This window comes from Ezakiella massiliensis, assembly GCF_059862345.1.
In genome coordinates this window covers 1-57,671 of the sequence record NZ_JCBCEO010000005.1, presented here as the reverse complement: position 1 = coordinate 57,671, position 57,671 = coordinate 1, and the positions used below count along the sequence as shown (strand labels likewise).

At 39.0% G+C, this 57,671-nt stretch carries 55 protein-coding genes, 1 tRNA gene and 1 riboswitch (1 of these 57 running past the window's edge); of the genes, 46 read left to right on the top strand and 10 right to left on the bottom strand.

Annotated elements, in window-relative coordinates:
• Together AC6FXG_RS07360 and AC6FXG_RS07355 are read left to right on the top strand one after the other, a co-directional pair.
• Positions 1-158: the end of a DUF3160 domain-containing protein gene (locus tag AC6FXG_RS07360; RefSeq protein ID WP_500572172.1), read on the top strand. It extends 2,074 nt beyond the left edge of the window; 158 of the gene's 2,232 nt are visible here — the last part of the coding sequence; the start codon falls outside the window, past its left edge; the stop codon is at positions 156-158.
• The gene (locus AC6FXG_RS07355) at positions 142-312 is read left to right on the top strand and encodes a hypothetical protein (protein WP_500572171.1); all 171 of its coding nucleotides are present in this window, start codon (positions 142-144) and stop codon (positions 310-312) included. Before AC6FXG_RS07360 ends, AC6FXG_RS07355 begins: the two co-directional genes overlap by 17 nt.
• Before the next feature lie 611 nt (positions 313-923).
• Here the strand turns inward: AC6FXG_RS07355 and AC6FXG_RS07350 are convergent.
• The gene (locus tag AC6FXG_RS07350; RefSeq protein WP_500572170.1) at positions 924-1,988 is read right to left on the bottom strand and encodes a patatin-like phospholipase family protein; all 1,065 of its coding nucleotides are present in this window, start codon (positions 1,986-1,988) and stop codon (positions 924-926) included.
• A 96-nt stretch (positions 1,989-2,084) separates the two neighbouring features.
• On the opposite strand from AC6FXG_RS07350, the gene AC6FXG_RS07345 reads away from it, so the two are divergent.
• Together AC6FXG_RS07345 and AC6FXG_RS07340 are read left to right on the top strand one after the other, a co-directional pair.
• On the top strand, positions 2,085-2,720 hold the full coding sequence (locus AC6FXG_RS07345) for a hypothetical protein (RefSeq protein WP_500572169.1): 636 nt from the start codon (positions 2,085-2,087) through the stop codon (positions 2,718-2,720).
• Complete coding sequence (locus AC6FXG_RS07340; RefSeq protein ID WP_500572168.1) at positions 2,717-3,067, top strand: Spx/MgsR family RNA polymerase-binding regulatory protein; 351 nt, start codon at positions 2,717-2,719, stop codon at positions 3,065-3,067. Before AC6FXG_RS07345 ends, AC6FXG_RS07340 begins: the two co-directional genes overlap by 4 nt.
• A gap of 103 nt (positions 3,068-3,170) precedes the next feature.
• Here the strand turns inward: AC6FXG_RS07340 and AC6FXG_RS07335 are convergent, their stop codons facing one another.
• The 3 genes from AC6FXG_RS07335 to AC6FXG_RS07325 form a co-directional block, all read right to left on the bottom strand.
• Positions 3,171-3,782 (bottom strand): ParB N-terminal domain-containing protein, encoded by a 612-nt coding sequence (locus tag AC6FXG_RS07335; RefSeq protein ID WP_500572167.1) that lies wholly within the window; start codon positions 3,780-3,782, stop codon positions 3,171-3,173.
• A 76-nt stretch (positions 3,783-3,858) separates the two neighbouring features.
• Positions 3,859-4,506: an alpha/beta hydrolase gene (locus AC6FXG_RS07330; RefSeq protein ID WP_500572166.1), complete on the bottom strand. Its 648-nt coding sequence runs from the start codon at positions 4,504-4,506 to the stop codon at positions 3,859-3,861.
• Between the two features lie 108 nt (positions 4,507-4,614).
• Positions 4,615-5,109, bottom strand: coding sequence for an NUDIX hydrolase (locus AC6FXG_RS07325; protein WP_500572165.1), 495 nt, complete (start codon positions 5,107-5,109; stop codon positions 4,615-4,617).
• 343 nt (positions 5,110-5,452) lie between these two features.
• Between AC6FXG_RS07325 and AC6FXG_RS07320 the strand changes: the two genes are divergently transcribed.
• Positions 5,453-6,022 carry a PepSY domain-containing protein gene (locus tag AC6FXG_RS07320; RefSeq protein WP_500572164.1) on the top strand — a complete coding sequence of 190 codons (570 nt, stop codon included), beginning with the start codon at positions 5,453-5,455 and terminating at the stop codon, positions 6,020-6,022.
• 869 nt (positions 6,023-6,891) lie between these two features.
• Here the strand turns inward: AC6FXG_RS07320 and AC6FXG_RS07315 are convergent.
• From AC6FXG_RS07315 to AC6FXG_RS07305, 3 genes are read right to left on the bottom strand one after another with little or no spacing between them, the layout of a single operon-like run.
• Complete coding sequence (locus AC6FXG_RS07315) at positions 6,892-7,416, bottom strand: chromate transporter (protein ID WP_500572163.1); 525 nt, start codon at positions 7,414-7,416, stop codon at positions 6,892-6,894.
• Positions 7,413-7,922, bottom strand: coding sequence for a chromate transporter (locus tag AC6FXG_RS07310; protein WP_500572162.1), 510 nt, complete (start codon positions 7,920-7,922; stop codon positions 7,413-7,415). The genes AC6FXG_RS07315 and AC6FXG_RS07310 overlap by 4 nt, the downstream gene beginning before the upstream one ends.
• Positions 7,922-8,392, bottom strand: a complete 471-nt coding sequence (locus AC6FXG_RS07305; protein ID WP_099951383.1) for a Fur family transcriptional regulator — start codon at positions 8,390-8,392, stop codon at positions 7,922-7,924. Before AC6FXG_RS07305 ends, AC6FXG_RS07310 begins: the two co-directional genes overlap by 1 nt.
• A gap of 504 nt (positions 8,393-8,896) precedes the next feature.
• Between AC6FXG_RS07305 and dnaA the strand changes: the two genes are divergently transcribed.
• The 16 genes from dnaA (at position 8,897) to AC6FXG_RS07225 (ending at position 25,418) form a co-directional block, all read left to right on the top strand.
• On the top strand, positions 8,897-10,270 hold the full coding sequence (dnaA, locus tag AC6FXG_RS07300; RefSeq protein ID WP_500572161.1) for a chromosomal replication initiator protein DnaA: 1,374 nt from the start codon (positions 8,897-8,899) through the stop codon (positions 10,268-10,270).
• Between the two features lie 149 nt (positions 10,271-10,419).
• Positions 10,420-11,517 (top strand): DNA polymerase III subunit beta, encoded by a 1,098-nt coding sequence (gene dnaN, locus AC6FXG_RS07295; RefSeq protein WP_500572160.1) that lies wholly within the window; start codon positions 10,420-10,422, stop codon positions 11,515-11,517.
• Positions 11,514-11,720, top strand: a complete 207-nt coding sequence (locus AC6FXG_RS07290) for an RNA-binding S4 domain-containing protein (RefSeq protein WP_331712818.1) — start codon at positions 11,514-11,516, stop codon at positions 11,718-11,720. The genes dnaN and AC6FXG_RS07290 overlap by 4 nt, the downstream gene beginning before the upstream one ends.
• Complete coding sequence (gene recF, locus AC6FXG_RS07285) at positions 11,720-12,760, top strand: DNA replication/repair protein RecF (RefSeq protein WP_500572159.1); 1,041 nt, start codon at positions 11,720-11,722, stop codon at positions 12,758-12,760. The genes AC6FXG_RS07290 and recF overlap by 1 nt, the downstream gene beginning before the upstream one ends.
• 13 nt (positions 12,761-12,773) lie before the next feature.
• Positions 12,774-14,684 (top strand): DNA topoisomerase (ATP-hydrolyzing) subunit B, encoded by a 1,911-nt coding sequence (gene gyrB, locus AC6FXG_RS07280; RefSeq protein WP_075574361.1) that lies wholly within the window; start codon positions 12,774-12,776, stop codon positions 14,682-14,684.
• A gap of 7 nt (positions 14,685-14,691) precedes the next feature.
• Positions 14,692-17,103 (top strand): DNA gyrase subunit A, encoded by a 2,412-nt coding sequence (gyrA, locus tag AC6FXG_RS07275; protein ID WP_500572158.1) that lies wholly within the window; start codon positions 14,692-14,694, stop codon positions 17,101-17,103.
• Positions 17,103-17,393, top strand: coding sequence for an STAS domain-containing protein (locus AC6FXG_RS07270; RefSeq protein WP_075574363.1), 291 nt, complete (start codon positions 17,103-17,105; stop codon positions 17,391-17,393). Before gyrA ends, AC6FXG_RS07270 begins: the two co-directional genes overlap by 1 nt.
• Entirely contained in the window at positions 17,390-17,728 is a 339-nt protein-coding gene (locus AC6FXG_RS07265; protein WP_500572157.1) for an ATP-binding protein, read from the top strand. Before AC6FXG_RS07270 ends, AC6FXG_RS07265 begins: the two co-directional genes overlap by 4 nt.
• The gene (locus AC6FXG_RS07260; protein WP_075574365.1) at positions 17,729-18,532 is read left to right on the top strand and encodes a SigB/SigF/SigG family RNA polymerase sigma factor; all 804 of its coding nucleotides are present in this window, start codon (positions 17,729-17,731) and stop codon (positions 18,530-18,532) included. It begins immediately after the preceding gene.
• Entirely contained in the window at positions 18,532-19,704 is a 1,173-nt protein-coding gene (locus AC6FXG_RS07255) for a triphosphoribosyl-dephospho-CoA synthase (protein ID WP_500572156.1), read from the top strand. Before AC6FXG_RS07260 ends, AC6FXG_RS07255 begins: the two co-directional genes overlap by 1 nt.
• Positions 19,694-20,482: a sulfide/dihydroorotate dehydrogenase-like FAD/NAD-binding protein gene (locus AC6FXG_RS07250; protein ID WP_500572155.1), complete on the top strand. Its 789-nt coding sequence runs from the start codon at positions 19,694-19,696 to the stop codon at positions 20,480-20,482. The genes AC6FXG_RS07255 and AC6FXG_RS07250 overlap by 11 nt, the downstream gene beginning before the upstream one ends.
• Positions 20,476-21,801 (top strand): NAD(P)-dependent oxidoreductase, encoded by a 1,326-nt coding sequence (locus AC6FXG_RS07245; protein ID WP_500572154.1) that lies wholly within the window; start codon positions 20,476-20,478, stop codon positions 21,799-21,801. The genes AC6FXG_RS07250 and AC6FXG_RS07245 overlap by 7 nt, the downstream gene beginning before the upstream one ends.
• A gap of 1 nt (position 21,802) precedes the next feature.
• Positions 21,803-22,363, top strand: coding sequence for a DUF5317 domain-containing protein (locus AC6FXG_RS07240; protein WP_500572153.1), 561 nt, complete (start codon positions 21,803-21,805; stop codon positions 22,361-22,363).
• Complete coding sequence (locus AC6FXG_RS07235; protein WP_500572152.1) at positions 22,347-23,657, top strand: CapA family protein; 1,311 nt, start codon at positions 22,347-22,349, stop codon at positions 23,655-23,657. The genes AC6FXG_RS07240 and AC6FXG_RS07235 overlap by 17 nt, the downstream gene beginning before the upstream one ends.
• Positions 23,644-24,525 (top strand): RluA family pseudouridine synthase, encoded by an 882-nt coding sequence (locus AC6FXG_RS07230; protein ID WP_500572151.1) that lies wholly within the window; start codon positions 23,644-23,646, stop codon positions 24,523-24,525. The genes AC6FXG_RS07235 and AC6FXG_RS07230 overlap by 14 nt, the downstream gene beginning before the upstream one ends.
• On the top strand, positions 24,525-25,418 hold the full coding sequence (locus AC6FXG_RS07225; protein WP_500572150.1) for a diacylglycerol/lipid kinase family protein: 894 nt from the start codon (positions 24,525-24,527) through the stop codon (positions 25,416-25,418). Before AC6FXG_RS07230 ends, AC6FXG_RS07225 begins: the two co-directional genes overlap by 1 nt.
• An 88-nt stretch (positions 25,419-25,506) precedes the next feature.
• Here the strand turns inward: AC6FXG_RS07225 and AC6FXG_RS07220 are convergent, their stop codons facing one another.
• Positions 25,507-26,739 carry a hypothetical protein gene (locus AC6FXG_RS07220; RefSeq protein WP_500572149.1) on the bottom strand — a complete coding sequence of 411 codons (1,233 nt, stop codon included), beginning with the start codon at positions 26,737-26,739 and terminating at the stop codon, positions 25,507-25,509.
• Positions 26,740-26,892: 153 nt separating this feature from the next.
• Between AC6FXG_RS07220 and AC6FXG_RS07215 the strand changes: the two genes are divergently transcribed.
• From AC6FXG_RS07215 to AC6FXG_RS07100, 24 genes are all read left to right on the top strand, one after another.
• Positions 26,893-27,702 carry a DnaJ domain-containing protein gene (locus AC6FXG_RS07215; protein WP_500572148.1) on the top strand — a complete coding sequence of 270 codons (810 nt, stop codon included), beginning with the start codon at positions 26,893-26,895 and terminating at the stop codon, positions 27,700-27,702.
• Entirely contained in the window at positions 27,692-28,099 is a 408-nt protein-coding gene (locus AC6FXG_RS07210) for an HIRAN domain-containing protein (RefSeq protein WP_500572147.1), read from the top strand. The genes AC6FXG_RS07215 and AC6FXG_RS07210 overlap by 11 nt, the downstream gene beginning before the upstream one ends.
• A gap of 173 nt (positions 28,100-28,272) precedes the next feature.
• Positions 28,273-29,010: a hypothetical protein gene (locus AC6FXG_RS07205; RefSeq protein ID WP_500572146.1), complete on the top strand. Its 738-nt coding sequence runs from the start codon at positions 28,273-28,275 to the stop codon at positions 29,008-29,010.
• A gap of 53 nt (positions 29,011-29,063) precedes the next feature.
• A complete protein-coding gene (locus AC6FXG_RS07200; RefSeq protein WP_500572209.1) occupies positions 29,064-29,408 on the top strand; it encodes a hypothetical protein in 345 nt (114 codons plus the stop codon).
• On the top strand, positions 29,398-31,347 hold the full coding sequence (locus tag AC6FXG_RS07195) for an ATP-binding protein (RefSeq protein ID WP_500572145.1): 1,950 nt from the start codon (positions 29,398-29,400) through the stop codon (positions 31,345-31,347). The genes AC6FXG_RS07200 and AC6FXG_RS07195 overlap by 11 nt, the downstream gene beginning before the upstream one ends.
• Positions 31,348-31,459: 112 nt before the next feature.
• Positions 31,460-33,634 (top strand): Dam family site-specific DNA-(adenine-N6)-methyltransferase, encoded by a 2,175-nt coding sequence (locus tag AC6FXG_RS07190; RefSeq protein WP_500572144.1) that lies wholly within the window; start codon positions 31,460-31,462, stop codon positions 33,632-33,634.
• Positions 33,634-35,619, top strand: coding sequence for an AlwI family type II restriction endonuclease (locus AC6FXG_RS07185; RefSeq protein WP_500572143.1), 1,986 nt, complete (start codon positions 33,634-33,636; stop codon positions 35,617-35,619). Before AC6FXG_RS07190 ends, AC6FXG_RS07185 begins: the two co-directional genes overlap by 1 nt.
• Positions 35,620-35,850: 231 nt before the next feature.
• Positions 35,851-36,579, top strand: coding sequence for a stalk domain-containing protein (locus tag AC6FXG_RS07180; protein WP_500572142.1), 729 nt, complete (start codon positions 35,851-35,853; stop codon positions 36,577-36,579).
• Positions 36,580-36,752: 173 nt separating this feature from the next.
• Complete coding sequence (locus AC6FXG_RS07175) at positions 36,753-37,157, top strand: pyridoxamine 5'-phosphate oxidase family protein (RefSeq protein ID WP_500572141.1); 405 nt, start codon at positions 36,753-36,755, stop codon at positions 37,155-37,157.
• Positions 37,158-37,778 carry an HAD family hydrolase gene (locus tag AC6FXG_RS07170; RefSeq protein WP_500572140.1) on the top strand — a complete coding sequence of 207 codons (621 nt, stop codon included), beginning with the start codon at positions 37,158-37,160 and terminating at the stop codon, positions 37,776-37,778.
• A gap of 500 nt (positions 37,779-38,278) precedes the next feature.
• Positions 38,279-38,432: riboswitch (cobalamin riboswitch) on the top strand.
• Positions 38,433-38,487: 55 nt separating this feature from the next.
• Positions 38,488-39,552, top strand: a complete 1,065-nt coding sequence (locus tag AC6FXG_RS07165) for an ABC transporter substrate-binding protein (protein ID WP_500572139.1) — start codon at positions 38,488-38,490, stop codon at positions 39,550-39,552.
• Entirely contained in the window at positions 39,542-40,576 is a 1,035-nt protein-coding gene (locus AC6FXG_RS07160) for a FecCD family ABC transporter permease (RefSeq protein ID WP_075574384.1), read from the top strand. Before AC6FXG_RS07165 ends, AC6FXG_RS07160 begins: the two co-directional genes overlap by 11 nt.
• Complete coding sequence (locus AC6FXG_RS07155; RefSeq protein ID WP_500572138.1) at positions 40,576-41,331, top strand: ABC transporter ATP-binding protein; 756 nt, start codon at positions 40,576-40,578, stop codon at positions 41,329-41,331. The genes AC6FXG_RS07160 and AC6FXG_RS07155 overlap by 1 nt, the downstream gene beginning before the upstream one ends.
• Positions 41,332-41,511: 180 nt before the next feature.
• Entirely contained in the window at positions 41,512-42,081 is a 570-nt protein-coding gene (locus AC6FXG_RS07150) for a Maf family protein (RefSeq protein WP_500572137.1), read from the top strand.
• A gap of 516 nt (positions 42,082-42,597) precedes the next feature.
• A complete protein-coding gene (locus AC6FXG_RS07145) occupies positions 42,598-44,379 on the top strand; it encodes an ABC transporter ATP-binding protein (RefSeq protein ID WP_500572136.1) in 1,782 nt (593 codons plus the stop codon).
• Positions 44,367-46,154 (top strand): ATP-binding cassette domain-containing protein, encoded by a 1,788-nt coding sequence (locus AC6FXG_RS07140; protein WP_500572135.1) that lies wholly within the window; start codon positions 44,367-44,369, stop codon positions 46,152-46,154. Before AC6FXG_RS07145 ends, AC6FXG_RS07140 begins: the two co-directional genes overlap by 13 nt.
• 859 nt (positions 46,155-47,013) lie before the next feature.
• Complete coding sequence (locus tag AC6FXG_RS07135) at positions 47,014-47,697, top strand: ZinT/AdcA family metal-binding protein (protein WP_500572134.1); 684 nt, start codon at positions 47,014-47,016, stop codon at positions 47,695-47,697.
• A 116-nt stretch (positions 47,698-47,813) separates the two neighbouring features.
• Positions 47,814-49,022, top strand: coding sequence for a metal ABC transporter solute-binding protein, Zn/Mn family (locus tag AC6FXG_RS07130; protein WP_500572133.1), 1,209 nt, complete (start codon positions 47,814-47,816; stop codon positions 49,020-49,022).
• Positions 49,015-49,707: a metal ABC transporter ATP-binding protein gene (locus AC6FXG_RS07125; RefSeq protein WP_500572132.1), complete on the top strand. Its 693-nt coding sequence runs from the start codon at positions 49,015-49,017 to the stop codon at positions 49,705-49,707. The genes AC6FXG_RS07130 and AC6FXG_RS07125 overlap by 8 nt, the downstream gene beginning before the upstream one ends.
• Complete coding sequence (locus AC6FXG_RS07120; RefSeq protein WP_500572131.1) at positions 49,701-50,495, top strand: metal ABC transporter permease; 795 nt, start codon at positions 49,701-49,703, stop codon at positions 50,493-50,495. The genes AC6FXG_RS07125 and AC6FXG_RS07120 overlap by 7 nt, the downstream gene beginning before the upstream one ends.
• Before the next feature lie 285 nt (positions 50,496-50,780).
• Positions 50,781-51,338 carry a LemA family protein gene (locus AC6FXG_RS07115; protein ID WP_500572130.1) on the top strand — a complete coding sequence of 186 codons (558 nt, stop codon included), beginning with the start codon at positions 50,781-50,783 and terminating at the stop codon, positions 51,336-51,338.
• A 389-nt stretch (positions 51,339-51,727) separates the two neighbouring features.
• Positions 51,728-52,516: a TPM domain-containing protein gene (locus AC6FXG_RS07110; protein WP_500572129.1), complete on the top strand. Its 789-nt coding sequence runs from the start codon at positions 51,728-51,730 to the stop codon at positions 52,514-52,516.
• 343 nt (positions 52,517-52,859) lie between these two features.
• Positions 52,860-53,309 (top strand): hypothetical protein, encoded by a 450-nt coding sequence (locus tag AC6FXG_RS07105; RefSeq protein WP_500572128.1) that lies wholly within the window; start codon positions 52,860-52,862, stop codon positions 53,307-53,309.
• 400 nt (positions 53,310-53,709) lie between these two features.
• Positions 53,710-54,603: a carotenoid biosynthesis protein gene (locus tag AC6FXG_RS07100; protein ID WP_500572127.1), complete on the top strand. Its 894-nt coding sequence runs from the start codon at positions 53,710-53,712 to the stop codon at positions 54,601-54,603.
• A 91-nt stretch (positions 54,604-54,694) separates the two neighbouring features.
• Here the strand turns inward: AC6FXG_RS07100 and AC6FXG_RS07095 are convergent, their stop codons facing one another.
• Entirely contained in the window at positions 54,695-55,921 is a 1,227-nt protein-coding gene (locus tag AC6FXG_RS07095; RefSeq protein ID WP_500572126.1) for a serpin family protein, read from the bottom strand.
• Between the two features lie 200 nt (positions 55,922-56,121).
• The gene (locus tag AC6FXG_RS07090) at positions 56,122-57,363 is read right to left on the bottom strand and encodes a serpin family protein (protein ID WP_500572125.1); all 1,242 of its coding nucleotides are present in this window, start codon (positions 57,361-57,363) and stop codon (positions 56,122-56,124) included.
• A 164-nt stretch (positions 57,364-57,527) separates the two neighbouring features.
• Here AC6FXG_RS07090 and AC6FXG_RS07085 point away from each other — a divergent pair.
• Positions 57,528-57,603: transfer RNA gene (locus AC6FXG_RS07085), tRNA-Thr, on the top strand.
• The last annotated feature ends 68 nt before the right edge of the window (positions 57,604-57,671 follow it).

Sequence of the window (57,671 nt, the reverse complement as noted above, 5' to 3'; positions counted from 1 at the left end):
CTGAAGAAAGGATGACCAACGAGGACTTTGCCATGAGACTTGGCGGCTTCTGGACGGGAGTCAGACAAATGGATATGGAAAATAAAGAAGAAGTAGAAATCGTCCACCCATTTTTTGAAAAAGAACTCTATGAAAAAATAATTGACAGATTTTATTAAGAAAATTGCAGGCCAAAAACCTGCAATTTTTTTGTGGAAAAATCTAATTTATAAATTTATAAGTAAACAAGCTCTAATGCAAAAAATAACAGAAGAGGAAAAAGTCTCCTGTCGACAAGAGAGAGTAAAATCTTCTGGTGTTAAAAAATATTAGCTCCCACTCGTTCATCTTTTTCACCCATTCCCAATCCTTATCCCAATTCTCACTACTTTTGAACAAGCAACCTATATATAAATAAAAGCCGTCCACCCTCTATCTAGATTCGAACTAAAGCGCAACGCTTTATTGTGTGGCGGACTAGTAACTGTTGTTTTTTACTTAAATTGAATTGAGCTTTTATGCTTCTATTAGTAATGTTTAAATGATGAGATGAGTGATGATGGTTAACGGGCAAGTGTTAATGGATTGGACTACATAATTAGCTTTAACCATAATTTCTTTATAATTTTCATACAAGTATCACTTTTATTTAAAAAAACTCCCGACTTCTAATTACATTTACACTAAAGCGCAACGTTTTATTGTGGAGCGGATTAGAAAGATTCTATTCTTTATTAAATTATTTATTAATAAAGAGTTTTTGATCTATTACTTTGAATGATTCATTACTTAGTAGATGTTAAGTAATAAATCAATATATGAGAAAGTGAGTGGAAAATTTCTTTGAACAGACATACACTAATGTTTAAATGATGGCAAGTGTTTAAGCAATTTTCTTCCACATACAACTTCCAATAAAAAACCACCCTTACGGGTGGTTACTTCTACCATCTGCTTGGGTAGAAGTCTGCTTCCTGCATTTGTTCTGCTATGTCTTTTATCTTGTAAGTTTTAAATTTGTCCAGGTTTTTCTTGGCCATATAGGTTTCGGCCAGGGCGACCATGGCGTCTACCAGGCTATAGTCGTAGTCCAATTGGAGATTTTCCTCTACCATAGGCAGGTATTTATCAAAGAGCAGGCGATATGGCGATGAGACTTGGCCCTCTTCTTTGGTCATTACAAGGCCAGGCATGACCTTTGCCTCAAAAATTTTTAGGGCTTCTTCTTCGGAAATTTTTTCAAAATAATATTCGTCGCCTGATAAGTTTTTGAGTTTTTTAATGGCATCCATATAGCCCATTTGAATGAGCTTGTCGGCCTTTTGGGTGTTGAAATTTAAAACGTTGTTGATCTTGGTCGAGGGCTCAATGACTATGGCGTCCTTAGGGAAGTTCCTGTCTCTTAAATCCTTGGGGTTGGCCCTGATAATAAGAGGAGTCAGTCCCATATCCACCACCATATTAAAGGGAATACGATTGTACATACCCCCGTCCAAAAAATATTTGCCGTGGAGCTTTTCCATCTTAAAAAACGGCAGGTAGGCAGACCCAACTATATAGTCGAGGAGGAGGCCCTCCTCAATTTGGTCTGCAAAGACGTCCTCGGCCTTTCTGTCGGTCACATTTAAAGTGGCCAGGCCAAAACGCATCTTGGAAGCTCTAATCTTGTCCTCTTCTAAATTATTGTAAACCAGGCGTTTCAAAGGCTCTGGTGAAATTGTTCCGTTTTTAAAAATCTTAATGGCGTTGGCAATTATAGTAAGTATATCGTCGTTGTCGTCAAAAGCTTTAATTTCGGGTTCCTCAAATTCGGACATGTTAAGTGTCCGCCACATTTCCTTGCACTTGTCGACCTCGCCGCAGACGATAAAGGCCCCGTTGATGGCCCCAATCGAGGTCCCGACAACCGCTTCAAATTCATAACCCAATTCCTGGAGGGCTTGGTAGGCTCCAATTTGGTAAGAACCCTTGGCCCCGCCACCCTCAAGCACTAATCCATATTTAGTCAATTTCTCCCACTCTCCTTGGCACAAATATACAACAATTTTTAAAAAAAAGCAATAGGCGTCCTCAAAATTGGGTAAGAGTCTACAAACGGAGGACTTATGAACAGCTTTGATAAAAATAATTTAAATAACAATGAGGACCAGGCCCAAAACCTGACCCCCTTGGATATAAATACAATAAAAGCAGAACTAACAGAAGAAATTCAGGACCTATATTTGACCGAGAAAGAAGGTTTTTTCAAAAAACACTTTAAGCGCATATCCAACCTTCTTCACAAGGCCAAGGAAGAGGCCCTGGAAGATGTCATGGTGGACATATTTAAAGACAAGAATGAGGGCACTATTGACGAAGTCATAACGATTGCATCTAATATCAATGTACTCTTGGACTTCAAATATCGCTTTGTAAATCTGGGATCATTTTTCGCCCCCATCTGGAAAGTCCTCTTCCCGTTTTTCCTATCCTTTGGTGCTGTCTTATTAACCGTGAGGTCTATCAAGGACCTGGACGTCCGGTCCCTCTTTGGCATATCCATAGCGACCTTCGTCCTCATTGTATTGGTTATAATCGCAGTGGCACTCTCAATGGCCTTTTTTATAATCAAAACTCGGCACAAGCGGATGTTTGCCATCTATATAAACGAAAGACTAGAATACATCATCCACTCAGAATTCCTCAGGGGAAATCTGGTTGACATTAATAATAATAAAAATATGAAAGGAGAAAACAAATGAAATTAATTGCCTACAAAAAATGCACCACCTGCAAGGGTGTGGAAAAAATGCTAGAGGAAAAGGGCATAAAATACGACTACAGGGACATCAAAGAGGACAATCCAAGTGCCGCTGAAATCAAAAAATGGCACAAAAAATCCGGCCTGGACATCAAAAGATTTTTTAATACATCCGGACAAATCTACAGAAACGAAGGGCTCAAGGACAAACTCCCCGACATGACTGAAGAAGAAAAATACAAATTGCTGGCCACAGACGGCATGCTCGTAAAACGCCCAATCCTAATCACCGATGACGGAGACATCTACGTGGGCCCAGATGTAAAAAAATATATAGAAAATATGTAAAAAATAACGCCCCGCCGGGCGTTTTTAATTAGATAAAATATTTTAAAAAAACCGTGTGAAGAATATTAAAAACATCTCACTCTATCAATTGTTCTCTGCTTATTCACTCTCTCCTCATGTAATAATCATCACAAAACTTATCCCACTTCTCTTTATATTCCTCATGTTCAAGCAATGTCAAGTCTTTTGCTGTGTATATATTTCTTTTTCTTGCTTCATCAAAGAAGTAGTCGAAGTTATCGAAGTCTTGGCTCCAATAAGCGTAGACATGCTTAAAACCAAGGATGTGCGCAAGGTAAAGGCGTGTGTGGCCATCTAGTGACGCGTAAGTGCCTTCATGCATAACAACTGGTATAATCACATCTTCCTCTCTATTAACAAAAGTCCTCACTGCTTCTAATTTATCTCTATCGACAAAGAACTGTATTGGCTGAATTTTTCCTAGATCAAGCTTAAAAAACTCTAGATCTTTAAATGTCTTGACTATTTTTCCACTTTTTTGATCATAAAATCTTGTAATCTGCTCTGCATTAAAGCGAAACTCGTCAATAACCTCGCCAAAGTAGGCTTCATCGCCTTTTATGAGAGCTTCCCTCTGTGAAATAATTTTAATTTCTATAGGCACATCGCCATTTACAAGGTAGCAGCCATGCTGATTAAGTGCTTCCTGACTGAACCGATTATCGTCGTAATTATTTATTCTACTTATGCGCATTTTTTCTCCTAATATTACTCTTATAACATTGACATACTTTTCGCTCATCCCACAAATCTAGAAACTCAAAGGATATTTAATTTTTATCCCTATTGAGCCATTCAGCAATTTGTTCTGATAAGCAGCTTGATTTTTCTGTATAAATCTCATGAGTCGAATTTTTAATAATTTTAATAATAATATCATCGCGATTAGTTTCGTAGTATTTTTCAATTTTTATTTTTTTATATTCAAAAGCATAATCTGGACTATCCGCGACAAAAAACAATACCCTGGAACATAAATCAACTTCAAAAATATCTTTATAATCATCAGCTATGATTTTCATTAAATTTGAGATAGTATCAGGATCCATATTCAACTTGTTTTTGATGATAATATCTCTTGCTTCTTGTATTTCTTCTTCTAAATCTCTATTTTCAAAATCATAACCAATGATACCCCCATCTAGAATAATTAGTTTGCTAGGATTTATTTCTTTATTAAATTTAAGTGCCAAATCTGCACCCATTGAAAAAGCCATGACAATAGAATCTTTAGGAATACTGCTTTTCAACCACTCTACAAAATCTTTCTCATCAAGTATTTTTACGTTCACATTAGAATACTGGCCTGGTATATCCAAAAATTTTATTTCGTACCCATACTTAATTAATTCAGTGTTGAACAATTGTATAGAGTCTTCAGTAGATCCTAAACCAGAAATAAAATATATTTTCTCCATAAAAATCTCCTATATTTATTGGTCCAATAATACAAATCCACTCTTTAAAAAATTTAAAAACTTATCTTAATATTATTTTATATACTTATGATAAATATTACAAGCTTCCTATTTCCCTTTGTTTCTCTCGTCCGTAACTATGTGCTCTACGCCCCTATAGTCTGACTGGAGATAGTCTTTCATAAAGGTTGGGTAGGCCTTGTATTTATCAAGGTCTTCTATAGGTATCCAGTGCATGGTCTCTTTAAGTCCTGACATTGTAGTGCTTTGGCTATTAAGATCCTTGTTGCCCTTAGGCTTAATCATATAATAGAAGGTGATTTCATGGCAGTCTACCCCTTTTAAGCCTGAACTTCCAGTAAAGAAATTCTCGTGGATGACGGCCAGATAATCCACCTCATAGTGGATCCCTGTTTCTTCAAATACTTCTCTTTTTACGGCTTCTTCAGACGTCTCTCCCAAGTGGACTCCTCCGCCTATGGAATAGTAATAGTCATCGACTTCATTTCCTGCAAAGAGGACGCAAGAATCCTCAACTATAATAGCTGCCGCCCTATATCTAAACCACTTATTTTCTTTTCTAAAACCACAATCGACTTCCATTTTTATCTCCCTTAAATTCATTTTTTATTTATATATTATTTTATATTTTTATGATAAATATTACAAGTGGATTTTCTTTGATTTTTTTGTGGGCGGTCAAACGATTATACAAGAGCTTGCGTGAGTTGTTATACCAATCGGTCAATTTTTTGGCGACCATTTGCGTACGAGGCGGAAGTTGTAGAGGTTACCTTTATGGTAACCTCCGCCTCGTGTGCAAGGATCGCCGCTACAGGAAATTGACCTCTTGGAACATGTTTTTAAAATAAAAAATATAAATGTGTTAAAAATCCCCTTCCTGGGTAAGTATGTGAAGTATCGTAAAAAAAGAAAGAATGATTTAATGAAGAAATTAATTTTAATAATGGCCCTGGCCCTAGGTTTTGCAGGCTGCCAAAAGCCAGCTAATACACCTACGCCAGCAAAGGCCGACACTCAAACAGAATCTAAGGCGGATGTTAAGACAGATACAAAGGCAGACGCTGATATTATCAGCCTAGCTGATGCCGTAAAGGTATTTACAGACAAGTATCCAAATGCAAGCATCGAAGAGATCAGCTTTGAAAAAGAAATGTCAGGCGACGAATACGAAATCGAAGGCTTTGATGAGACCCACGAATACGAACTAAAAATTTCCGCTGCTGACGGTTCAATTATCAAAGAAGAAGCAGAAAAAGACCGGACATCAGATAATAAGGCCATAGACCTATCTTTACTTTCAAAGGTAGACGGCTTAATTGAAAGCGCCCTAAAGGACGCAGGCCCAGATTATTACTTGGATTCATATTCTATTGATTTTGAGGAGACCGGATCCTTCAATCAATTGGAAATCGAAGTTAAAACCAAGGCCGGCAAGGACATTGAATACGAATACAATTTAGAAACCGGCGAATTGATTAAAAAAGATAAGTAAAATTTTCCCCCAGAGATGGGGGATTTTTTTTAAGTTATTTATTTCGTACTTATATATCCAATTTTCTATCCCAATATTTTAACATATTCAATTCAAATTTCTATTCCAATTTCTTTGGAGTATTCAATGCGAATTTTTTATTCCAATAATCTATGTTGTTAAAACAACATGGATCTTGAAAATTATTGTTCTCATCAAAATACCCCCTTATTGCCATGTCTGGATTTAAGAGGGCGGTGAATAATGACTGGCATTTATTTTTTACAAAATTCTTTATTGCAAATTTTTTATATTAAATTCAATTTCTTATTCTAATTATACACGTTGTTAAAACAACATAGATCTTAAAAATTACTATTTCACAATTTCTTTCAAACTATTTGTTTCATACTTGTATTTAAAAATCAGCCTATTTCATCCAGTAAAATAAAATTCGACTAAACATTTACATAAATATCTTAAGATTAATAGCTCCAACCCACATAAAATATAAAAGTCAAAATATCTCAATAATCCACATAAAATATAAAATTAAAAGTATTCCATTAATCTATGTTGTTAAAACAACATGGATTTTGAAGTTTTTTTGCAATTTCTTATTACAAAATTTTTTATTGTGTACTTATATATCTAATTATATCCAATTATATCCAATTTTCTATCTCAATTTTCTAATATATTAAACTCGAATACTCTATTGTCTTTTCTATCCCAATAATCCACGTTGTTAAAACAACATGGATTTTCAAAATTATTTTCTATTGCTAATTTTCTAATATATTTAATTCAATTTTCTATTCCAAATTCTTATCCATTATTGTTTTTTCCACAAAAAATGACAACCGACCATCCGATTGCCATTTATTTTTTTATTCCAAATTTTTTATAAAATATCCGATTGCCACGATTATTATTAGTATCAGGGCTGGGTGGACTTTGAGGACCACTGTTAAGACCACGGTTAGAGCCATTAATATTATTGCAGGCCAGGTTTTTTTGTAGTTGGAAAAGAGATTTACAAAGCTCATTGTAATTAGGGCCAGGACCGCTGGTTTGGTTCCAATCATAAACTTTTCTACATAGGGGTTGTGCTCGATCAAATTAAAAATCAAGGTCAGACATAAAATTACAATAAAGCTGGGTATTACAATTCCCACCACCGCAATTAGGGCGCCAAAATTCCCTGCTATGTGTTTGGCAGATGCCACTCCAATATTTACTGCCAGGGGCCCGGGCACGCTTTGTGCCACGACCAGGACGTCCATAAAGTCTTCTTCGCTAATGTATTTCTTTTTGATAAGTTCTTCTTTCATTACTAGAATCATCCCGTAGCCTCCGCCAAAGCTGATAAAGCCGAGCTTCAAAAAGGTCAGAAAAAATTTAAAATAATTCATAAGATCATCCTCACAAAGCCCATTATAAAGATTACAAGTATGGGGTGGACTTTTTTTGAATAGATGAGGCCAAGACTCATCAAATATAAGACAAGTGATGTCCAATCGACCATGGCTGGTTTAAAAAGCATGGCAATGGCCGACAAAATAAAGCCAAAGACGGCTGGGCGGAGGGCCTTAAAAATCTTTTCCTTAACTGGGGACTTGTCGTATTTTTTAATGACATTCATAAGAAGGATAAGGAGCAAAACGCTGGGCAGGCAGACTGCAAAGGTGGACACAAAAGCGCCTAGGATTCCCATTTTTTCCTTGCCAATAAAGGTCGCCGCATTTACCGCAAAACTCCCCGGGGTCATCTCAGACAGGGTGATTATCTCGTAAAAAATTTCCTCCGTGATAATGCCCGCCTGGATAAATTCCCGCTTAAAAAGAGGGAGCATGGCATAGCCGCCCCCGAATGAAAATAAGCCAATCTTAAAAAACTTTTCAAATAAAATCCAAAGCATTAATGGTCACATGCCCCTTTATTTTTGCTAGACTCTTTGCACTTGCAAGTCTTTTGGCAGTCCTTACAGAGGCCGTAAAAATTTAATTCATAGTCTTCCACCAAAAAGCCCTCGTCCTCTGCCAATTGTAAAAGGCCTGGCACAGGCTTTCTCATGGTCTCAATGACCTTGCCGCAGCAGGAGCAAATCATGTGGTTGTGGTCTCTTTTTATATTTTTGATCTCGTACCTGACCACATTGTCTTTGAGAACTACCTTGTCTAGAATTCCCAGTTTGTTAAAGAGAACAATATTCCTATATATGGTTGCCGTGCCGACATCGTGGTCTTTTTCCAGTTCGGCAATGGCCTCTTGAATGGTAAAATGCGACTTGGTCGTATTAAAAAAATTGTATATATGCCTGCGTGGCGTAGTAAATTTGTAGCCGTTGTCGTTTAAAATGCTCTTGACTTGATTTCTATCTAATCCCATCTTTGCCTCCTCTTAGTCTTTTAATATATTCTAATTATATAATAAGATTTCTCAAATATCAAGCGTATTGAGAATTTATTTAAATTTGAAAAGCCTTTTGATTTTCACTTTTAAAAAAATATTTGTATATGCATTTTAAAATCACATTTATGCAGGTCATTTGAATTATAACTTCATATCTGCTATAATAAATATACAAATTCCTTTGCATAGAAAGGGCTTTTGTGGTATAATAGCTGTGGAAAATGTGAGGAATTTTGAAGATATTTTTTTAATTTTTTTAGTTTTTAACAGGCCAGCCTGGGTAAAATGTGAAAAAAATCACTCGATTGTTAATATCCTTTAACAAAAGGCATTTTTCAATCTTTATAAGAGTTTTTTAAGATTTTTTCGCCAGGTAAAACTGTGTAAACATCAAGTTATTAAATACATTTAACATCTGTCCTGTGAAAAACACTTTCAACATACTTGGAAAGTTTTTAACAGGCTGTGAAAAGAGGAAATATGACCAGTGTAGAAATTTGGACGGAAGTGCTGAAAAAAATGCAGGCTGAGTATTTTATGTCGCCTACAGAATTTTCTGCCTACATCCGCGTTTTAACTCCTATTTGTATCAAGGATAACAATTTAATATTGCTTGCTCCCAATCGCTTTACTTTAAATATTGTAGAGAGGCGGTTTATAGACCATTTGGAAAAGGCCATGGCTGGGATTTCTACCATGAAACTAAGACTTATCACTCCCGAAGAGGAGGATAAGTATGTCAAGGAGGCTGACGAAGTCCTGCCTGAAGTGGATTTTTCCATGCCGGGCATAAGGCCCGTTTTGGATCCCAAGTACACTTTTGAAAATTTTGTTACCTGCGATGCAAACTCTATGGCTCACGCAACTGCCTGGGCGATTTCCAACAATCCGGGTACGGTTTTTAACCCGTTTTTTATCTACGGAAAAAGTGGAATCGGCAAGACCCACCTTATGCAGGCCATCGGCCACAAGGTTTTGGCTGAAAATCCTGAAAAGAGGGTCCACTATGTGTCGACCGAATCCTTTACCAATGAACTGATTTTTTCCATTAGAAATACCAAGGACCCTTCTATGAAGGCCAATTTTAAAAACAAGTACAGGAATTTGGACGTCTTACTTATAGACGATATTCAGTTTTTGGAGAGCAAGGACGTGGTCCAAGAGGAATTTTTCCACACCTTTAATGCTCTGATGAGCAAGGGGGCTCAGATTGTAATGGCGTCTGACCGCTTGCCCAAGGAGATTAAACCTATAGAAGAGCGTTTGGTCAGCCGCTTTGAATCGGGAATTGTAGCCGATATCAAGATGCCTGACAAGGTCACCCGCTATGCGATTTTGGAAAAGACTTCTGAATTTAACAAATACCAGGTCCCATCCGAAGTTATGTGGATTATTGCAGAAAATATTACCAACAATATCCGCGAGCTGGAGTCGGCCATTAGGAGGACCGATGTCAGGGCCAAGTTTATGAATGTTGAGCCCGGCGATGTCAGGGGCTACGAGAGAATTTGCAATGGGGTTTTATCCGAGATGAAGATGGCGGCTAGGAGAGAGGTAAATATTACTCCCGACCAGGTTTTGGAATACGTTTCCCAGCGTTTTGGCGTTGAGGTTTCAGATATAGTTGGTTCTAGTAGAAGCGCCCAAGTCTCCAAGGCCAGACACATTTCCATGTATCTGATCAGGGAGCTTACCGAACTTTCTTTTCCAAATATTGGAGCTTATTATGGCAAGGACCATACTTCGGTTATTTATGCTTGGAATAAAATTAGAAATTCCACAGCCAAGGACCCGGGCCTAAAGCGCTCAGTTGACAAGATGGTAAGGGAAATTAAAAAATCATCCTTCAGATGATGTTTATAAATATCCCCAAGATATAAACAAGGAAAATCTTATAGGCAATGGCTTGTGACCATTTTTTAACATATTTCACAGGCCCTACTACTATTACTATATTTATAGTATATTATTAAGGCAAAAATTTTTGCACTTAGGAGGGAATTATGCATTTTATAATTCGTGTTGGTGATTTATTATCAGCTATCAGAATCGCTTTGCGCGGTGTTAGCAAGGGTTCTCAGTCTTCTCTTTTAGAGGGCATCCTCTTTGAAACCAGGGGTAAGGACCTGATTCTCTATTCAACTGATCTGAGGATTTCCGTTAAAACCAGTGTGGAATGCGATGTAAGAGAAGAAGGAAAGTATGTTTTTAATTCAAATATAATTTATGATATTGTTTCAAAACTCAAATCCAACGATATGATTGAGGTTAAAGTTGACGGGGAAATGGGGGTTAAGGCCACTTCGGGCAGGAGCCGCTTGAATTTCCAAGCCCTAAATTCTGGAGATTTCCCAGAGTTTCCAACCCTTAACGACGACACCAGATTTACCATCAAGGGGGACGCTCTTAAAGACCTCATCAACAAGAACAGGATTTCAGTTTCTATAGATGAAAATAGGATGATCTACACCGGTATTAAATTCCAGGTAAACGAAGAAAAGCTAACGGGCGTAAGCCTTGACGGCTACAGGGTTACCATTGTGGATAAGCCAATTCATTCAAATGCAAACGATGAATTTATCGTTCCTTCTGTTTCCCTTTATGAAGTGGAAAAACTAGTCAAGGACGATGACGAAGTTACCATTATGCGGGCCAAAAATCACGCCATGGTTTTATTTGGGTCAACTGCAGTCTACACCAGGCTCTTTGACGGGGACTTTTTCGATTACTCTGGTCTTTTGGCTGAATCCGGTCCAACTGAAGTTGTTTTGGACAAGGATGTTTTCAAGGAATGTTTGGATAGGTCCATGATTGTGGCCAAGGGCAATTTAAATATGGTTAGATTAGACATAAAAGAAGGCAACATGCACCTGGGTTCCACCGGTAATTTGGGGGAAACTTCAGACGATATGGAAATTCAAAAAGCTGGCGAGGACTTGGTTATAGGTTTTAATCCTAGGTATTTAAAAGAAGGGGTATCCCTCTTTGCTGACAAGACTGTCCGACTGGTTTTCAGGGATTCAGCTAGCCCATTAAATGTTTACGGGACCAGCGAAGACGGCCTTAAATATATTTTACTACCAGTGAGGTTACAAAATTGATTTTAGAAGTTAGACTTGATACAGAATTAAAAAACGCCCTCAAGCTGGCGAGCCTAGTGGATTCTGGCGGAGTTTCCAAGCACCTTATAAAGGACGGCCAGGTCAAGGTAAACGGCCAGGTGGAAACGAGACCATCCCATAAGCTATCAGACGGGGATGTAATTGAATTTAATGGCGAAGAAGTGACTATTTCTATTATATAATGGAATTAAAGAGCATTTTATTTTACAATTTTAGAAATTTTTCATATGAGTCTTTGGACATAAGGCCCGGCATGAACCTGATTTACGGGGAAAACGGGGCCGGCAAGACGACTTTTTTGGAAGGCCTTTACCTGGCCTTAACGGGAACTGTATTTAAGGACACCTATTATGATTTGGTAAAAAGAGACCAGACCCAAGCAGGGGTCAGGGCCAAGTTCAAAGAAGGCGTTCGCGATATGGAAAAAATCGTCTATATAAAAAAGGATAATGGGGTTCTTCGCGAGATTAACGACAAGCGGGTGGGGAGGATTAGAAATTTCAAGACCCACAATGCGGTTGTCTTTGAACCCTATGATACTTTTATTATAGATGGGAGCCCGGGACTTAGGCGGCGGTTCTTGGACGATATGATCCAGGACGTCAGTCTGTCTTACGAGAAAAATCTTAGGGACTTCAACAATCTTTATAGGCTCAGGAATGAATACTTGCAGACGGCAAATCCCAAATTTCATTTGGATTTAATGGATGGCGATTATATCAAGCTTTGCCAGGCCATAAACCATGACCGAATCAAGTATATGGAGCTTTTGGAAAAGAGGACGGCCAGGCATCTTTACGATATAGATCCAAATTGGAAGGTCAAATTTTCTATAGACTATTCCTGGGACAGGGAAAATCCAGGTGCCTTTAGAGACCAAGCTTTGGCTGAAGACCTGAGGCGGCGCTATTCCACTTGGGGGGTCCACAAGGACGATATAGTCATTGAATTTAACGGTCAGTTGGCAAAAACATCTGCTTCTCGTGGGCAAAAGAGGGCCATTGTGGTCTCTATGAAGCTGGCTAACTTGGATATATTAAAGCGATTATCCAATCGGGAGTCCATAATTTTGCTGGACGATTTATTATATGAATTTGATTCCATTAGAAATGCAAACTTGGAAAATAAAATTAAGGGTATGACGGCATTTGTGACCTCGACTTCACTGATGGATGCGGATGCGATTATAGAAATAAAAGATAACAAGATGAAATATTTATAAGAAAGAGGTATTTATGGAAAATAAAAAGAGAGAGTATGGAGCTTCTAATATCCAGGTTTTGGAGGGCTTAGAACCAGTTCGTCTAAGGCCTGGTATGTATATTGGTTCCACATCTGAAAGAGGTCTCCACCACTTGATTTACGAAGTTGTGGACAACTCAATCGACGAGGCCCTAGCTGGCGTTTGCGATACCATTAGCGTGACAATTAACGAAGACGGATCTGCCACTATTGAGGACAATGGTAGCGGTATTCCAGTAGACACCCACCCAAAGACAGGCAAGTCAACAGTTGAAACAGTACTTACAATCTTGCACGCAGGTGGTAAATTTAATAACGATGCCTACAAGGTTTCGGGCGGTCTCCACGGGGTTGGGGTTTCAGTTGTAAACGCCCTTAGTGAATGGTTGGTGGCCACTGTCAAGAGAAATGGCAATATCTACCAGCAAAATTTTGCCCGCGGCAAGGCCATTAGCGAGCTGGAAATTGTGGGCAAGGCTGAAGGCACAGGTACAACTATTTCCTTTATGCCAGATGCAGAAATTTTTGATACAGTTATTTTTGATTTCGATACCCTAGAAGACAGGCTAAGGGAAATGGCCTTCCTAAACAAATCAGTTAGGATTGAGCTGGCTGACAAACGCCCAGGCCAAGAAAAGGACAAGGTCTTTAAGTACGACGGCGGTATCCAAGAGATGGTCGAGTATTTAAATAGGTCCAAGACTCCTATTTTTAAGGAAATAATTTACTTTGATGAAGAAAGAGATGGCCAAGAAGTTGAATTTGCCATCCAATATACAGATGCCTACAGTGAAAATGTGGTGACCTTTGCTAACAACATCCACACACCAGAAGGTGGTAGCCACTTATCAGGCTTTAGGACGGCTTTAACCAGGACTATTAACGACTACGGTCGTAAATTTAATATTTTAAAAGAAAAAGACTCCAACCTTTCAGGTGATGACGTTCGTGAAGGGATAACTGCAGTTATTTCAGTTAAGCTGGCCCAGCCACAATTCGAGGGGCAAACCAAGGCAAAACTTGGTAACTCAGAGACTTCTTCCATTGTAAACTCTGTTATGGGCGACTGCCTAACAGCTTACTTTGAAGAAAATCCAAAGATTGCCAAGGCCATTATCGACAAGGCAATTAAATCACAACGCGCCAGAGAGGCCGCCAGAAAGGCTAGAGAAATCTCCAGGTCCAGGTCTATCCTGGATTCAGCAACATTACCTGGTAAACTTTCAGACTGCCAATCCAACGACAATGGAATTACAGAAGTCTTCATCGTCGAAGGGGACTCAGCTGGTGGTTCAGCTAGACAAGGCCGTGACAAGCACTTCCAAGCAATCCTGCCTCTAAGGGGTAAGATTATGAACGTCGAGAAGGCAAGGCTAGATAGGATTTTGGGCTACGAAGAAATCAAGGCCATGATCACAGCCTTTGGCACGGGTATTGGCGAAGATTTTGATTTGGAAAAGCTCAGATACGGCAAGATCATTATCATGACGGATGCTGACGTCGACGGCGCCCACATCAGAACTTTGCTCCTTACATTCTTCTTTAGGTACATGACGCCTCTTATCGAAGAGGGCCATGTCTACATTGCCCAACCGCCTCTATACAAGGTAACCAAGGGCAAGACCTTAAAATATTGCTACTCTGACGATGAGCTCAGTGAATTTTTGGATGAAATTGGCCGCGACGGTATCAATATCCAAAGGTACAAGGGTCTTGGGGAAATGAACTACGACCAACTTTGGGAAACTACCATGGATCCTGAAAAGAGAGTTCTCCTCCGCGTTAATATCGAAGATATGAACAAGAGCGACGAGATCTTTACCATGCTTATGGGTGACAAGGTAGCACCGAGAAGAGAATTTATAGAAGAAAACGCTAAGTACGTTTCAAACTTGGATATATAGGTGAATTATGAGACCAGATAATATAGTAGATGTAAAAATAGAAAAGGAAATGAAAAAGTCTTACCTGGATTACTCCATGTCAGTTATCGTTTCAAGGGCACTGCCAGATGTTAGGGACGGGTTGAAGCCAGTTCACAGGAGGATTTTGTACTCCATGTACGACCTGGGCAATACTTCATCCAAACCTTACAGAAAGTGTGCTCGTACGGTTGGGGACGTATTAGGTAAGTACCACCCTCACTCAGACACGGCTGTTTATGACGCCATGGTAAGGCTGGCCCAAGACTTCAACACCAGGTACACATTGGTAGACGGCCACGGTAACTTTGGTTCTGTGGACGGGGACGGGGCTGCGGCCATGCGTTATACAGAGGCCAGGATGTCTAAGCTGGCTGAGGAAATGCTAAGGGACATCGACAAGGAAACTGTTGATTTTTCTCCAAACTTTGACGAGAGCTTGCAAGAGCCAAATGTTCTCCCTTCACGCTTTCCAAATCTCTTGGTAAACGGATCTTCGGGTATAGCTGTTGGTATGTCAACCAACATGGCTCCCCACAATTTGGTAGAGGTTATTAACGGCCTCTTCCATCTCATGGATAATCCCGATTGCGATTACAAGGACCTGATGAAATATATCAAGGGACCTGACTTCCCAACAGGGGCCAACATTGTTGGAACTGCTGGCATCAAAAAAGCCTACAAGACTGGACGCGGCCTTATTACTTTACGCGCCAAGGCTGAAATTGAAACCACTTCCAAGGGCAGAAACAGGATTGTCGTTAGGGAAATTCCTTACCAAGTAAATAAATCCAATTTGATTATTAAGATTGCCGACCTTGTTAAGACCAAGGAGATCGACGGCATTACAGATATTAGAGACGAGTCGGACAGAGAGGGCATGAGGATTGTTATCGAGCTAAGACGCGACGCCAATCCAAAGGTCATCTTAAACCAACTCTACAAGAGGACCCAGCTGCAAACCACCTTTGGTGTAATCAACCTGGCCCTTGTAAATGGGGAACCAAAAACCCTGTCGCTCAAGGAACTTTTATATTATTACCTTGAACACCAAAAGGAAATTGTAACCAGGAGGACCCGTTTTGATTTGGCCAAAGCTGAAGCCAGGGCCCACATAGTCGAAGGTTTACTCATTGCCCTTGATAGGATCGATGAAATTATCAAGACCATTCGTTCATCCAAGGACGACGCAGAGGCCAGAGACAGGTTGATGGCAGGCTTTGGACTTACAGAAATCCAAGCCAACGCAATCCTTGCTATGCAATTACGCAGGTTAACAGGACTTGAAAAAGACAAGCTCCAAGCCGAATACGAAGATTTGATTAAGAGAATTGCCAGATTTAAAGAAATTCTTTCAAATGAAAGATTGCTTTTAGAAATTATTAAAGAAGAGCTGACCGAAATCCGCGACAAATACGGAGACGAAAGACGTTCAGAAATCGTCTTAGACGAAGGCGACATCGATATCGAAAGCCTGATAGCTGACGAGTCAGTGGTAATTACCATTTCAGACCGCGGCTACATCAAGAGGGTAAACGAATCCGCCTACAAGACTCAAAGACGCGGTGGCAAGGGCGTTCGCGGCATGTCCACAGCCCGTGAAGACGAGCCAAACGACATCTATACGCTGACAACCCACGACAAGGTATTTTTCTTCACAGATAAGGGCAGGGTATTTTCACTCCGGGCCTTTGAAATTCCAGAAGCAGGCAGGACAGCCAAGGGAACTGCGATTGTTAACCTCTTGCAAATCTCTGGCGACGAAAAAATCTCCGCAATCTTACCGGTCAAGAAAAACGAAACCAAGGAATACATTACCTTTGTTACCAAGGGCGGTATAATAAAGAGAACAGAGCGTGACCTCTTTGCAAATATCAGGTCGACCGGCATTGTTGCAATCGGTTTAAACGAAGGCGACGAACTCATTAGCGTCTACCTAACCGATGACCACGAAGAAATTATTACAACGACCAAGAAGGGCAAGGCCATCAGGATTAAGGCAAACGACATCCGCCCATCAGGCAGAACTGCCCGTGGGGTAAAATTAATTAGCCTGGACAAGGACGACGTAGTTGTTTCATCTGATCCAGTTATGCAAAACGCCAAACTCCTCTCAATCAGTGAAAAGGGTTACGGCAAGGCCACTTCAATCGAAGAGTACAAGTGCCAAAGCCGCGGCGGCAAGGGACTTATAACCTACAAGGTCACCAAGAAGACAGGCGACGTGGCAACCAGCCTTGTAATATATGAAAGTAAAGACCTGCTCCTCATCTCATCAAACGGCACAATCATCAGGATTGATGCGGATGGCATCAGGGAAACAGGCAGGGCCACATCAGGGGTCAAACTCATGGACCTAGTCGATGAAACAATTGTTTCAGCAATTCAAACGGAGGAATAATGAATATATTTAAAAAAGACGGGACAATTTATATTGATGGCGAATTAGATATCTTTAACGCCCAAGATGTCCGCGTTAGAGTTTTAGATGAATACGAAAAATCCAAGTCCGATATAGTGCTGGACTTTTCACACGTAAGCTTTATGGACTCCACTGGTTTGGGTGTCCTTATCTCCATCCAAAAAGTCTTAAACGATGACGGCTACAAGCTAAGGATTGTCAATGTGGACCCAAAGATCAAAAAAATCTTTGTTATAACAGAACTTGAAGAGGTGTTTGATATAAAATGAGCTGCGAAGATATTAAATTAGAATTACCTGCCAAGGCAGAATACACGACTAGCCTGAGGCTTTTGGCCTCAGGTATAGCCAGCCGGGCTGGTTTTGATGTGGACACCATGGAAGACATCAAGCTAGTTGTAAGTGAGATGCTTGTCATGGCCATCAAAGACGACTTTGAAAAATTTGTCACCCATATTAGACTTTGCGATCAATACCTGTCCATCTTCTCCTTAGTTGAAGAAGACCAAAAGGACGATTTATCTATAAAAATTATGGAAGCCCTCTGCGACGAACTGGAAATCCAAGAGGACTCCGTTTGCGTTAAATTTAAAAGGGGGGCATAGATGACAAAGTCTACGGTCGACAAGAAACCCAGCAAAGAAGAATTAAATAAACTGTTTGAAGAATTTCATAAGACCGGAGATCCTGCCATTCGCGACCAACTGATTGAAAAAAACATGTACCTGTGCGATATCCTGGCCCGAAAGTATGTAAACCGGGGCATTGACTTTGACGATATCTACCAGGTAGCCTGCATTGGATTGATCCTTGCGGTGGACCGCTTTGAGCCATCCAAGGGCTACGCCTTTACCTCTTATGCAACCCCGACAATTATGGGCGAAATCAAGAGGCACTTTAGGGACAAGGGCTGGACTATAAAAGTTCCCCGCCGGATCCAAGAGCAGTCCAAAAAAATTTCCAATGCCAAAATCCACCTCAGCCAAGTTATGGGCGAGGCGCCAACGGCCAAGGATATAGCGGACTTTTTGGATTTGTCTGAAGAAGAGGTAATCGAGGTCATGGAGGCATCTAAGGTCTACACACCTGGTAGTTTGGATATTTCCATCGAATCAAATGACGATGGCAGCGAACTCTTTTTGTCCGATGTCATTGGGGACGACGACCCAACCTATGACAGGATAGAAAACTTAGATTTTATCAAGCGGGAGCTGGAAAATTTAAACGAAATCGAAAGAACCATTATTATCGAAAGATTTATCAACCGCAAAACGCAAATTGCCATTGCCGAAGAGCTTGGCATTTCGCAGATGACGGTTTCCCGGATAGAAAAACGCGTTATCAAAGAGCTACAAAAATCAGCCATTAAAAATGGGACTGTAGAAAAAAAGGCCAAGGCCAAGAAATAATGTACCAGAAAAAAATTTCTTCCCTGGCCCTCAGGGCCATGGTCCAAGAGCTTGATATGATTGATAAACCGGGCCTGGTCACACCTGTATCAAACGGATCCCATAGAGATATGGATTATTTTTTGATGCGACGGGGGATTCGGAGCCTGGAAACTTATTTTGAACAAGCCTTTTCTCTGGGCTTCTTTAAAGAGCCTTTTTTTAAGGTTAGAAACTTAGGTCAAAGGGCGGAACGCCAAATGTTTAGAGCAACCGGGGGAGTGAACACCCACATGGGGGCCATCTTTCAGCTAGGGATCCTCGTCTACTTGACCGGGCGGATAAAATCTCGGGGCTTATTTATTGATAAAAATAATTATCAGGTGGAAATCTCCAAAGAGCTGGAGGATTTAAAATTAAATTTTCTTTTGAAAGAAAAGAAAGTCGGGGCCCGGGCCGAGGTGACCTCCGCCTATCAGATAACTTTTGATAGCCTGGCCTATAAAAAATCCGACCGCCTGTATTTTATTATTTCAAAACTCATGGATACCAATATTTTGCGGAGGGGCGGAGAAGACTTGCTAGCCCAAGTCCAAGACCTGGCCAAAAAATCTTTGAAATCCCAAGAGGCCAGACGCGAACTCCGAGATATAATAGAAAAAAATAGCCTGTCTCCAGGCGGAGCGGCTGATATACTTATAAATTCTTTTTTTATCCAGACTTTTTTGACCTATGAAAAATCTTATTCGGAAAACCTTAAAAAGCAAATCCTAGCCACCAAAGAAGAGGTCGGTTCTATAGGTTACGAGAACAAAATTATTTTGTCCCTGGTTTTTCCCGGCTGGATAAAGACAAATGAAAAATTTTTAGGCTTTTACGAAAAATACCAAAAAATTTACGATAAAAATTTTAAACTTATTAAAGAAATCAAGGACCAGACTGGATACAGGGCCATCTATGACTTAGGGGATGCAGATCCAGTCGCAGTAAAAAAAGCGGCTGTAGACTTGGAAGCTGGTTCCCTTATAGACATAGACGTTTACGGAAAAACCATGGTGGATAGGCAGGCTCTGGATCTGCCACAGCGACATTGCTTGGTCTGCGACCGACCAGCCAAGGCCTGCATGGTTATGAGGGCTCACGATATATCAGAAATTATTGCAAAATCATTGGAGATAATAAATGAAAATTAATTCAAGAGAAAAATTAGCAGAAAATATTTACCAAATTAAATTCACCGACCCGGCCCTGGTTAAAAACGCCAAGCCCGGGCAATTTTTAATAGTCCAAACCGACGAAAAGTCCGAGCGGATCCCCTTGACCATTGCCGACGCCGATCTGGAGACTGGCGAGCTTACGATTGTGGTCATGGAGGTGGGCGATTCCACTCGCGATTTGGTGACTGCAGATGAACTTTATCACGTCTGCGGACCTCTGGGCAATCCATCTGACCTTGCCCTTATGGACGAGGAAGACTTAAAAAAAGAACGCGTTGTATTTTTGGCAGCTGGCGTTGGCGCGGCCCCAGTTTATCCGCAAGCAAAATTTTTGCACGACCACGGGGTCAAGGCCGACGTAATCCTGGCCGCCAGAAACGAATCCTTACTTATATACGAAGACAAATTGGCAGCAGTCGCCAATTTACACATAGCAACTGATGACGGGTCCAAGGGCTTTAACGGCCTTATCACAGATGCCTTGGTGGACTTGGTTGACAAGGGGGCGGACTTCACCCGCATTGTCGCCATTGGCCCTATGATTATGATGAAGTTTGCGACCCTGACTGCAAAAAAATTATCCATACCTATAATTGTCTCCTTAAATCCAATTATGGTTGACGGGACAGGCATGTGTGGATCTTGCAGGTGCCTTGTCGAGGGCAAGGCCAAATTTGCCTGCGTTGACGGCCCAGAATTTAGGGGCGAGGAAGTGGACTGGGACGACGCCCTAAGGAGGCTAAAGAGATGGTAGATCTAGAAATGCAAAAAAATTTAAAAGCGTCCAAGCGCGACCGGATAAATCCAGCCGACCGACCAGCTGATGAGAGGATCCAGGACTTCAATGAGGTCAACTTGGGATTTACCGATGAAGAGGCGGTCGTTGAAGCAGAACGCTGTGCAAATTGCAAGGACCCAAAGTGCGTCAAGGGCTGCCCAGTTGGCATCTACATTCCAAAATTTATAATGGAAGTTAAATCTGGCGACATCGAGTCGGCTTATAAAACCATTCAAAGCTCACACGCTTTCCCCTGTGTAACTGGGCGTGTTTGCCCACAGGAAACCCAGTGCGAAAGCCTGTGCATCTACAATAAATTAGCCAAGCCCGTAAACATCGGCAAGCTGGAACGCTATGTCGGCGACAAAATGCGGGGCAAAACTCAAGCATCTAAGCATAATTTTATAGGTTCTGTCGGCATTGTGGGCTCAGGTCCAGCCGCCATGGCCTTGGCTGCAGATTTAATTCGCGCAGACATCAAGCCCGTAGTCTATGAGGCCTTTGATAAGTTGGGCGGCGTTTTGGTCTACGGGATTCCTGAATTCCGCCTGCCAGCAGAAATTGTAAATGAAGAAATCGAAAATTTAGTCGCATCTGGCATGGAAGTTCACAAGGGAGTAATTGTAGGCAAGACCATGAGCTTTGACGAGCTCTTGGCCATCCACGATTATGTATTTATAGCGAGCGGTGCAGGACTTCCAAATCTCATGGGCATACCTGGCGAAGAGGCCAACAATGTCTTAACCGCCAACGAATTTTTAACCCGGGTCAATTTATTAAGGGCCAACGACGAAAATTATCGGACGCCTATGCCACTGGGGAAATCCGTGGCTGTAATTGGCGGCGGCAATGTGGCCATGGACGCCAGCAGGGTGGCCAGACGTTATTACGATTCGGTCGACCTGTATTATAGGCGGGCTTACGAGGACATGTCAGCTCGCGTCGAGGAAATCGACCACGCCATTGAAGAGGGCGTTAACATGCACTTTGGCTACAGTCCAAAGGCCATTGGCGAAAATGAAATCATCTTTACCAAGGACGGCGAGGAAGTCAGACGACCTGCAGATTTGGTAATTATAGCCATTGGAACTAAGCCCAATAAACTAATCGACTATGAAAAGGAAAATATAAAAACCAAGGACGGGCTCATAGTCGTTGACGAAAACCTGCAGACCTCAAACCCACGGATCTACGCGGGCGGAGATGCGGTCACTGGCGCGGCTACCGTTATCTTGGCCTACCAATCTGGGAGGATTGCCGGGAAAAATATAATTAAAAAATTAAAGGAAAAATAAAATGATTGCAGAGACCCTTATAATTCTGTTTGTAATCGCAATATACAAACGCTATTCATTTGAAAATTTGTCCAGCCTGCCCGAGCGGGCCTGGGGATTTTTGGCGGCCTTTATTGGGATAAAGGTGATAGTGTTTTTGTGTATTAAAATCGGCATGGATTTTGGCGGCCTGAGGTTTTTCTCCCTCATGAGCCAGACACTACTCTTCGCCTTTTTGTATTTCAACAGAGATTATAGGGGTATTTTATTGGTCTTTATTGGGAGCCTTCTAAACTTTATTGTCATGTTATTAAACGGCATGCGGATGCCCATAAGCGGAGAATATTATAAGCTCATTGCAAGCCCCGAGGCCTACCAGCTGACAGAAAGTGGAGCCAGCTTCCACCATTTTATAATGGACCAGACCACTAATTTTAAATTTTTGGCAGATATCATTCCATTTATGCGGCCCTATCCTTTCCCCAAGGTCGTGTCCATTGGAGATATACTTTTGGCGGCGGGAATTTTGGTCCTGGGCCTCAGCGTTTTAAAAGGAGATTATGTAGATGAAGAGACAGTTTAGACTTATACTTTTATTAATAATGGCCCTGGTCTTTGTTTCCTGCAAGCCAGGGGACAAGGCTAAGGACAAGGCCCAGCTTGCCGAAGAAGTGGAGGCAAGTTCAAAGGAAAATAAAAATACGGATATAAACTTAGATTTAGAGTCAAGCTCAAAGAAAGAAGAAAATGCAAATTTAAATTCAAGTTCTAAGTCAAGCGAAGATGAAAAAGAAAAAGAAATTTTAAATTCAAATTCAGAGGCAATAGAAAAGAAAATAAAAAATGAAATTGCAAATGAGGATTACCAGGCCACCCTCATGGTGGCAGGGGACATTATGTTCCACTCCCCCCAATTGGACGCGGCCAGACAAGGCGACGGGACTTATTCTTTTATGAATACCTTCCGCTATCTGCGACCACTTCTTTCCAAGGGCTACGCTCTTGCCAACTTTGAAAGCACAATAGCCGATGCCAATTTCTCCGGCTATCCGGCCTTTAGGACCCCCCACAATGCCATGAATGCTATAAAATTCGTGGGCTTTGACATGGTGGCCCTGGCCAACAACCACTCCCTTGACGGGGGCCTGGCAGGAGTTGTTCGTACGATTGAAACCGCAGATTTTTACCAGTTGGCCCACGTGGGCACTTACAAGGACCCAGAGTCCAACTTGCCAACAATCGTAAATATCGAGGGCAGGGACATAGCATTTTTAAATTACACTTATGGCCTCAACGGTCTTGACCGCTACATTGAGGGCAAGGAATATATGATAAACACCTTGAACGAAGACAAGGTTTTGAAAGACATTGCCTACGCCAAGGAAAATGCCCAAGGGACAATTGTCATCGTCCACTGGGGAACAGAGTACAGGCGGACGGCCGACGACTATCAAAAGTACTGGGCCAAATTTTTTGCAGAAAACGGGGTCGACATAATTCTGGGCTCTCACCCACACGTCATCGAGCCGGCGGAATTTATAGACCACGAGGGCTTCCAGACCTATTGCATTTATTCCATGGGCAACTTCTTGTCAAATCAAAGGCGAGAGTACATGGGCGGTTCACCCTACGGCGAAGACGGGGTCATTGTCGAGCTCCAAATAAAAGCAGCCGGCGATCGTATCTACGCGGACACAGTAACCTATCACCCGACCTGGGTCCACAGGATAAATAAGCCCCTGTCCTTTACAATTTATCCTTGCGAGGCAGGATTAAATGGCGAGATCAAGGGCGTTGACGACTTTATAAAAGGCCGCCTCCAAGAATCATACGACAGAACTATGGAAATTTTTAAGGACACAAATGCAGATTCTTAACTTTAAAGTTTCAAAAGACGCTTACAATCTCAACCATGCCCTTATGGACCTGTCCATTTCCCACAGGAATTATCGCAAGTACTTTTACCAGGACAAAATTTTTGTGGACGGGGAAATCATCCACGGCAAATCGCCCGTCTATGCAGGATCGACCATTACTTTTCACATAGATGACGAATTTGACGCGTCCGACCAACCTTACACGCCGGGCGCGCCCGAGGGGGAAATTTTATTTGAGGACGATCTCATTGTCGCCATGAATAAGCCGGCTGGGATTTTAACCCACGAGACCAAAAATTTCGACGGGATAACCTTTCGTGACTATGCAAAGAACACTTTTTATAAGCTTGGCATCCGCCAGCAAGTCCGCTTTATAAATCGCTTGGACTTGGACACTTCGGGGATAATTTTAATCGCCAAGTCGGACCTGGCCCAGGGCCTTTATTCGAAAATCCACAAGGACACGACGGTCAAAGAATATATAGCCATTTGCAAGGGCAACCTCTACGAAAAAACTCTGGTCGACCTGCCTATTGGCCGCCACGAGGAAATCGGGACCAGGCGGATAATCGCGGCCGAAGGCGAGGGCCAAGAGGCCCACAGCATTTTTACGCCCCTTTACAATAAAGGGCCTTATTCTATTATCAAGGCCCAGATAAAAACCGGCCGGACCCACCAAATTCGCGTCCACTTGATGAGTTTAGGTATACAAATTTTGGGCGACATGATGTACGGGGTGGGGATTGACGGCATGTACCGCCAAGCCTTGCATTCATTTAGATTAAGGACCAATGCGGGCGGGCGTGAGGTCGACGTCTTTGCAGAAATGCCAGAGGATATGAAAGAATTAATTAGGAGAATATTTTGATGAAATATTTATTTATAATGTCAACCAAGGCGGCAGGTGGAAAAAATTTGCCGGATGAAAATAAAATTCAAGCGGCCATGGCAGGCGAGGACTATGAGATTATTTACACGACCTACGCTGGCCAGCCTTTTGATATCGCCAAGGACCAGGCGGCAAAATATGGACCTGATATAGCCATCTACGCCTGCGGAGGAGACGGCACCATCAACGAAGTCGCCTCGGCCCTGGTGGGGACGGATTCATACATGGGCGTCCTCCCATGCGGTACTGGTAACGACTTTTGCCGGACCGTCCACGAAGGCAAGACTGTCGACCAAGTTCTAGCTGAAATTAAAAATGCCCAGAAGACCAAGATCGACATAATCAAGATGAACGACCGCTATTCCATAAACATTGGATCAATCGGCTTTGACGCCGCCGCAGTCTACAGGGTTGTAAACAATGTCAATAACGTCCGCAAGTACAAGGGCATGTCCTACCTTGTGGGTGCCCTTCAGTCACTAAAAAACGACCGGGTCTTCCCACTTTCCTATGAGTTGGACCTTGTCGACGGGAGAAAAATTTCTGGCCAAGGAGAATATTTGCTCTTGACACTTGCCAACGGATCCTATTATGGCGGAGGCTTCAAGCCAGCGCCATTGGCCGACATCAGGGACGGGATCATCGACCTCACCCTGGTCGAAACTTTATCCTATTTAAAAGTCGCCCTCCTTATGATGAGGTACAAAAAAGGCAGGCATCTCAACATGAAATGCGTATCTACTTATGAGGTAAAGTCCGGCAAAATCAAAAGCCTGGGCCAAGACACCTATCTCAACTACGACGGCGATGTATGTAAGACTAGGGAGATCGATTTTGAAATCCTCCCCCAAGCCATTAATTTTTTGATGTAAAAGGCCATGTAAATGGCCAATTTTTTTATTTATTTTACAAATAAAAATGGTCGAAATTAATCGACCATTTAACCAATTTTAATAAATTTTAATCTACATAATAGACAAGGATTTTACCATTGACACCAGAAATTACATAATCGATTACCAGCAATCGGGTATCTCTATCAAAATCCAGCAAAAGATCATTGCTAAACTTCTTCGTCTCTCCATTTTCCTTGATGCTATAAGGGAAAATGTGTCCAAGAGGGATTGTTTTTCCATCAATGATAATGCCTCCCTCATTATCTTTTGTAACACCATCTGCGCGTAGTTTATCTGCTGCAGCACCAATACGATTATAGAAGCCAAAGGCTAGAGGAAGCTTGATTCCATTTTCAGAAACCCCATACATGCCACCAGGCAAGATACCTATATCAATTGATAAATTCTCTTCAAAATCATTTTTATCTATAAAATATATATAATTGTAAACTGGTAACTCTACTTTTAAATTTTCCCTACCAGCCTTATCCAAATTTTCATTTAATTCTTCTAAAAATTTGATAGTATTTCTAGAATTTTCATAGAAGCTAAGTTCTTTTTTCCTTTCTGGTTCACCATATAATATAGAACTTCTCTCCTTGTAATAGTATCTATTAAGGTAAAACCTTTCCCTCTTTCCATCGTGATTTACATAGAATTTAATTCCATCATCCTTGCTTTCGACCTCAAGTTTATAGTCGCCGACTACTGAATTATTTAATTTTTTTACCGCTTCAACACTTACAGGACCTAGTTTTTTTACATCATCATATTCATTGTATTCCTCTGTTTCGACATGGTCCTTAAAAATGGTTTTGATGACAACTTCGCCCTTGTACTTATCATAGTCAACAGAAAAACCAACAAGATCTCCTAAATCGCGGAGTTTAACATAGTTATTGCCATCGATTAAAACAGATTTAAAAGAATACTGGTGGTTGTCAACCAGGCAGGTAGTTTCTCTGGACTCACCCTTGGCCTTGGAATTCTTTGGTGTAAACAAGTCCTTGGATCCGCTGTAAGCCTTGCCTAGCTCAATGGAAACCATATTTTGGTCTTTGTCAAAGCCCACGTCAAACTTTCTATCGGTAGAAGAAACAATAGCTGCAATGTCCCTGATCCTAAAATAATTGCTGCCCTTAATCACATAGCCATTTACCTTTACAGCTTGGCCATCAAGACTAAGCTTAGGTGAATTCATCACGGCATCGACAATCTCAACCTTTTCCTCTGGTCCAGCATTCAAAACAGTGGCAAAAACCATAAGAAAAGATAAAAGTAGGATAAACTTTTTCATACATACCTCCTAAAATATTAATATATTAATATAATTATAGAGAAAACAGGGAAAAATATCAACAAGTGTAAAAATGACCTTAAAAATATAAAACAATGTGGTATAATAAAGGAAAGAAGAAAAACATCGAAAAAATACATAGAAAGGACTATCATGGCAAATATTGAACTATCCCAAGAATATGAAAATTTAAAAAACGAAATCCAAGAATTAAAAAACACCTTGACGGAAACGATTTTTAAATACGATGAACTCAAATACATCATCTGCAAGAACATAAAAACCAAGTATATGCTAGAGATTGGGACCTTGGAATACCTGGTCTACAAAGATTATTGCCAGTATCTCCGCCTCAAACGCAAGGCCGAGAGAATACGCTTTCACAAATACCGTCACGAAAAAATCGACCTCAAAATGATCGACACCGACCTTGACAAAGAGTTTGCAGAATATCAAAAACGCCTTGACGACCGGGCAGAGGAAATCACCAAGGCCGCAGGAGAATTGGAAAAAGAAGTCCTGACCACAGAAGAGACCAGGGAAATCAAAAGCCTCTACAGAAAACTCATCAAAAAACTCCACCCCGACCTTCACCCCGACCAAAGCCCAGACAAGATCGAACTCTTCCACAAGGTCGTCCAAGCCTACAAGGACGGCAATTTAAGCCTAATGCAAGTCTTGGCCGAAGTCGTAGATGCAGACGCCGAGGTCGAGATCAAATCCACCATGGAAGAAATGGCCGAACAAAGATATAGGCTTCTTAATAGCATTGACGCCGTCAAGGAAAAAATTCAACAAATTAAAACGACCACCCCCTACATTTGGAAAGAAATCTTAGACGACCCAATCAAAAAAGCAGAGAAAATCGCTGAACTCAAAGAAGCCCAAAAATCTTTTAAAGACACCATAGACACACTTGAGGAAATTATAAAAAAACTATTGGAGGAGACCGATGACAGATAAAGACCTAGCAAAAATTGACGACATAGAAAAACTCGCCCTCATATCCGCCCACGCTGGAGGCCTTGACATGCCCAAGCCCTTTGAAAGGGAAATATATTTGTTCGACACCCACGTGGCAGGGACAACCCACATCGAAAAAATTAAATCCATAGAGCCCCTCCTTAAAATCGGCGACAAGGTCAATTTTTACCGGGAACCAACCAACCCCCACGACCCCCAAGCCATCCGGATCGAAACCACCGGCTACCAAAAAATCGGCTACGTCCCCCGCGCCGACAACATAGTCTTCGCCCGCCTCATGGATGCCGGCAAAAACCTCTACGGCAAAATCACCTCCAAAGAGTGGCAAGACGACTGGCTTAAGATTGAGATACGGATATATCTGTGGGAAATATAAAAGGACTGTGATATAATGAAAGAAAGAGTATAAATTTAATTTTCTGAAAGGAAAAATAACAGATGAAGATTTCAACTAATTTTAATAACAAAAGTAGAAGAACAAGATATAAATCTAATAAATATAGGAAAAGAAGGAAGTATACATTAAGCCTTAATAGAGAGGAGTATAGTATGGATAAGCAAAAGTTTGATAAACAAATAAGAGGAAAAAGCATAAATTTTCTAATTGGATCTGGGGCTAGTGATCCAATGTATAAAACTCTATCACTTGGAAAAAACTTACCATCATTTGAAGATATTGTTACAAATCAGAATATCACTGAAACAGCTAAAAATTTGATGTACTTATATTATTTTAAAAATTGGATTTATAAGATGTTGATTCCAGAAGAGGAATTCAAAGAAGAAACTGGAGATGTACCTGAAAATTATGAACGTTTTATAGAAAGGTTATTTGATTATTTAATTAGTGAAAGCAATGAAAAACCTAAGAGAATAAATATTTTTACCACTAACTATGATTTAATGTTCGAGAGGACCTTTGATAAATTTTTATTCAATAATCCGTTGGTATATTTTAATGATGGCTCAAGGGGGATAAACAAAAAGTACATTAACAGTTCAAATTATTATTTGAATGTTACTCATAGTGGTTATAACGACAACTTTAGAAGAGAGGTACCAACCATTAACCTATTTAAATTACATGGATCATTATCTTGGGAGCTTGATAAAGATAGAATAGCTGTTTTACATAGCAATAATGACAATATTAAGTTGATTGATGAAGCGGCAAATAATGTAAATTGTGATATCAAGCAAATTAAAAATATAATTAATAATTGCTTCGATAAATCATCAGAAATTGATAAATTCATTGAAACTTTAATGAAGAAGTTAGTAAATTAGGTGTAAATGAGGGAAAATTACAAAATTTTTATACAGAATACAAAAGTTTAAATATAATAAACCCTGATAAATATAAATTTGCTCAGACTGTTTTAGAGCAACATTATTACCAATTAATTCGATCGTTTAGCTATGAGTTGGAGAAAAAACAGGCGGTTCTTATTGTATTTGGATTCTCTTTTGCAGATGAGCATTTAAAAGAAATTTTTGAAAGATCTCTTTCAAACCCTGAGTTGCAAGTTTACTTTATTTCTCATTCTAAAGGAGGGCAAGAAAAAATAAAGAGTAAGTTTAGTGGATATAAAAATATAACCTATCTACCCTCTGAATTTTCAAAGACAAAAAAGGGAGATTTTAATTATCTTATATCTCTATTAGGTGATAGCGATGAAAAATAATTATGTTGTAGGAAATGTAATTAAGGTAGATGGATTAAAAATAGATGTTTTAATGAACGATCAGTCCAATCTAGAGTCTTTTCATTTTGATGGAGAGATGTATGATGGAATTTCTATTGGTAGCTATGTAGGCATAATTAGAGGGTCTAACAAAATAGTTGCAAGGGTTGAGAAAGAATTTTTAGAAGATATTATTAAAGATCCAAGCAAACAAGAGTACATGCAAAATAGGTTTGAAAGGCATTTAGAAGTTCATTTAATTGGTAATTTTTATGACAAAAAATTCAGTTTTGGGATTCAAAGATTTCCAATGATATACAATGAAGTTGTATTATTAACAGAAAATGAAATTAAGCAGGTATTACAAAAAGATTCGGTACTTTCAAAGCATACATTATCTATAGGAACGTATGTTTCAAACAATATAGAGGTTAATTTAGCTTGGGATAAGATTTTTAATACCCATATAGGCATATTTGGGAATACAGGCAGTGGAAAATCAAATACATTGACAAAACTGTACTCAGAGCTTTTTTTAAAGGAAGGTTCAGAAATTATTAAAAACTTTAACAACAAAAGCATTTTTGTATTTTTGGACTTTAATGGAGAGTACACACAGGATAATATTTTTAGCAATAATAAAAAAATTATAAAATTATCTACAGACAAAGCCCAAGGACTTGATAAAATATTGCTTAAGCCAAGATCTTTTTGGGATATAGAGACATTATCAATATTATACTCAGCTACAGAAAAAACACAGAAACCCTTCTTGAAAGGAGCAGTTGACTTCTTTTTGGATAAAGAAAAATATGATATAACGAGTGAAAAGCTTATTAATGGAATGTGCTTAGCTTTTTCCAATGTATTTAATGCGAATAATAACAATGTATTTAATGCGAATAATAATAAAGAAAGTCTCTCGCTATTAAACAAGTGCATAGAGATAATTGGCATTGATGTTCACGATGACAAAACAGAGGCATTAGAAGAGATTGATGTTTCATGGCTAGATTGCTTATGGCATTCAAGCTCAAATACATATTATTATATTAATAAAAATGATGATAAGAAAGAGGCAGTATACATTAATAATAAGACTAAGGATGAAATACAGGAACAACGCATTCAATTTGAAAATTTATTGCAAATACATGATGTTAATTCTCAGATAGACAAGTTATCTTTAACGAAGAAGCTACAGATAGCTGTAAATTGTCATTTAATATTTTGTTTGTCTTATGGCAAGGTCAACTTTGATTATATTAGCCCGCTAATACATAGGATTGAAACAAAATCTAAGTTTATAGAAAAAACTATAGACCTTTCTGCATCTGAAGATAACTGGAATCCTATAAATATTATTTCTCTTAGAAGTTGTAATTCTGAGGCTAAAAAAATGATCCCATTATTGATAGCAAAAGAATTATATGATGACCACAAGAAAAAAATCGAGGATGATACTGAAGTTAATAATACCGTTCATTTAATTATAGATGAAGCACACAACATTTTATCCTTTCAATCCAAAAGAGAAGAGGAGTCGTGGAAAGATTATAGATTAGAAGTATTTGAAGAGATAATAAAAGAAGGTCGTAAATTTGGATTTTTTATTACGCTTGCTAGTCAACGGCCCTACGATATCTCCCCGACTATAATTTCTCAGTTGCATAATTATTTTATTCATAGATTAGTTAACGAACAGGATCTAAAAATGATTGCTAACTCTGTAAATTCATTAGATTCTTTATCAAAAAGTCAAATTCCATCATTAGCTCCTGGACAGTGCATTATTACTGGAACAAGTTTTGAAATGCCCTTACTTGTTCAGGTAGAAAAGTTATCAAAAGATAAATCACCAACTAGTGAGAATGCAGATTTGGTTAAAATGTGGACAAAACAAGACAGCGAATCGGAGGATTCATTTATAGGATTTTGAAAAGATATAGAAGCTATTAGCATCCATTTTTTAGTGAAAAAATATAGATAAAATGCATTAAATCTGCTATAATGTCTACTATAGAGAGTAAAATGTGGCGGGAGGAATTGAAATGGAAAATATAAAAGTTAGCGAAGTAGTTGAAGAATTAGGAATTTCTAAGTCATATTTATATAAGTTGGTAGATAAAAACAATATTGCTATTCCTAAAAGTGATACTGGGAGATATACTTGGAATAGAAGTGCAGTTAAAACAATAAGCAACTTTTTAGATGATGAAGATCAAGAAAGTATTAGCTCTACTGATAATCTGATTTCAGAATTAGGATTGAAGCAATCATTTATAAATAATAGAAGATATTTGGGGAATAAACATTCACTTTCTGATTTTATCAGGAGTGTTGTTGATGAAAATTGTAACGGTGTAAATATTGTTGTTGATATTTTCAGTGGTACTGGTGCAGTTGCAAATGCTTTTAAAGATAAAATGATAATAACCAATGATTTGCTTTATAGCAACTATATTTCAAATTACGCTTGGTTTGGTCCTGAAGATTATTCATCTGAAAAAATAATTGCAATTATATACAAATACAATCAAATAAAAACAAGCGAAGATAATTATATGCGCAAAAATTTTGCGGATACTTTCTTCTCTGCGGATGACTGTAGTAAAATTGGTTTTATAAGAGAAGATATAGAAGGGAAATTTAAGAAGGGTAACATTAACTTTAAAGAATATGCAATTTTGATTACATCTCTTCTGTATGCCATGGATAAAATAGCCAATACAGTTGGGCACTATGACGCTTATAGAAAAAATTCTAGCTTTGACAAAGATTTAGTATTAAATGTTTTGTTGCCAGAAAAAGATATGAATCCTAATAATAGTTGCTACAATCTAGATGCTAACGAACTAGTAAAAGATATAAAATGTGATTTGCTCTATTTAGATCCACCATATAATTCAAGGCAATACTGCGACTTATATCACTTACTTGAAAATGTCGCCAGATGGGAAAAACCAGAAGTTTATGGCGTGGCAAGAAAAATGGACAGAACTAATCTTAAGAGTGACTACAGTTTGATTACTGCAACGGAAGCGTTTGAAGACCTTATTAAAAACGCAGAAGCAAAATATATATTACTATCCTACAATAATATGTCTGATAAGGGAGATAGTAGATCAAATGCTAAAATTTCTGATGAGGATATTATGAGAATCTTGTCGGATAAGGGAAAAGTCTCTATTTTTGAATCAGACTATAAGAGCTTTACAACAGGTAAATCTGATATAAAAGATAATAAAGAGAGGCTGTTCTTGTGTGAGGTATCTAAAGAAGATAAGGATAGAAAAAAATTAAATATACAATGTCCTTTTAATTATACAGGGGGAAAATTTAGGTTGCTCAATCAGTTACAACCTCTATTTCTTGATAAGTCTACTTTTCTAGATGTATTTTGTGGAGGAGGGAACGTTGGAATAAATTCATCTTCTTCAAAAGTAATTCTTAATGACTCAAATGAAAAAGTTATAAACTTAATAAAATATATCAAAGAAACAGATACAGAGAAGATCTTAAATAAAATAGATAATATAATAAAAGAGTATGGGCTTTCAAATTCTTCATTATATGGATATGCTTACTACGATTGTGATAGCGGTAAAGGATTGGCAGATTACAACAAAGAAAAGTTCTTAAGACTTAGAGATGATTTCAATACTAAGATTTTAAATGGAGAGATAGATTATTCTATGCTGTATGTACTGATTGTATTCTCTTTTAATAATCAGATTCGTTTTAATAGTAGAGGTCTTTTCAATCTTCCAGTTGGCAAAAGAGATTTTAATTCTAAAATGAGGAGCAAATTAATATTGTTCTCAGAAGAATTAAAAAGTAAGGATGTACAATTTACAAATAAAGATTTTAGAGAAATATCATTGGATAAACTCCAAGATGATACATTTATTTATTGTGATCCCCCTTATTTAATAACAAATGCGACTTATAACGAAAACGGAATGTGGAAATACACAGATGAATTAGACTTATATGATTTTTTAGATAAAGCGAATGAAAAAGGATTTTCTTTTGCTCTATCTAATGTTTTGGAAAGTAAAAATATAATAAACGAGTCATTAAACAACTGGATTAAACGCAGAGGGTTTACAGTTACGTACTTGGATAAAAACTATTCTAATAGCAATTACCAGAGAAAAGATAAAAGTAGTATTTCTAAGGAAGTATTAATTACTAATTATCCCGTTAATAGGAGGAGCGAATAATGTCTAATAGAGGTTTTCCTTATAAAAGTTTTTGCTGGGTTATAGGTACAACTAGTTTTAGGACAGCAAAATTAAATTTAAAAATAGAAGAGCAGCTATTATTACTTGATGATTTTTATAATGAAGTAACAAGCAAGGGTAGCTGGAACTGGAATAATGAGTTACAAAAATCATACTATGACTTTATGAAAAGCAGATCTTTTTTAACAGGAGATGCAAAAAGAAAAGATAAGGATGCAAGAGAAAAAACTTCGGGACTAGTTGAGATAGGTTTAATTACTGATAATAGATTAATCACAGAGGCTGGAAGAGAATTACTTCAAATTACAAGCGAAGGTAGTTATGAAAACACTAATATATTTAATATTAGTAATGACAGTTTTGTTTACCTTAAGCAACTTCTTAAAACAAGTATAGATGTAAATGGTAATATAGTGAGACCATACATTGTAGTTTTGAAATGCTTAAATGAGCTAGAATATTTAACTTATGAGGAATTCACCTATTTTATACCGTTGATTAATGATAGATCTAGTACAAGACAGGTTATTTCAGACATAAAATCATATAGAAAAGGAAAGATTTTACCTGAAGAAATAATCTATAAAAGATTAATGCAAATGGATAATTACAAATTAGCTAGGGAAAAATTTCTATCCTCTGAAGTAGATGAAAATCTTATATGCCTAATAGGAATGAATCGTAAAAGCAGAAAATATGATAAGCAATATTATGATTTGTATAGGAATCTAAGAAATATATTTCTTGAGGGTGGAGAGGATGCCGAGTCATTGCTAGTAGCAGCTAAAAAGATAAATCAATATCCCGGGACTTTATGGAGAAACTTATTGTTTGAAACCACAAGCATTAGGAAAATTAGGAATGAAGGTATAAACTCTATTAAAGAAGACTGTCCATTTAAAAATTGTAAAAATGAATTAGAGTTAAAGGAAGTTTTTTTCGAGTACTTACATGTTTTCAAAGCTATGGCAACTTTAAATGACTATTTTGACTTAAATAGAAGGTATTTTAATATAACAGATACCTTAATATTTGAAGACCGTATAATTAAATTGGATATCCTTCCAAAATATTATTTCAAAGAAATTATTGATGACTTGTACAAAGAAGCCTTTAAAAAGGATAAAAACCTCAAGAAAAATGTAAATCTAGAAACTATATCTAAAGCCTTTAAGGTGGATATGAGCAAGGTCTATGAAGCTTTAAGTAAAGAGCTAGGTATTACAATTAAAACACCACAACAAGCAGCAACTTTTATAAAAGATGAAAGATATCGCAGATTTAATAAACTAATTGACAAGCAGTTCAATGATTCTATACTCATAGAATTACTCCAATGTTTTGAAAAACGCGATGATAAAAGAATAGAAGAACTTGTAACAGATGAGGCGACAATACCAACAATTTTTGAGTATGTATTAGGTATTATATGGTATAAAGTAAGCGAGAGACAGGGAAATATACTAGATTTTATGAAGCTTTCGTTAGAGGCAAATTTGCTACCAAAAACGCACGCTGCAGGCGGTTATGCTGATATAATTTATGAATACGAAGCCTGCGAGTCTTATCCAAAGCACGCCTTATTACTTGAAGCAACTTTATCTGATGGATCTAATCAAAGGAGAATGGAAATGGAGCCGGTCTCTAGACACCTAGGGGATTATAGGATTAGATATAACAACCCTTTTGATTATAGTTTATTTGTAAGCACATACTTGGATAAAAATGTAATTTCTGATTTTAGATATAGAAAAATAATTCCTTATACTAGAGACGATGAAACAATTACAGGTATGAAAATAATTTCAATGGACACCAGTAGTCTTAAAAAAATCATTGAGAATAAAATAACGTATAGTTATTTATACGATGTTTTTGATAAGTATTATGAAATGCCGTTAGAAACTTTAGATTGGCATGATGGAATGATAAAAGAAGCTACTGAAGAGTATAGGGCAGAGTAATAGAAATTGTACCAAGCGCTAGTAAAATAAAACGCCAATTTAATTTTCAAACCAAAGCCCACTTTTCGTGGGCTTTTTGTTTGTGTAAAAATGCCAAGTGCTTGAATAAAAAACTGCCAATCACTTTAATGAGTATAAAGATAATTTCCCCTCTCTTGGGATTTTCATATTTACTTTACATGACTCTTGTGGTAAAATTTATATATAATAATATATAGGAGGATTTATATTATGAAAAAGCGTTTAGTATTTATTTTTGTAGGCGTTCTTTTGCTTTCATCAGCAATTTTTGCTGCAAGTTTTAGAAAGAACATCACAGTTGACTACATGGGCATCAAGCTTGTGGTTGACGGCAAGGAAGTCATTATGGGCAATGATATGGCTGGCAACAAGATTGAGCCATTTGCTTATGAAGGTACTACTTATCTCCCAGTCCGTGCTCTTGCAGAAGCTTTGGGCAAGAATGTTCAATGGGACGACGCAACCAAGACTATTTTTATCGGTGATGGTTCAGCAGCTCCAGTTGCAGATAATCAAAACAATACTCCAGCTCCAAGCACTGGTCAATATTTAACAGATGTTATGGATCCATTTAGTATGAAAAGGGCCACTGTTTACAAAACAAAGGATAGGAAGTCCCTATCATTAGCTGGCAAAGAGTACACCAATGGCGTTTATTATGATTCATACTATGGTAGGCAAGGTCATACTAATTTTAATCTTGACGGAAAATACACAAACCTAACTGGTAAATTGGGTGCCGATCAAGAGGGAAGTACAATTCGTTTTGATTTTATTGCAGATGGAACTATTATTCAGTCCTATGATATAATCTCTGGCCAACTTCCAGTTGATGTAAATCTAAATGTAAGTGGCGTTAGACTTCTTGAAATCAAATATGAAGTTACTACTGGCGATATGTATTCAAGTTCAGCATTTACAGACATTATGGTTAGATAAAATTCTCGAGCAAGAGAATTTTCTTTAAAAGCCCTTGGGCAAATAAAATTAAAAATTAAGCGGAGGCCCCGGCCTCTGCTTTTTGTTTACTTTACTTGCCTTTTGTTGTAGAATGAATGTGGTGGCTTTGTTTTTGATTATTGTCACCGAAGAAGAATTTTAGGAGGTTTATTATGGATAATATTAAAAAAGTTTTAGAGGTTTTGGGCAGCGTTGATGTTTTTTATCTTGCAACATCCGTTGACGGCAAGCCAAATGTAAGGCCTTTTGATGTGCATACAGAATTTGAAGGAAAGATTTATTTGGTGACCAAGAAGCACAAGAATGTTTACTCTGAGCTCAAGGCCAATCCTTATGTGGCTATTGCAAGGGCTACTGGTCAGGGCTATTTTAGGATTTACGGTGAGCTCATCGAGGACGACCGCCGCGAAGCGCGTGCTAAACTCGTAGACGACAATGTGGAACTTTGCAAGGGCAAGTACGCTGCAGATGACGAGGACACAGCTGTTTTCTATTTCAAAGACGCGACTTTAAATTTGATGGAACACGGCAAAGACCAGATTGTGATTGAGTTTTAAATGAAATTTAAAAATATTATTTTTGATGTGGACGGGACTCTTTTGGATTCCCGTTCGCAGACTATAGAGGCTTTTGACCGCCTGGCCATGGATAAAATTGGTCGCCATTTGGAGGGGGAGGAGAGAGACTTTGCCTTTCACAATCCTTCGTTGGAGACTTTGAAGGCCTTAGGGCTAGAAACCAATGATGAAAATATGGCCGAGCTTTACAGGCACTTCCACGATTTGAGTGGGAGTTTGAAATTTTTTCCTGGCATGAAGGAGGTCTTGGACCAAATAAAAACTAAAGTTAATTTTATGGGAATGGCGTCTAATCGCGACATCGACGAGTGCGAGTACGCCCTGGCCCACAATGGTCTGGGCGAGTACTTTGACGACTACGCCTGCAGGGACCATGTGGCTAATCCCAAACCCTCTGGCGACATGCTGGTCTGGTATATGAAAAAGCATAGACTAAATCCGGCAGAGACCATTTATATTGGCAATGCTGTGACCGACCATATGGCCGCCATTGACGCGGGGATAAGTTATGGGATTGCGGAATGGGGGACCACGGAATATCTACAGGAAAAGGCTATTTCATTTAAAGAGCCAAAAGATATTCTCAAAATTTGCGGTTAAAATCGCGATATTCTCGTGAAATTTAATCGGTTTGTCTACCATAAAGGTAGACGCTACATGACCGATTAAATTTTTCGCGTCGAATCTCATCGAAATTACGAAGCCCTGCCCAAGAGGTCAATTTCCCGTAGCGGCGATCCTGAAATGGTCGCCAAGAAATTGACCGATTGGTATGCAGTGACTCACGCAACCTCTTGTCCAAGAAAACAAAATTTCTGTAGCGTCCGATTGCAGCCACGCCCAAGAATCGAACGCGAAAGCGTGAAGATGATTGGCAAGCGTTGACTCACGCAACCTCTTGTTCAATCGTTAGACCGAAGGGAAGAACGATTGAGGACAAGAGTCTGAGGAGAATTTCGGACAAAAAATTTTGTTTGATTGGTTGCAAGAGTCTGAGGAGAATGTGGACCGAAAAATTTTGCCCTAAAAGTTATACATTATAAATTAAATATGTGCTCATTTGTTGTTTGTTCTTTGAGAAATTTTGTGCTATAATCTCCCTGTAAACAATTTAATGTGTGAGCAAAAGGGAAGTTGGTTTAAGCCACACGGTCTTCGCCACTGTAAAAGCCGAGGGTGCATCTCACTTGACGGGAAGGGATGTATTTGTTCGAGGCAAAGAGTCAGGATACCTTTCACATGTAATTTCTTTACGAAAGATAGAGAAGTTTATTTTAACTTCCTCTATATTTTTAAGGAGGATTTTTTTATGACAAATTTGAGAAGAATTTTCGCACTCTTGCTTGCTCTTGCCCTTGTTTTTTCATTTGCAGCTTGCAGCAAGGTTGACGAAAAAAAGGTTGAAGAGCCTAAGCAAGAAGAAAAGGTAGAAAAGCAAGACGAAAAAGCTGAAGAAAAGAAAGATGAAAAAGCCGAAGAAAAGACTGAGGCCAAAGACGATTACTACCCAGTAACTGTTGAGACTTACAGTGCTGATGGAGAAAAAATCGAACTTACTTTTGACAAGGCACCTGAAAAGGTCTTGTGTGTTTACCAATCTGCAATTGAAAATATGCTTGCCCTTGGCCTTGGCGATAGGGTTATTGCAAACGCAATGCTAGACGTACCTGTAAAGGATGAGTGGAAGGACCAATTTGATAAGGTTCAGTATTTTGAAAAAGCCCCGTCAAAGGAGGCCGTTCTTGATATGGCTCCTGATATGATTATTTCATGGTCCAGTTATTTCCGTGATAAAACTCTTGGCGATGTTAAGTTTTGGCATGACAGGGGTGTTAAGACCTATATTAATTTAAACAGTGGCATCATGAAGCCAGACAAATTGGAATATGAATACCAAGACATCAGAACCCTTGGCAAAATTTTTAACAAAAACGAAGAAGCAGAGACTTTGATTTCTGAAATGGAAAAGAAGATTGCTGAAGGTCAAAAACTTTCAGAGTCCAGAGAGCCAGTTACTGCTGTTATTTTAGAAATTGAAGGCGACAACCAATTCAGAAATTACGGTGAGGATTCAATCGGAGGAAACATTGCAAGCTTGGCTGGAGCTAAATTGGTTTTTGATAAGAATGGTAAGTTTGGTCTGGAAGAATTGATCGAACATAATCCAGAAGTTATTTTTACAGTTTACTTTGGAGATGAAAAGCTTAGGGATGGCGAAAAAGAAAAGATTTTAAATAACCCACAATTGCAATCCTTGGACGCTGTAAAAAATGGCCGCGTTTATCCAATTATGCTTAGTGAAGTATATTCATCTGGCGTTAGAACAGCCGATGGTATCGACACTATCGTAAACGGACTTTATAATGAAAGATAAAAAATTTAGATGGCTAATGCTAATATTACTTGTAGTATTAGCCATTTCTATTATCTTGGGCGTAAATATTGGCTATGCCAAAATCAATTTTAACCATGTTTTAAAAATTATCTTGTCCAAGATCGGTTTTGGCGTTGATGTTAGTGGAATTCGCCCACAAGATTTTGACATCATTTACCTTATACGTCTGCCCAGACTTATCCTTGCCCTTGTTGTTGGTATGAGCCTTGGCGTGTCGGGTCTTGTAATGCAGGCTGTAGTTAAAAACCCTCTTGCAGACCCCTATGTGCTCGGCATAAGTTCGGGCGCAACTTTTGGAGCAACCCTGGGCATTACCCTTGGCATAAATAGGATTTTCGGATCAAATGCCATTGGTGTATGTGCCTTTATTGGAGCATTTGCCATTGCAATTATGGTTGTAGTTTTGTCCAACATCGGCTCGCAATCGTCGACATCCAAACTCCTGCTTTCGGGTATTGCCCTTTCAACTGCCATGAACACCCTGTCCTCGGTTTTAATATTTTTATCATCAAATCGTGAGGCCTCGCGTGAACTAACTTTTTGGCTCATGGGATCTTTGGCAGGGGCCAAGTGGGAAAACCTCACAAGGATTGCCCCCATCATTTTCCTCTGTACGCTTGTATTTTTCACCCAGCACAGGAATTTGGACCTGGCACTTTTGGGCGACGACATCGCCATCACCATGGGTGTTAACCTAAACAAGCTAAGGCACATCTACCTACTTATCATAAGTATAATGATTGGTTTTGTAGTCTATGTAAGCGGGATTATAGGCTTTATTGGCCTCATCATCCCCCACGTAGCCAGATTTATTGTGGGCAACAGCCATAAAAAGCTGGTGTTTTTGTCTGCAATCTTGGGTTCCATCCTTTTAATCTGGGCGGACATAGCTTCGCGCGTCCTCATTCCATCCACAGAGTTGCCCACAGGAGTTGTTGTAGCTCTCATAGGCGCACCGTTATTTATATATTTAATTATCACAAAATCTTTTAGGAGGAATTAATGATTATTACAGAGAATCTTTCTTATAGAATTAATGGCAAAACCCTTATAAAAGATATAAATTTGAAAATTGAAGATAAAAAGTTTGTCGCAATTATCGGGCCAAACGGGTCGGGCAAGTCGACAATCCTAAGGTGTATTTACAGGGCCAACAAAAATTATACGGGAAATATTATTATTGATGGCAAAAACTTGCAGGACATAAAGGTAAGGGATAGTGCAAAAAAGCTCGCCGTCATGAGTCAGATAAACGATATGAATTTCGATTTTACGGTTTATGAAATGGTAATGCTTGGTCGCAGCCCCCACAAAAAATTTATGGAGAGGGACAACAAGCACGACAAGGAAATTGTCCAAGCAGCCATTAACATGGTTGGCATGGAGGGCAAGGAAGACAGGTTCTTGTCCAGCTTATCTGGTGGGGAGCGCCAAAGAGTCCAACTTGCACGCGCCTTTTGCCAGGAGAGTGAAATTTTAATTTTGGACGAACCCACAAATCATTTGGATATTAAATACCAGCTGGAGCTTTTGAAACTCGTAAGAGACTCGAAAAAAACTGCAGTCGCCGCCCTCCACGATATAAATTTGTCACTCATGTTTTGCGATTACCTTTATTGTTTAAAAAACTCCCAGCTCATCGCCCAAGGCACGCCTGAGGAAATAATTACCGACGAGATGATCTACAAGCTCTATGGAGTAAAATCGCAAGTCACAACAACAGATGACGGAATAAAAAATATTATATGGAAGATATAACACGCTTCAGAGCGTGTTTTTATTTGTGCTTAATTTAAATTGATTAGGAAAGGCACTTAAGATATGCTGATATTAATCCGCACTAGATAATGTTTTGCTCATTTGACTGGACTTATTTTTTTTTTTGATATAATTGTGATATAATAAAGCATAATAAATAAAAAATATTTAGGAGGCTTTATGATTTTAGCATCATCTTCGCCCAGGCGAAAGGAAATTCTTGAAATGTTTGCCATTAATTTTGTGACAATGGCGCCGGACATTGACGAGGATATTATTAGAAATAAATATGATTTGGCGGACAAAAATGAACGTGAAGAGTGCTTGAAGGCTTTGGCTTTGGCAAAGGCCAAGGCTATTCAAGAAAAAGTTGGCGACGAAGAGATTATTTTGGCGGCCGACACTATGGTCTTTGCAGATAAGCCGCTGGGCAAGCCCAAGGATGATGAGGATGCTCTTGAAATGCTAAAATCTCTAGCAGGTAAAAGCCATGAAGTCTTAACGGGTTTTGCTATTATAGGTAAATATGATATAATTAACAAAACGGTTACATCCACAGTTCGTTTTATCCCCATGGATGATAATTATCTGGCCTTTGCCAAAGCCTATGTGAGGGATGGTTATTCCACAGGCAAGGCGGGGGCGTACGGGATACAGGATAGGGGGGCGTATTTTATCCAAGAGATAAGCGGAGATTATTACAACATTATGGGTTTGCCAATAGCCGCAATACGAATAATTTCGTGTTAAATTTGCGATAAAGGCTTGTTTCGAATTGTTTGCTCATTGCGGAGTACCATCTGTACACCTCATTCGCAAAAATTCTGTACTGCGCCTTTCTCATCAAATTTTCCTACGAAATTATGAGAATAACAAAAGCATTGTGGCCGTTAGATTTAATTATTAAATTTTACTTTGCAAATCATGAGAGAAAAATATTGAGAAGATAAAATTATTTTAAATTATGAGAAAGGCAAAAATTTTGTGGCCGTTGAAGATAAATTTTTAATATCTGAATGTTATTAACATAATAAATATTAATAAGAACGGAGGTAGCGGCCGTGGTTTATCCCGGCCATCTCGGACACGGGGTTCGATGCCCCGTGATCGAGGATGTAGGCTACGGATATTTATGTAGCCATGTACCGTCTGGTTTATCCCAGACACCTCGTACGAGCGGGCTCGATGCCGCGAGGACGAGATTAAATTTGCAACATTTCTGCCATACATATGGCGTATTAAAAATAAAACAAAAGGAGAGGGATTATGAAAGAGAAAGATGAAAAGGTTAAGGGGGCTAGTTTAAAGGGTTATGGCCTGATTTTTAAAACTGCTCCTCTGGCAGTGATTTTTCACGTTGTTTTTACAATTCTTAGGGGTCTTAGCCCAACTGCCATTGCAATTTTTATGGGTCTTACAGTTGATGCTGTTATTGACCAAGTTGGAAAGATGGATGATCTGTCTTTAGTATTTAAGTATGCGGGAATTTTGTGTGCCCTTATGGCTTATCAGATGATTTCCAAACCGCTTTTGGAATGGCTATCATCTGTTATTAACGTTAAGCTTGAGGGTGTTTTGAATGAGATGATTATCGATAAGCATACAAAGTTAAAGTATTGGCGGCTTGAGGATAATGAATCTTTGGATCTTATAAAGCAGGTTGATAAGGATACTTTGTCACAATTTTCAAATGTGATTATGACTTACCAGCAGATGTTTATTGTAGGTTTTACAGTTGTGTCGGCTATGATTACCATTACTAGGTATGTTTGGTGGATTGTGCCGGTTACTTTGGTAATTGTTATGCCGCTTTTGTGGCTGGCCAAGAAGGGTGCTAAGAAGACTTATGAGGAAGACAAGTCTTTGAATGACAAAAAGAGGTATGTCGATAGTCTTGATGAGGTGCTCTTGAGCAAGGAGGCCGCAAAAGAGCGTTACTTATTTGACTATTCCGACCATTACAACGAAAAAGACCTAGATAAGTTTATGCAAATTCACGATGCTAAGTTTAAGGTTATGCGTGACTGGTTTATTAGAAGCAAGGCTGGGTCAGTTGTTTTTTCTTTTATTGTGCTTTCAGTAGCTATTATTCTTTTACAACCTTTAAGGGCTGGCCTTATTAGTTTTGGTATTTATTCATCCTTGATCGGTCTTATTACTGCCCTTGTTCAAAGCGTTGGCTGGACTGTGCCCCAGGTTATGGATGGATTTACAACCGCTAAATTATTTTTCAATGACTTCTTTAAATTTATGTCCTTTGACGAGGAAGAGAATGCTCTCGTTAGACCAAATGAAGTTCCTGATTTTGAATCTATAGAATTTAAGGACGTTCATTTTACTTATCCGGGTACAGATCGTGAAATCCTAAAGGGTATGAGTTTTAGATTTGATAAGGGCCGTCACTATTCATTGGTAGGTGCTAATGGTAGCGGTAAATCTACAGTTATAAAGCTGATGCTTGGTCTTTATGATAATTATGATGGGGAAATTTTGATAAATGGAGTAGACGCTCGTACAATTCCTCTTGCCAAGAGGAGGGCGTATTTCTCTGCAATCTTCCAAGATTACACGATTTTTGGAACAAGCATTAGAAACAATATTGCTATGGGATATGAGAATCGGGAAGCAAAAGTCGATGAAACCATTGACGATTTGGATTTGAGGGATATGGTTGACAAGTTGCCGGACGGCATCGAAACTGAAATTGGCAAGCTGGACCAAGAGGGAGCAGATTTATCTGGCGGTCAAAGACAGAGAATAGCCTTAGCTCGTGCGGTTGTATCCGATTCTCCAGTTATAGTTCTTGACGAGCCAACTGCCGCTATGGACCCAACAACTGAATCCAAGCTTTACCATAAAATGGGCAAGCTAACCAGTGGCCGCACAACCGTCTTTATTTCACACAGGTTGGGGTCCACTTCGCTTAGCGACGAAATATTTTTGTTTAAAGATGGCAAGGTTTATGAGCACGGCACACATGGAGAAATGATGGCTTTGGAGGGAGATTATTTTGAAATGTATAACTCACAAAAGGAATGGTATTTATAATGAAGGGTCTAAAGAAATTTTTTAAAACATTTAAAGATGTTACACCAATCGCATTAAAACCTATGTTAAAGAAAAACTCCAAAGACTTTTGGATGACTTTAATATCATCTTTTTTACAATCGACATTTTTGGGATTAAATATAATTGTTCAGGCAAAATTTTTCCAATATGTAAATGAGTATATAAATGGCGGGCCAGTCCAAACTGTTGCCCTGTGGATGGGAATATTCTTCTCATTTATAATATTTCAACAAATTATAAATGCAGTTGTAAATTTCTACATTAACAAGTTTATCCAATCTGGCTACAAGGTCATAGAAAACAATATGATGAGGAAGATAAAAACTTTAAAGCCCCTCTATTTTGAAGACCCAGACAATCTCTTGAAGCTTTCAAGGGCAAGGGCAGGGGCTCAAGACGTCATCCTTTTCTTGGTCCTTTTGATAATGAGCATAGCTGGATACCTACCACTTTTTATCATTCCAACAGTCTACATGGCAGGCAAAAATGCAAGTTTGGCCTTAATCTTTCCACTGCTCTTGCTACCAGCGATTTTGGCTTATTTTGTCAAGGTAAAAATATTTGTGAAAATGCGCAAAGAAGAAACCCAAATAACCAGAGTTCGTGATGAGTACAGAAAATACATTGTGGGGCCAGCTGCCAAAGAAATGCGTATGGGAGGTTTTTATAATTTCTTGTACGGAAAGTACAAAACTGGATGGGAAGCCGTAAAAAGCTTAAAGCTAAAGGCAAATTTAAAAATATTTATAATAGAAACCCTCCTGCAACTAGTATCTGCAAGTGCATATGTCGGAGTAATTTATCTGATAGTTCGAGCCACCCTCTTGGGTGATGCGGATGCGGGATTTTTAGCAGCCACAATTGGGTCAATGGAATTTATGTTTAAAATGATTGAAGAATTTTTGACCAATTTCTTCCAACCAATAGCGGAGAGATATAGCGGTATAGAATTTTACTTGCAGTTAATGAATGAACCAGACCAGGAAATTGGAAAAAATCTTACAGATATAGAAAAAATATCTGTAAGAAATCTGTCATTTAAATATCCAAAAGCTGAAGACTATGCAGTAAAAGATGTTAACCTAGACCTAGAGAAAAATAAATTACTCGCAATAGTTGGGGAAAACGGGTCAGGCAAGTCGACCCTCTTAAAATTAATCCTTGGCCTATATGATAGCGGGGAAGGGAGTATAAAATTCTACGATAAAATGAATCAGGAAATTATAGGACCCAACCTTAGGGAAAAAGCAAGCGCCATCTTCCAAGACTATTATAAATACAAAATGCAACTGGATGAAAACATAGAAATCTCAGACCTAAATAAAAATGAATCCTACAAGGGAGCTCTAGAAAAAGCTGGCCTATCAGAAGATATGGCAATCTTTCCTCAAGGAGGATCTACAGTTTTGGCCCGGGACTTCCACGGCGTCGATCTCTCTGGTGGCCAATGGCAAAGGGTGGCAATCGCTCGTGGCGTCTACCGCGACCGCGACATAATCGCCTTCGACGAACCAACAGCAGCCATAGACCCGCTGGAAGAATCTGCACTCTATAATAAACTCCGCGAAATCTCTGAAGGCAAAATTGGTTTACTAATAACTCACAGAATTGGATCCGCCAGAATTGCCGACGAAATCATCGTCATGAATGGGGGCAGAGTCAGTGAGAGGGGAACGCATGAGGAGTTGATGGAGAGAAAGGGCGAATACTTCTCAATGGTCGAAGCACAGGCCAAATGGTACACTTCAGAATAATTTGTTGCAAAATTTGCGGTTAATTTCGCGATAAAGGCTTGTTTCGAATTGTTTGCTCGTTGCGGAGTACCATTTGTACACCTCACTCGCAAAAATTCTGCACTGCGCCTTTCTCATCGAAATTTCCTCGCAAATTTAGAGAGATGTAAAAGTAGAGAGATAATTTTAATGCTACAAAAATCCATCAATTTTATCTAACAAATTTTGTATAGAGAAGATAATTTGTTTTTCCTCGCAAATTTAGAGAGGGAGAAAAGTTGAGAGAAGATAAGTTTTCCCTACGAATGTTTTTGTAGCCATGTAGCGTCTGGTTTATCCCAGACATCTCGAACGCGGAGACTCGATGTCCCGCGATCGAGGTTTATCTCACGCAACTTGTTGCCCAAGAAAATAAATTTTTTGCCCACGTTGATGAGAAAAGTCTCGCCTCAAAAGCCAAAAATCCATCAATTTTATCTAGCAAATTTTGTATAGAGATGACAAGAAAGCAATCATTAAATTTTGATTGCTTTTTTTGATGGGAAAGTTTTGCTAATTAATATTTACATCTATTTAGGATGAGTATATAGATTTTTTTTGTAAAAAATAATTGTTCTTGGTGATTGGCATTTATATAAAAGTTAGATCGGGATTACAAGCCTAAGTCGTAGAGTGAATAAAATTATATTATAAGCTTTATATGTTTAGGTGTTTATCGCAACTTATAAAAGGCCATATACACCTAGATATGAGCATGTATCAATAATTAAATTATTTTAATATTTACATTTTCTATTGACTTATAGTTAGTCATGGCTTATAATGGTTGTTATGTGATATTGATAATCATTATCAAAAAACATATCACAAGGAGGTTTTTATGAATAATTTAAAAAGATTTTTACTAGCAGGGCTTATTGTTCTAACTGGATTAGTATCAGCCTGCTCAAAGCCAGCAGAAAAAGCCGCTGAGCCAAAGGCTGAGGTAAAGCAAGAAGCTAAGACAGAAGAAAAGAAAGACGATCACGATCACGATCATGACCACGATCATGCAGAAATCAACAAAGAAGATGTTTCTCTTGATATGTGGAAGGGCGATTGGAACTCAGTAGATGCTTACTATGACGATCCAGTTGTTAAAGAGGCTATTGAAAATGCTGCAAAAGAAGAAAATATTACAGTTGAAGAATTCATCGCAAATATCGATGTTCGTAGAAAGACAGATTACAAGGGGTTATCAATTGATGGCGACACAATTACTTTCTATGATGGAAAAGTTGGAGAAGGTAAAGAAATTGCATCTGCAAAATATGTTTTAAAAGATATTCTTGAAGTTCAACATGGCAGCAAGACTTTAAACTGGTTTGTATTTGAAACTGAATCAAAGGATGTTAAGCCATTGGTTGGTCTTATGCAAATTCACGGTGAAGATCACCTTGCCCACTATCATACAAGGTTTGCTGATTCAATTGAAGAAATTAAAGATGAAGACAGCAAGCTATATCCAACTTATGTTCGTACTTCAACATCAAGTGAAGATGTTGCTGAAGAGTTAACAGAATAATTGGGTTCTAGATGAAAAGGGGGAAATTTTTTTTAATTGGTTTTTTCCTTGTACTTTTCACATTAGTTTCGTGTAGAAACATTGAAGATGGAAGCGGCACCAAAGAAAAACCTTTAGTGTACGCTTCTTTTTTTCCTATATATGATCTTACAAAAATGATTGCGGCGGATGATGTTGAACTAAAGAGTTTTATGCCGACAAGTGCGACTGTGCATGACTGGCAACCGACGCCTCGCGATATCAAGCGTTTATCAGAAGCGGACTTGCTTATTATTAATGGGGCGAATGCAGAGAGATGGGTTGATAAGGTTCAAGAGAATTTACCGGACTTAAAGATTGTCAGGCTATCTGACAATGTCGACTTGATTAGCTATACTGGTGCGGCAAGTCTTGGTGATTTTCAATTGATGACGCGCTATGATTTCAAGGACAAGACGAATAATATTTTATTTGGCCACACTCATGAAGACTATTTGCGTTTGGTTTTCAAAAAAGATGATGGCACAATGTCTCAAGACGAACTTGTAAATCTTGGAAAGAAGCTGATGGAAGATGTAGGTGTGGAAGTACGTCAAGATACCAATTTAGATATTGAAGATGAAAAAGTTTATAGGATAAAGATGCGTCACGAATCGGGTGAGCTTCATTATGAATTGCCTGAGACGGGGAAGTGGATTGTATTTGCTGATAGACTGCCGGAGGATATTTTGTCCTACAAATTTGTCGGCTTGGACGATGAGGAGCTCGTTGGTACCGAGCTTTTGAGGGGGAGCAGTCAAGGTGTTGATAAAATCACATACGATCCGCACTCATGGCTATCGCTTAACAATGCAAAGGCTTATTTAAACACTATTGCCCGTGAGATTACAAAGCTCGTCCCAAATAAAAAGTTTATGATTGACTCGAGGCGTTTTAATGCGGTCGATACTTTGAATTTGATGCAAAATGAGTTTAGGGATAAGTTTAAAGAGCTTGATAAACGAGAGTTTATTGTCATCCATTATGCCTTTCAATATTTGGCTAGGGATTTAAATCTAGTCCAATATCCTCTTCAAGGTCTTACAAGCATTGATGATCCAAGTATTAGGTCAATGGTGCGTGCGATTGATTATGCAAAAAAAGCTGGTATCAAGACGATTTTTACAGAGTACGGTGCTCCAAAATCTATTGCACGGGTAATTGCAGAGGAGCTTGATGGAGGTAAAGTAAGTTCGCTGGCAAGTATGGAATACGCTCTTCCGGGTGTTGGTATTGACTCGATGAGTTATATTGATTTGATGCGAATGAATCTTGAAAATTTATATGAGGAGCTAAGTGATGAATAGTATTGAGATAAGAGATTTAAATTTCAGTTATGGAGAAAATCAGGTTTTAAAAGATATAAATCTCGAGATCAAAGAGGGCGAGTTTGTTGTAATTATTGGAAGCAACGGAAGTGGTAAGTCTACTTTTATAAAAAACTTGCTTGGTGAATTGAAGCCACAAACTGGATATGTTGAAATTTTAGGTAAAAATATTGCAGATTACAAGGATTATCACGATATTGGTTATGTACCGCAGATGAGTGTTGCGCAAAAGATTGCTTTTCCAATTACTGCGCGTGAGATGGTCGTGCTCAATCTGTACAGCGAGTTTGGTTTTTTAAAATTTGCAAAAGCTGCCCAATACAAAAAAGCTGATGAGATTTTGGAGTATTTGGGTTTATTGGAACACAAGAACAAACCCATTAACGAGCTGTCAGGCGGTCTGCAGCAACGTGCGATGATTGCGCGTGCCATGATCAATAATCCTAAGATTTTGATTTTGGACGAGCCTACAGCTGGCGTTGATGAGGCAAGTCGCCATGCGTTTTTAAAGTCGATTCAAAAACTAAATGACGACAAAAATCTCACGATAATTCTCGTTACCCATGAGCTTGACGAAGTTATGGAGTTTGCAAATGTTGATAGCACATACGAAATTCAAGACGGTGTGCTTGTAAAAAAGTTTAAGGGGGGAGAAAAATGTTAGAATATGCTTTTATGCGCAAGGCTCTTTTAGTTGGATTTTTTCTATCTATAATGGTGCCTGCTATTGGCGTTGTAATGGTTAATCGAAAAACTTCGATGATTGGTGACGCCCTTTCTCACAGCGCTCTTGCAGGTGTAGGCATGGGACTCATACTTGGCTTCGACCCCTTGATTGGAATGGTTATTATATGTATTTTTGCGGCTTATTTAATTGAAAATATTCGTCATCGCTTTCCTCAATATGGCGATATGGCGACGGCAATTATAATGAGCATTGGCCTTGGGCTTGCGTCGATTTTGTCAGACTTTGCACCGGGAGGTACTAGCTTTGAATCATATTTATTTGGAAGCATTGCATCAGTTACAACAACAGATGTCATAAATGTAGCGATTGTGTTTGTGCTTGTACTTTTTGCAAGTATCAAGGAATACGCAGGCCTACTTGCAATTGCAATTGACCACAACACTGCAAGGCTCTCGGGCGTTAATGTAAAGTGGATTAATGCCGTATTTACGCTTTTAAGTGCAGTTACGATTGCCATGGCAGTAAAACTTGTTGGTGCACTTATGGTAACATCTCTGATCGTTTTACCAGTTGCAACCACCCTCATTGTAGCAAGATCTTATAAGCAAACCCTAATCACAACAATTATACTTGGCATAATCTATATGATGACAGGGATTACCGCATCTTATTATTATGACATCAAACCAGGTGGAGCGATTATAATTGCAGCGCTTGTAGGAATGTTTGTGTTTTTTGTATATGGAAAAATTAAGAAAAGATAGCTTTTACGATAAAAATATATATAATTGCACATAAAAAAGACGCCGTGGGGGCGTCTTTTCGTTTGCCTGCGATTTGTAATTGTTCGCTAGCAATTTTTAGTTGTTTTCAATCCATGTGATTATTTTGTCTAGGAGAAGAGCTAGTTCTTCTACAGTAAATTCACTGTTTGGATAGTACATGCCGTCGGTTTGCCTTTGATTAGGCCGATTTTTGCCATTTAATTATTCTATAAAAAATTGGGTAATAATAGCTATAAGATATTTAATATAGAAAGGAAGATAATTATGAAAAAATTTTTACCTATTATAATAGTAATTGTTGTGCTGGTTGCAATTTTTGCTGGCATGTACAATGGTCTTGTTGGCCAAAATGAAGAGGTTGACTCTGCATGGGCCCAAGTTGAAAATGTATTGAAGAAGAGGGCAGACCTCATTCCAAATTTAGTTGAAACGGTCAAGGGCTACGCCCAACATGAAGAAGATATTTTTATCAAGGTGACCGAGGCCAGAAGCAAGGTTTTGGATGCCAAGACTCCTGAAGAAGCAGCAGAGGCAAACGCTGAACTGTCAAGGGCTATTGGCGATATCAATGTAGTTGTGGAAAATTATCCAGAACTCAAGGCCAACGAAAACTTTATGGCCCTCCAAGCTGAACTTTCATCGATTGAAAACGAACTTTCAACCGAAAGAATGCGCTATAATGACAAGGTCAAGGTTTTCAACCAAGACGTCAAGAGATTCCCGAAGAAATTGATCGCAGGCATGTTTGGCTTTTCACCTAGGGAATATTTCCAAATATCGGAAGCGGAAAGGGAGACCCCAAAGGTGGACTTCAACAAATAATTTGAATAATTTGTTGCTAAAATTGCGCCTTTTTGCAGTGTTCGACTTTTTCGTCACTGCGGCGTAGGCTCTACTACGCCTCATTCCTAAAAAGTCTCAAGCTACAAAAATCCATCAATTTTATCTAACAAATTATGTGTAGAAAAGGCAAGTGAAATTTAAAAAAAATAACGCGAAGCGTGTAGGGTCCACTTTATGTGGACCGAAAAGTCTTGCCCTAAAAGTAAGGCGAAGCCATCTTGAACACGGGGTTCGATGCCCCGTGGTCGAGGATATAACATACGAACGCTTTTGTAGCCATGTACCGTCCACTTTATTGTGGACACCTCGTACGAGCAGGCTCGATGCCGCGAGGACGAGATTTATACACAAAGAAAGGAGGGGAGTGAATGATGAAAAAATTTATAAATATTTTGCTGGCATTTATGATGATATTTACATTTTCCATAAATGCGGACAGGATAAGTGATTTCGACTATGACTCACTTCCCGACCAAGATTATTATTTTTACGCTTACGATGAGACGGGAACTTTGTCCGAGTCGTCTAAAAAATTTATCATAGACCACTCCAGCGAGCTCTATGACAAGGCCGGCGTCCAAGTCGTGGTGGCGGTCGTAAATGATTTAAATGACATGACTATTGAGTCCTATGCGACCAGGCTCTTTGAGAAGTGGGAGATTGGCGACAAAAACGACCAGGGTCTTTTGATCTTGGTTAAGCCCAAGACCGCCACTTCAAAAGGGGAAGTTAGGATTGAAGTTGGCTACGGGCTCATGAAAATTATGCCAGCCCAAAGGGCCAACCAAGTTATCCAAAATGTCATGATCCCCGAGTTCAAAGACGGCAACATGGAGCAAGGCATCATGGATGGCTACAATATAAGTTTAGGTTTAATTGCGGATTATCTGGGCGTCAAGCTCGAAGGCATCAGGGGCGTCTCCACAGATAGCGGAGAAGACGCCATGAGTGCAATTAGACTTATAATCCTCTTACTAATAATATTCTTTCTCCTAAAAAGCGGAGGCCGAGGCCCACGCATCTTCTTTAATCCATTCAGAGGCGGGACCTACTACGGTGGTAGAGGTGGCCGCGGTGGATTTGGCGGCGGCTTTGGCGGTGGATTCTCCGGAGGGGGAGGACGAAGCGGGGGAGGAGGTTCGTCCGGCTCCTGGTAAAAAATAATTTGTTGCTAAAATTGCGAATTTTTGCAGTGTTCGACTTTTTCGTCACTGCGGCGTAGGACTCACTACGCCTCATTCCTAAAAAGTCTCAAGCTACAAAAATTCATCAATTTTTTCTAACAAATTGTATGTATATATGTAGAAAAGAATCTCATCGAAATTCCCTTGCAAATTTAATGTAGAAGAGAATAGCTAATTTACAAAGACATTTAAAAATGGTATTTATCTTAAAATCGCTCTGCGGTTGTAGGGTCCACTTTATGTGGACCGAAAAGTCTTGCCCAAAAGGAATGTTTCCTGATCTCATAGACATGGATAAAAGGATTGGTGTATAAGAATGAAAAAACATTTATTTAAGTGCTTGATCTTAATATGTTTTTGCATTTTAATTTTAAGCTCATGCAAAAATAAAGATTATAAGGAAATTGTTGATTATGAAATGGATATAGACGAAGTATATGATAGCGAAAGAGGTTTTGGCAACGATAGGTTTACCATATATTCATTTTCTATAAATGGAAACAAAGATATGGCAGGGCTTAAGCCAATTAATGACCTTGAAAAAAATAAGCCGATGAGTTTAAAAGATATAAAACCGAAATTAGAATATATAAAACAAAATCACAAAGATAAGATAAAAGATATATCAGAGATCGAGGATTTTATTCGCGATTTGGAAGCTGATGAAGATGGCAAGTTTATGTATTTTGTTGAAGGCGGAACTTATAAGCTGTATCTTTACAATCCGAATACTAAAAGTGGATATTTGTTTGTGTTTGTAATATAAAAAAAGAACACCAAATTTGTATTCATTTAAATAAAATTTTACTGCTCACGTTTCTATGTGGGCTTTTTATTTACATAAAAATCACTCATCGCCTATAATTTTTCTCTATAACTTTATAATCGTTATTAAATTTTCTTATAACGCTTGAATTTTGAGTTAATGTCGTTGTACAATTAGAGTAGTTGCAGGGGGGCATCCGGTTTTAGCCGTCTTGCACTAGCAATAGTTATTGGCGACAAAGCTAATACAATTTCATTGTTAAATCTCCACGAAAAACGACCTAGGGCGGTCGTTTTTTCATTGCCCTGAAAAATTTTTGGCTCATACACGAAAGGCCATAGGTCTGTGGGGGAATTTTTGTGAACCTTGTGTTATAATTGCAATAGAAAGAGGTGGGCGGATGAATTGGATCAACGCTTTTGAAATTATTTGCTACATTATTGTTTGTATTTTTCTGGTCGATGTTTACAGAAAAAAATTGACCAGGGAATTTTATTTGTTTATTTCGGCGGCCATAGCTGGCTTTGCCCTGGAGCTTTTGGCTGTTAGACTGACGGATATCTACCATTATTCTGATTTGTATTATCTGATGGTGGGCGTCGAGCCTTATCAGTTTCCCTTTTTTGGCGGCCTTATGTGGGGGGCGGTTGCTGTTTTGTCACTGAGACTAGCCGAGCGTTTTAAGCTGAATGATTTTAAGACGGCGGTCTTAGCTGGATTTTTTGTGGTGACCATGGATCTACTCTTGGACGTGGCGGCCATACGATTATCGGGCGGCTTTTGGTTTTGGGATGGCAGAGAGGTCAATATCCTCATCAGCCACCACACTTTTATGTCCGTTATCTGGGTGAATTTTTTGGGCTATATGTTTGAAACGCCCTCCCTCATTTACTATTCCAAGACCTATTGGCGGCGGGGGGAAAAGTCCCTGGTCAAAAATCTTTTGGTGGCGATCATAATTGGCCTTATGGGAGTGGTGACCGTTGGGATTTTGAGTTTTATTTCCCTCAAGCTAAACGACTTAACTGACGAATGGTTTTCCTTCTTGGCCTTTGGAGTTTTATGGCTTTATATTTTTATAAATCTTATAATAAATCTAATCAACAATCGCAAGCGGATTTCGATTGGCCTGACCGATCCGGCTCTTACCATATTTTGGCTGGCCATTTATTCTTACTGTATAATTGGCCTGGGTCATCTGGGAATTTTAAGGGCAAGGCCATTTTATGGAATTTTCGCTTGTTTAATATTTGCCCTTACGATTTTTATTTCCCTAATTAAATTCAAAGACTAAAAAAAAGAACTTGCAGGTTATCTTGCAAGTTCTTTTATATAATAGGAAAGTTTTTAAGAAAAAAGCCGCGAAAATTCACGGCTTAATTTTTTTATTGGGGATTTGTGATAAGTGCCATAAAAGTTATGAGTTCGCCGTCCACGGATGGGCTGGTGATTATGACAAAATATGGCTTGTCGCAGATGACTTTCAAGATTTTTACTTCTTCGATTGCTGGTTCTGACTTGACTCCATCTAGTATGGTCACGGCCTTGGCTTCAACTTTTTTCTCATCGATCTTGAGCTTAGCCACTTGCTTGATGGACCTCGTCCTATAGGTTTCAATGCTTGGATTTTGAACATTTTGGTCTACGGCAAAGTCTTTATTGACAAAGCCCCTGCCACTAGCTTCCATGGTTTTTAAGAGGTCGATATTAGAAGTCAAATCAATCTTTGGCGTTTTCAAAATTATATCGTAATGGTCGAAGTGTTTTTCATTTGTAATGGCGTCTACCATGTCCTCCAGGGCCTTCTTGTAAAGGTCTTCTTTTGTCATCCCGTCGACTTCCTTGGGCACCATAAAGTAGACGCGGGCCCTTTCTTTGTCGACTTTGGCTTCCTTGTAGACGGCGGTAAAATATTCAGTTTGGTAGCCGATTTTGCCCAGAAGCTCTTGATTCATAAAGGAGACTCTTGCCTCTCCATCAAAGGTCTTGAACTTGTCGTCTGCCGTTAGGTCTTTGTTAAATTCGTCTTCCCAGGCTCCAAAAAATCTGCTTGCATTTATAATTGAAAGGTCCATGTCCTTGTAGTCAGGTTCCAAGAGGACCTCGCCCAGGACCTCTTTTTGTAATTTTTTTGCAAGTTCAGAAGCTTGGTCTGGAAAACCGACGACCTTTAAAACTCCGTCACCGTCCAAGGCCTTGATGGGAGTATCCGGCTCACTATTAACCAAAAACAATGATCTGGAATCTATTAGCCTTGGCCTTAGCTTGTAGGTCACCAGGTCCTTCATAGGAAAGCCGGGGAAGACTTCTTCATTTTCCATGGCCTTTGAATAACGGGCCAGTAAACTGTAAACCGAGTTTGCAGAATAGGGCGAGTAAATCAAGTTTGCCCCTTGCAAAATTTCTTCATTTACCGGGCCCTTTAATATATTGGATGCCTCCATGATATCTTCAAAGCCCTTTAGGCCGGCTGCATTGTTAAAGGCTATGGTCTTGTCATCAGGCTCGATCGCCTCGCCTTTTATTCTGCCAAAATTATCATCGCCAGCTCTTTTGCAGGCGGTAAAATTTATGGCAATTAATATTGATAGAATTAAAATAATTTTTTTCATCTTTTCCTCCTTTTGTTTGCGATTCAAAACACAAAACTACTTTACTATATTATAAGGCAAAACAAATGAGAAAGCAAGATTTTTCTTAAAAGCACCCAAGTCTTGACAAAAAATCAAATGGGTTATTATACGATTATATTGCATCAAAAAAGCCGCAGGTCTTGCGGCTAATTTTTTTGCTTGAAATTCTTTAAAATTTTTTATTTTGGATTTGTAATCAGGGCCATAAAAGTTATGAGCTCGCCGTCCTTATAGGGGCTGGTGATTATAACAAAATATGGCTTGTCGCAGATGACTTCTAGGATTTTTTCATCATCAATCGGTGTGGCTGTCAGGTCTCCTTCCAGTATGGTCACGGCTTTGGCTTCAACTTTTTTCTCATCGATCTTGAGCCTTGCCACTTGCTTGATAGATTTGGTCCTATAGGATTCATCGCTTGGATTTTGTACATTTTGGTCAACGGCAAAGTCTTTGTTTACAAAGTCCCTCTCATTTTTTTCCATGGTTTTAAAGAGGTCGATATTAGAAGTCAAATCAATCTTTGGCGTTTTTAAAATGACATCATAGCGGTCGAAGTATTTTTCATTTGTAATGGCGTCTACCATGTCCTCCAAGGCCTTTTTGTAAAGGTCTTCACGGCTTATGCCATCCACTTCCTTGGGCACCATAAAGTAGACGCGGGCACTTTCTTTGTCTACCCTGGCCTCCTTGTAAGTGGCAGTAAAATATTCAGTTTGGTAGGCGATTTTGTCCATGAGTTCTTGATTCATAAAGGGGACTCTTGCCTCTCCATCAAAGGTCTTGAACTTGTCATCTGCCGTTAGGTCTTTGTCAAATTCGTCTTCCCAGCCGCCGAAAAACCTGGTCGCGTTTATAATTGAAAGGTCCATGTCCTTGTAGCCGGGTTCCAAGAGGACCTCGCCTAGGACTTGATTTTGTAATTTTTTTGCCAGGTCAGAAGCTTCATTAGGGAAGGCGACGACCTTTAAAATCCCATCGCCATCCAAGGCCTTGATGTGAGTATCTGGTTCGCTGTTAAGCAGAAATAGTGACCTGGAATCGATCAGTGATGGCTGCAGTTTATAGGTCATGAGGTCTTTTATAGGAAAGCCGGGGAAGACCTCTTCATTTTCCATGGCCTTTGAATAGCGGGCCAGTAAACTATAAACAGAATTTGCGGAATGGGGTGAGTAAATTAAATTGTCCCCTTTTAAAATTTCTGCATTAATGTCGCCCTTTAAAATATTTGACGCCTCCATGATATCTTCAAAGCCCTTGAGGCCGGCCGCATTGTTAAAGGCGATGGTCTTTTCGTCAGGATTGGCAATTTTATCCTTGATAGTGCCGAAATTTTTATCGCCGCCAATTGTATATTCGGATTTTTTGCAGGCGGCAAAATTTATGGCCATTAATATTGATAGAATTAAAAGAATTTTTTTCATCTTTTCCCTCCTTTTGTTTATGAGTAAAAACACAAAACCACTTTACTATATTATAAGGCAAAACAAATGAGAAAGCAAGATTTTATTAAAAAAGTCTGCTTGTGATTTAAAAAACCTCCGAGTCTTGACAAAAGAAAATAAATAGGGTATTATATGAAATGTAAGCCCACGTAGCTCAGTCGGTAGAGTACATCCTTGGTAAGGATGAGGTCACCAGTTCAATCCTGGTCGTGGGCTCCACTTATATTTAAAGTGGCAGAACAAGGAACCCGAGTGGGTCAACAATTATTACAAAGGAGAGTTTGAAA

Coding starts and splice junctions, on each gene's coding strand:
- AC6FXG_RS07320 (WP_500572164.1), top strand. CDS start 5,453: ATGAAGAAATTAATTTTAATAATGGCCCTGGCCCTAGGTTTTGCAGGC.
- AC6FXG_RS07345 (WP_500572169.1), top strand. CDS start 2,085: ATGAACAGCTTTGATAAAAATAATTTAAATAACAATGAGGACCAGGCC.
- AC6FXG_RS07335 (WP_500572167.1), bottom strand. CDS start 3,782: ATGCGCATAAGTAGAATAAATAATTACGACGATAATCGGTTCAGTCAG.
- AC6FXG_RS07325 (WP_500572165.1), bottom strand. CDS start 5,109: ATGGAAGTCGATTGTGGTTTTAGAAAAGAAAATAAGTGGTTTAGATAT.
- AC6FXG_RS07135 (WP_500572134.1), top strand. CDS start 47,014: ATGAATAATTTAAAAAGATTTTTACTAGCAGGGCTTATTGTTCTAACT.
- AC6FXG_RS07205 (WP_500572146.1), top strand. CDS start 28,273: ATGGATAAGCAAAAGTTTGATAAACAAATAAGAGGAAAAAGCATAAAT.
- AC6FXG_RS07100 (WP_500572127.1), top strand. CDS start 53,710: ATGAATTGGATCAACGCTTTTGAAATTATTTGCTACATTATTGTTTGT.
- AC6FXG_RS07095 (WP_500572126.1), bottom strand. CDS start 55,921: ATGAAAAAAATTATTTTAATTCTATCAATATTAATTGCCATAAATTTT.
- AC6FXG_RS07145 (WP_500572136.1), top strand. CDS start 42,598: ATGAAAGAGAAAGATGAAAAGGTTAAGGGGGCTAGTTTAAAGGGTTAT.
- AC6FXG_RS07310 (WP_500572162.1), bottom strand. CDS start 7,922: ATGCTTTGGATTTTATTTGAAAAGTTTTTTAAGATTGGCTTATTTTCA.
- AC6FXG_RS07220 (WP_500572149.1), bottom strand. CDS start 26,739: ATGAAAAAGTTTATCCTACTTTTATCTTTTCTTATGGTTTTTGCCACT.
- AC6FXG_RS07175 (WP_500572141.1), top strand. CDS start 36,753: ATGGATAATATTAAAAAAGTTTTAGAGGTTTTGGGCAGCGTTGATGTT.
- AC6FXG_RS07155 (WP_500572138.1), top strand. CDS start 40,576: ATGATTATTACAGAGAATCTTTCTTATAGAATTAATGGCAAAACCCTT.
- AC6FXG_RS07315 (WP_500572163.1), bottom strand. CDS start 7,416: ATGAATTATTTTAAATTTTTTCTGACCTTTTTGAAGCTCGGCTTTATC.
- AC6FXG_RS07165 (WP_500572139.1), top strand. CDS start 38,488: ATGACAAATTTGAGAAGAATTTTCGCACTCTTGCTTGCTCTTGCCCTT.
- AC6FXG_RS07225 (WP_500572150.1), top strand. CDS start 24,525: ATGAAATATTTATTTATAATGTCAACCAAGGCGGCAGGTGGAAAAAAT.
- AC6FXG_RS07340 (WP_500572168.1), top strand. CDS start 2,717: ATGAAATTAATTGCCTACAAAAAATGCACCACCTGCAAGGGTGTGGAA.
- AC6FXG_RS07305 (WP_099951383.1), bottom strand. CDS start 8,392: ATGGGATTAGATAGAAATCAAGTCAAGAGCATTTTAAACGACAACGGC.
- AC6FXG_RS07150 (WP_500572137.1), top strand. CDS start 41,512: ATGATTTTAGCATCATCTTCGCCCAGGCGAAAGGAAATTCTTGAAATG.
- AC6FXG_RS07250 (WP_500572155.1), top strand. CDS start 19,694: ATGAAAATTAATTCAAGAGAAAAATTAGCAGAAAATATTTACCAAATT.
- AC6FXG_RS07210 (WP_500572147.1), top strand. CDS start 27,692: ATGACAGATAAAGACCTAGCAAAAATTGACGACATAGAAAAACTCGCC.
- AC6FXG_RS07330 (WP_500572166.1), bottom strand. CDS start 4,506: ATGGAGAAAATATATTTTATTTCTGGTTTAGGATCTACTGAAGACTCT.
- AC6FXG_RS07260 (WP_075574365.1), top strand. CDS start 17,729: ATGACAAAGTCTACGGTCGACAAGAAACCCAGCAAAGAAGAATTAAAT.
- AC6FXG_RS07180 (WP_500572142.1), top strand. CDS start 35,851: ATGAAAAAGCGTTTAGTATTTATTTTTGTAGGCGTTCTTTTGCTTTCA.
- AC6FXG_RS07235 (WP_500572152.1), top strand. CDS start 22,347: ATGAAGAGACAGTTTAGACTTATACTTTTATTAATAATGGCCCTGGTC.
- AC6FXG_RS07215 (WP_500572148.1), top strand. CDS start 26,893: ATGGCAAATATTGAACTATCCCAAGAATATGAAAATTTAAAAAACGAA.
- AC6FXG_RS07230 (WP_500572151.1), top strand. CDS start 23,644: ATGCAGATTCTTAACTTTAAAGTTTCAAAAGACGCTTACAATCTCAAC.
- AC6FXG_RS07255 (WP_500572156.1), top strand. CDS start 18,532: ATGTACCAGAAAAAAATTTCTTCCCTGGCCCTCAGGGCCATGGTCCAA.
- recF (WP_500572159.1), top strand. CDS start 11,720: ATGGAATTAAAGAGCATTTTATTTTACAATTTTAGAAATTTTTCATAT.
- AC6FXG_RS07265 (WP_500572157.1), top strand. CDS start 17,390: ATGAGCTGCGAAGATATTAAATTAGAATTACCTGCCAAGGCAGAATAC.
- AC6FXG_RS07140 (WP_500572135.1), top strand. CDS start 44,367: ATGGTATTTATAATGAAGGGTCTAAAGAAATTTTTTAAAACATTTAAA.
- AC6FXG_RS07090 (WP_500572125.1), bottom strand. CDS start 57,363: ATGAAAAAAATTCTTTTAATTCTATCAATATTAATGGCCATAAATTTT.
- AC6FXG_RS07190 (WP_500572144.1), top strand. CDS start 31,460: ATGGAAAATATAAAAGTTAGCGAAGTAGTTGAAGAATTAGGAATTTCT.
- dnaN (WP_500572160.1), top strand. CDS start 10,420: ATGCATTTTATAATTCGTGTTGGTGATTTATTATCAGCTATCAGAATC.
- AC6FXG_RS07185 (WP_500572143.1), top strand. CDS start 33,634: ATGTCTAATAGAGGTTTTCCTTATAAAAGTTTTTGCTGGGTTATAGGT.
- AC6FXG_RS07160 (WP_075574384.1), top strand. CDS start 39,542: ATGAAAGATAAAAAATTTAGATGGCTAATGCTAATATTACTTGTAGTA.
- dnaA (WP_500572161.1), top strand. CDS start 8,897: ATGACCAGTGTAGAAATTTGGACGGAAGTGCTGAAAAAAATGCAGGCT.
- AC6FXG_RS07240 (WP_500572153.1), top strand. CDS start 21,803: ATGATTGCAGAGACCCTTATAATTCTGTTTGTAATCGCAATATACAAA.
- AC6FXG_RS07195 (WP_500572145.1), top strand. CDS start 29,398: ATGAAAAATAATTATGTTGTAGGAAATGTAATTAAGGTAGATGGATTA.
- AC6FXG_RS07245 (WP_500572154.1), top strand. CDS start 20,476: ATGGTAGATCTAGAAATGCAAAAAAATTTAAAAGCGTCCAAGCGCGAC.
- AC6FXG_RS07120 (WP_500572131.1), top strand. CDS start 49,701: ATGTTAGAATATGCTTTTATGCGCAAGGCTCTTTTAGTTGGATTTTTT.
- AC6FXG_RS07170 (WP_500572140.1), top strand. CDS start 37,158: ATGAAATTTAAAAATATTATTTTTGATGTGGACGGGACTCTTTTGGAT.
- AC6FXG_RS07115 (WP_500572130.1), top strand. CDS start 50,781: ATGAAAAAATTTTTACCTATTATAATAGTAATTGTTGTGCTGGTTGCA.
- AC6FXG_RS07110 (WP_500572129.1), top strand. CDS start 51,728: ATGATGAAAAAATTTATAAATATTTTGCTGGCATTTATGATGATATTT.
- AC6FXG_RS07105 (WP_500572128.1), top strand. CDS start 52,860: ATGAAAAAACATTTATTTAAGTGCTTGATCTTAATATGTTTTTGCATT.
- gyrB (WP_075574361.1), top strand. CDS start 12,774: ATGGAAAATAAAAAGAGAGAGTATGGAGCTTCTAATATCCAGGTTTTG.
- AC6FXG_RS07270 (WP_075574363.1), top strand. CDS start 17,103: ATGAATATATTTAAAAAAGACGGGACAATTTATATTGATGGCGAATTA.
- gyrA (WP_500572158.1), top strand. CDS start 14,692: ATGAGACCAGATAATATAGTAGATGTAAAAATAGAAAAGGAAATGAAA.
- AC6FXG_RS07125 (WP_500572132.1), top strand. CDS start 49,015: ATGAATAGTATTGAGATAAGAGATTTAAATTTCAGTTATGGAGAAAAT.